At 42.1% G+C, this 57671-nt stretch carries 46 protein-coding genes, 1 tRNA gene and 1 pseudogene (2 of these 48 running past the window's edge); 33 read left to right on the plus strand and 15 right to left on the minus strand.

Translation table 11 applies throughout. The features are described from left to right. From aroA to kdsB, 9 genes are all read left to right on the plus strand, one after another. On the plus strand, positions 1-86 hold the end of the coding sequence (aroA, locus tag AC5JQI_RS06980) for a 3-phosphoshikimate 1-carboxyvinyltransferase (protein WP_493914181.1). It extends 1201 nt beyond the left edge of the window; the window shows 86 of its 1287 coding nt (coding positions 1202-1287); the start codon falls outside the window, past its left edge; it ends in the stop codon at positions 84-86. A gap of 207 nt (positions 87-293) precedes the next feature. Then, positions 294-980, plus strand: coding sequence for a (d)CMP kinase (gene cmk / locus AC5JQI_RS06985; protein WP_237385261.1), 687 nt, complete (start codon positions 294-296; stop codon positions 978-980). A gap of 194 nt (positions 981-1174) precedes the next feature. Next, on the plus strand, positions 1175-2848 hold the full coding sequence (rpsA, locus tag AC5JQI_RS06990; RefSeq protein ID WP_493914182.1) for a 30S ribosomal protein S1: 1674 nt from the start codon (positions 1175-1177) through the stop codon (positions 2846-2848). A gap of 74 nt (positions 2849-2922) precedes the next feature. Further along, entirely contained in the window at positions 2923-3213 is a 291-nt protein-coding gene (ihfB, locus tag AC5JQI_RS06995; protein ID WP_092552144.1) for an integration host factor subunit beta, read from the plus strand. A 203-nt stretch (positions 3214-3416) separates the two neighbouring features. Next, on the plus strand, positions 3417-5762 hold the full coding sequence (locus AC5JQI_RS07000) for a ComEC family protein (protein ID WP_493914183.1): 2346 nt from the start codon (positions 3417-3419) through the stop codon (positions 5760-5762). Between the two features lie 34 nt (positions 5763-5796). Beyond that, positions 5797-7545, plus strand: coding sequence for a lipid A ABC transporter ATP-binding protein/permease MsbA (gene msbA / locus AC5JQI_RS07005; protein WP_493914634.1), 1749 nt, complete (start codon positions 5797-5799; stop codon positions 7543-7545). Continuing rightward, positions 7542-8519 carry a tetraacyldisaccharide 4'-kinase gene (gene lpxK / locus AC5JQI_RS07010; RefSeq protein WP_493914184.1) on the plus strand — a complete coding sequence of 326 codons (978 nt, stop codon included), beginning with the start codon at positions 7542-7544 and terminating at the stop codon, positions 8517-8519. The genes msbA and lpxK overlap by 4 nt, the downstream gene beginning before the upstream one ends. Positions 8520-8717: 198 nt before the next feature. Continuing rightward, positions 8718-8897 (plus strand): Trm112 family protein, encoded by a 180-nt coding sequence (locus AC5JQI_RS07015; protein ID WP_237385257.1) that lies wholly within the window; start codon positions 8718-8720, stop codon positions 8895-8897. Positions 8898-8900: 3 nt separating this feature from the next. Further along, complete coding sequence (gene kdsB / locus AC5JQI_RS07020; RefSeq protein WP_493914185.1) at positions 8901-9650, plus strand: 3-deoxy-manno-octulosonate cytidylyltransferase; 750 nt, start codon at positions 8901-8903, stop codon at positions 9648-9650. Positions 9651-9776: 126 nt separating this feature from the next. On the opposite strand, the gene elyC is transcribed toward kdsB, so the two are convergent. After that, a complete protein-coding gene (elyC, locus tag AC5JQI_RS07025; protein WP_493914186.1) occupies positions 9777-10586 on the minus strand; it encodes an envelope biogenesis factor ElyC in 810 nt (269 codons plus the stop codon). 179 nt (positions 10587-10765) lie between these two features. Between elyC and cmoM the strand changes: the two genes are divergently transcribed. The 7 genes from cmoM to AC5JQI_RS07060 all read left to right on the plus strand — a co-directional run bounded on the left by cmoM (position 10766) and on the right by AC5JQI_RS07060 (position 21754). Further along, a complete protein-coding gene (cmoM, locus tag AC5JQI_RS07030; protein ID WP_493914187.1) occupies positions 10766-11551 on the plus strand; it encodes a tRNA uridine 5-oxyacetic acid(34) methyltransferase CmoM in 786 nt (261 codons plus the stop codon). Next, the gene (mukF, locus tag AC5JQI_RS07035; protein ID WP_493914188.1) at positions 11548-12870 is read left to right on the plus strand and encodes a chromosome partition protein MukF; all 1323 of its coding nucleotides are present in this window, start codon (positions 11548-11550) and stop codon (positions 12868-12870) included. The genes cmoM and mukF overlap by 4 nt, the downstream gene beginning before the upstream one ends. Next, complete coding sequence (mukE, locus tag AC5JQI_RS07040; protein WP_323854359.1) at positions 12851-13573, plus strand: chromosome partition protein MukE; 723 nt, start codon at positions 12851-12853, stop codon at positions 13571-13573. Before mukF ends, mukE begins: the two co-directional genes overlap by 20 nt. Continuing rightward, positions 13570-18039 carry a chromosome partition protein MukB gene (gene mukB, locus AC5JQI_RS07045; RefSeq protein ID WP_493914189.1) on the plus strand — a complete coding sequence of 1490 codons (4470 nt, stop codon included), beginning with the start codon at positions 13570-13572 and terminating at the stop codon, positions 18037-18039. The genes mukE and mukB overlap by 4 nt, the downstream gene beginning before the upstream one ends. A 367-nt stretch (positions 18040-18406) precedes the next feature. Continuing rightward, the gene (ldtD, locus tag AC5JQI_RS07050) at positions 18407-20125 is read left to right on the plus strand and encodes a L,D-transpeptidase (protein ID WP_493914190.1); all 1719 of its coding nucleotides are present in this window, start codon (positions 18407-18409) and stop codon (positions 20123-20125) included. Positions 20126-20532: 407 nt separating this feature from the next. Continuing rightward, positions 20533-21081, plus strand: coding sequence for a peptidoglycan L,D-endopeptidase MepK (gene mepK, locus AC5JQI_RS07055; RefSeq protein WP_493914191.1), 549 nt, complete (start codon positions 20533-20535; stop codon positions 21079-21081). Between the two features lie 40 nt (positions 21082-21121). Next, a complete protein-coding gene (locus AC5JQI_RS07060; RefSeq protein ID WP_493914192.1) occupies positions 21122-21754 on the plus strand; it encodes an MBL fold metallo-hydrolase in 633 nt (210 codons plus the stop codon). A gap of 86 nt (positions 21755-21840) precedes the next feature. Here the strand turns inward: AC5JQI_RS07060 and AC5JQI_RS07065 are convergent. From AC5JQI_RS07065 to pncB, 6 genes and pseudogenes are all read right to left on the minus strand, one after another. After that, positions 21841-22140: pseudogene (locus AC5JQI_RS07065) on the minus strand (IS3 family transposase); the annotation flags it as partial. Between the two features lie 4 nt (positions 22141-22144). Beyond that, entirely contained in the window at positions 22145-22429 is a 285-nt protein-coding gene (locus AC5JQI_RS07070; protein WP_493914093.1) for a transposase, read from the minus strand. A gap of 89 nt (positions 22430-22518) precedes the next feature. Next, on the minus strand, positions 22519-23709 hold the full coding sequence (locus AC5JQI_RS07075; RefSeq protein ID WP_493914193.1) for an amino acid aminotransferase: 1191 nt from the start codon (positions 23707-23709) through the stop codon (positions 22519-22521). A 242-nt stretch (positions 23710-23951) separates the two neighbouring features. Next, complete coding sequence (locus tag AC5JQI_RS07080; protein ID WP_493914194.1) at positions 23952-25070, minus strand: porin; 1119 nt, start codon at positions 25068-25070, stop codon at positions 23952-23954. A 307-nt stretch (positions 25071-25377) separates the two neighbouring features. Then, entirely contained in the window at positions 25378-26778 is a 1401-nt protein-coding gene (gene asnS, locus AC5JQI_RS07085) for an asparagine--tRNA ligase (RefSeq protein WP_493914195.1), read from the minus strand. Positions 26779-26985: 207 nt separating this feature from the next. Next, entirely contained in the window at positions 26986-28200 is a 1215-nt protein-coding gene (gene pncB, locus AC5JQI_RS07090; RefSeq protein ID WP_493914196.1) for a nicotinate phosphoribosyltransferase, read from the minus strand. A 401-nt stretch (positions 28201-28601) separates the two neighbouring features. Here pncB and pepN point away from each other — a divergent pair, with 401 nt between their 5' ends. The 3 genes from pepN to AC5JQI_RS07105 all read left to right on the plus strand — a co-directional run bounded on the left by pepN (position 28602) and on the right by AC5JQI_RS07105 (position 33331). Next, positions 28602-31220 carry an aminopeptidase N gene (pepN, locus tag AC5JQI_RS07095; protein ID WP_493914197.1) on the plus strand — a complete coding sequence of 873 codons (2619 nt, stop codon included), beginning with the start codon at positions 28602-28604 and terminating at the stop codon, positions 31218-31220. A 390-nt stretch (positions 31221-31610) separates the two neighbouring features. After that, entirely contained in the window at positions 31611-32621 is a 1011-nt protein-coding gene (gene pyrD / locus AC5JQI_RS07100) for a quinone-dependent dihydroorotate dehydrogenase (protein ID WP_493914198.1), read from the plus strand. Between the two features lie 158 nt (positions 32622-32779). Next, positions 32780-33331 (plus strand): cell division protein ZapC, encoded by a 552-nt coding sequence (locus AC5JQI_RS07105; RefSeq protein WP_237385240.1) that lies wholly within the window; start codon positions 32780-32782, stop codon positions 33329-33331. 210 nt (positions 33332-33541) lie between these two features. Here the strand turns inward: AC5JQI_RS07105 and AC5JQI_RS07110 are convergent, their stop codons facing one another. Next, positions 33542-34654 carry a YcbX family protein gene (locus AC5JQI_RS07110; RefSeq protein WP_493914199.1) on the minus strand — a complete coding sequence of 371 codons (1113 nt, stop codon included), beginning with the start codon at positions 34652-34654 and terminating at the stop codon, positions 33542-33544. A gap of 119 nt (positions 34655-34773) precedes the next feature. On the opposite strand from AC5JQI_RS07110, the gene rlmKL reads away from it, so the two are divergent. From rlmKL to rmf, 6 genes are all read left to right on the plus strand, one after another. After that, positions 34774-36909 (plus strand): bifunctional 23S rRNA (guanine(2069)-N(7))-methyltransferase RlmK/23S rRNA (guanine(2445)-N(2))-methyltransferase RlmL, encoded by a 2136-nt coding sequence (rlmKL, locus tag AC5JQI_RS07115; protein WP_493914200.1) that lies wholly within the window; start codon positions 34774-34776, stop codon positions 36907-36909. A gap of 4 nt (positions 36910-36913) precedes the next feature. Further along, positions 36914-38824, plus strand: a complete 1911-nt coding sequence (locus AC5JQI_RS07120; protein WP_493914201.1) for an ABC transporter ATP-binding protein — start codon at positions 36914-36916, stop codon at positions 38822-38824. 49 nt (positions 38825-38873) lie between these two features. Continuing rightward, positions 38874-40142, plus strand: a complete 1269-nt coding sequence (gene pqiA / locus AC5JQI_RS07125) for a membrane integrity-associated transporter subunit PqiA (RefSeq protein WP_493914202.1) — start codon at positions 38874-38876, stop codon at positions 40140-40142. A gap of 1 nt (position 40143) precedes the next feature. Beyond that, entirely contained in the window at positions 40144-41793 is a 1650-nt protein-coding gene (gene pqiB / locus AC5JQI_RS07130; protein ID WP_493914203.1) for an intermembrane transport protein PqiB, read from the plus strand. Next, positions 41793-42431 (plus strand): membrane integrity-associated transporter subunit PqiC, encoded by a 639-nt coding sequence (gene pqiC / locus AC5JQI_RS07135; protein WP_493914204.1) that lies wholly within the window; start codon positions 41793-41795, stop codon positions 42429-42431. The genes pqiB and pqiC overlap by 1 nt, the downstream gene beginning before the upstream one ends. 204 nt (positions 42432-42635) lie before the next feature. Then, positions 42636-42794, plus strand: a complete 159-nt coding sequence (rmf, locus tag AC5JQI_RS07140; RefSeq protein WP_237385235.1) for a ribosome modulation factor — start codon at positions 42636-42638, stop codon at positions 42792-42794. Between the two features lie 104 nt (positions 42795-42898). Here rmf and fabA read toward each other — a convergent pair whose 3' ends face one another. After that, a complete protein-coding gene (gene fabA / locus AC5JQI_RS07145) occupies positions 42899-43417 on the minus strand; it encodes a bifunctional 3-hydroxydecanoyl-ACP dehydratase/trans-2-decenoyl-ACP isomerase (RefSeq protein WP_237385234.1) in 519 nt (172 codons plus the stop codon). 85 nt (positions 43418-43502) lie between these two features. Next, positions 43503-45233 (minus strand): AAA family ATPase, encoded by a 1731-nt coding sequence (locus AC5JQI_RS07150; protein WP_493914205.1) that lies wholly within the window; start codon positions 45231-45233, stop codon positions 43503-43505. Positions 45234-45438: 205 nt separating this feature from the next. Here AC5JQI_RS07150 and matP point away from each other — a divergent pair, with 205 nt between their 5' ends. Beyond that, positions 45439-45888 carry a macrodomain Ter protein MatP gene (matP, locus tag AC5JQI_RS07155; RefSeq protein ID WP_493914206.1) on the plus strand — a complete coding sequence of 150 codons (450 nt, stop codon included), beginning with the start codon at positions 45439-45441 and terminating at the stop codon, positions 45886-45888. Positions 45889-45980: 92 nt separating this feature from the next. Here matP and ompA read toward each other — a convergent pair whose 3' ends face one another. Beyond that, positions 45981-47102 carry a porin OmpA gene (ompA, locus tag AC5JQI_RS07160; RefSeq protein WP_493914207.1) on the minus strand — a complete coding sequence of 374 codons (1122 nt, stop codon included), beginning with the start codon at positions 47100-47102 and terminating at the stop codon, positions 45981-45983. Between the two features lie 356 nt (positions 47103-47458). Next, positions 47459-48031 (minus strand): SOS-induced cell division inhibitor SulA, encoded by a 573-nt coding sequence (sulA, locus tag AC5JQI_RS07165; protein ID WP_493914208.1) that lies wholly within the window; start codon positions 48029-48031, stop codon positions 47459-47461. A 240-nt stretch (positions 48032-48271) separates the two neighbouring features. Here sulA and AC5JQI_RS07170 point away from each other — a divergent pair, with 240 nt between their 5' ends. Both AC5JQI_RS07170 and AC5JQI_RS07175 read left to right on the plus strand, forming a co-directional pair. Next, positions 48272-48895, plus strand: coding sequence for a TfoX/Sxy family DNA transformation protein (locus AC5JQI_RS07170; RefSeq protein ID WP_493914209.1), 624 nt, complete (start codon positions 48272-48274; stop codon positions 48893-48895). 302 nt (positions 48896-49197) lie between these two features. Next, positions 49198-50235, plus strand: coding sequence for an IS630 family transposase (locus AC5JQI_RS07175; protein ID WP_493912879.1), 1038 nt, complete (start codon positions 49198-49200; stop codon positions 50233-50235). A gap of 107 nt (positions 50236-50342) precedes the next feature. Here the strand turns inward: AC5JQI_RS07175 and yccS are convergent, their stop codons facing one another. Then, positions 50343-52511: a YccS family putative transporter gene (gene yccS, locus AC5JQI_RS07180; RefSeq protein ID WP_493914210.1), complete on the minus strand. Its 2169-nt coding sequence runs from the start codon at positions 52509-52511 to the stop codon at positions 50343-50345. A 67-nt stretch (positions 52512-52578) separates the two neighbouring features. Between yccS and helD the strand changes: the two genes are divergently transcribed. Together helD and AC5JQI_RS07190 are read left to right on the plus strand one after the other, a co-directional pair. After that, positions 52579-54639: a DNA helicase IV gene (gene helD, locus AC5JQI_RS07185; protein WP_493914211.1), complete on the plus strand. Its 2061-nt coding sequence runs from the start codon at positions 52579-52581 to the stop codon at positions 54637-54639. 75 nt (positions 54640-54714) lie between these two features. Beyond that, positions 54715-54858, plus strand: coding sequence for a CoA-binding protein (locus AC5JQI_RS07190; protein WP_493914212.1), 144 nt, complete (start codon positions 54715-54717; stop codon positions 54856-54858). A gap of 127 nt (positions 54859-54985) precedes the next feature. On the opposite strand, the gene hspQ is transcribed toward AC5JQI_RS07190, so the two are convergent. Further along, complete coding sequence (hspQ, locus tag AC5JQI_RS07195) at positions 54986-55306, minus strand: heat shock protein HspQ (protein ID WP_198689250.1); 321 nt, start codon at positions 55304-55306, stop codon at positions 54986-54988. 228 nt (positions 55307-55534) lie between these two features. Between hspQ and yccX the strand changes: the two genes are divergently transcribed. Beyond that, the gene (gene yccX / locus AC5JQI_RS07200) at positions 55535-55813 is read left to right on the plus strand and encodes an acylphosphatase (RefSeq protein WP_493914213.1); all 279 of its coding nucleotides are present in this window, start codon (positions 55535-55537) and stop codon (positions 55811-55813) included. Positions 55814-55828: 15 nt separating this feature from the next. On the opposite strand, the gene tusE is transcribed toward yccX, so the two are convergent. Beyond that, on the minus strand, positions 55829-56158 hold the full coding sequence (gene tusE / locus AC5JQI_RS07205; protein ID WP_237385225.1) for a sulfurtransferase TusE: 330 nt from the start codon (positions 56156-56158) through the stop codon (positions 55829-55831). A 182-nt stretch (positions 56159-56340) separates the two neighbouring features. Between tusE and AC5JQI_RS07210 the strand changes: the two genes are divergently transcribed. Both AC5JQI_RS07210 and AC5JQI_RS07215 read left to right on the plus strand, forming a co-directional pair. Then, positions 56341-56428 (plus strand) — tRNA-Ser (locus AC5JQI_RS07210). Positions 56429-56622: 194 nt separating this feature from the next. Continuing rightward, positions 56623-57671 carry the 5' portion of a tyrosine-type recombinase/integrase gene (locus tag AC5JQI_RS07215; protein WP_493914214.1) on the plus strand. 166 nt of this gene lie beyond the right edge of the window, so the window shows 1049 of its 1215 coding nt (coding positions 1-1049); it begins with the start codon at positions 56623-56625; its stop codon lies beyond the right edge, outside the window.

Below are 57671 nucleotides of genomic sequence, written 5' to 3' on the forward strand. Positions count from 1 at the left end.
TCACAATTCTTGACCCGGGCTGTACAGCAAAAACATTTCCAGATTATTTCAATCAGCTTGAAAAACTCAGCCAATATACACAATAGCCAGAAATAAATAGGTTTTTATAGGGTTATTCATGGTGAAAAAATATCCCATCATGAAAATTTGGGATAATTATGTCGCGCCTGTTTCGCTCATTTGCTGAGTGCGTATAATAAGACAGATTTTCATTGCTTATTAATTAAGCAGCTACCTGCATTCGGTAGATGACCTGTTGGTTATGCGAATGTTATGCGAAAAGGAGGATAATGATGGCGGCAATAGCCCCAGTAATAACCGTTGATGGGCCAAGTGGTGCTGGCAAGGGAACACTATGTCAGGCATTGGCTGAAGCGTTAAATTGGCAATTACTTGATTCAGGTGCCATTTATCGTGTGTTGGCACTGGCTGCCATCCACCATCAGGTGGATATCCAGTCTGAAGACGCTTTGGTTCCTCTGGCTGCAAATCTGGATGTTCGTTTTGTGCCTGCAAATGGTGAACTCCGGGTGATTTTGGAAGGTGAAGACGTCAGTAATGAAATACGGACTGAAACTGTCGGAAATACGGCTTCACAGGCAGCAACATTTCCACGTGTTCGTGAAGCGCTCCTGCGCCGGCAGCGGGCTTTCCGCATTACACCAGGTCTGATTGCGGATGGCCGTGACATGGGAACCGTCGTGTTTCCTGATGCCCCAGTAAAAATTTTTCTTGATGCGAGCGCGGAAGAACGTGCCCGTAGACGCATGTTACAGTTGCAGGAGAAAGGTTTTAGTGTTAACTTTGAACGCCTTTTGTCCGAAATACAAGAACGTGACTTCCGTGACCGAAATCGGGCATCTGCGCCATTAGTGCCTGCACAAGATGCATTAATCTTAGATTCGACTAGCATGTCTATCGAAGACGTGATTGATAAAGCACTGAATCATGCGAAAAACGCGCTGGAAATACCAGCATAATTGTTAATTTTCGCAAATGCGCTATTGCAGTAGCATATCAAGAAGATGTATATAGAATTCTGGTGTGTGGGTAGTGAAATATGCTGGCACACCAAAACACCTTGTAACAGGGATAAAGTTGCGGGGTATGTAAAACAACCCCATTTGGCTGGATGCTCAATGGACGTTAATTAAAAACCTTGAAGATCATTAACATGACAGAATCTTTTGCTCAACTCTTTGAAGAATCCCTACAGGTTATCGAAACTCGTCCAGGTGCAATCGTACGTGGTGTTGTAGTTGCTATCGATAAAGACGTTGTACTGGTTGACGCAGGTCTGAAATCAGAATCTGCAATTCCTGTAGAACAATTCAAAAATGCTCAAGGCGAGCTGGAAATCCAGGTCGGTGATGAAGTTGACGTAGCCCTGGATGCGGTAGAAGATGGTTTCGGTGAAACTATCCTGTCCCGTGAGAAAGCAAAACGTCACGAAGCATGGCTGATGCTGGAAAAAGCATACGAAGAAGCTGAAACTGTCACTGGTGTTATCAATGGCAAAGTAAAAGGCGGCTTTACTGTAGAATTGAACGGTATCCGTGCGTTCCTGCCAGGTTCACTGGTTGACGTTCGTCCTGTTCGTGACACTACTCACCTTGAAGGCAAAGAGCTTGAGTTCAAAGTCATCAAGCTGGATCAGAAACGCAACAACGTAGTTGTTTCTCGTCGCGCTGTTATCGAATCTGAAAACAGTGCTGAGCGTGATCAGCTGCTGGAAAACCTGCAAGAAGGCATGGAAGTTAAAGGTATCGTTAAGAACCTGACTGACTACGGTGCATTTGTTGATCTGGGCGGCGTTGATGGCCTGCTGCACATTACTGATATGGCTTGGAAACGTGTTAAACACCCAAGCGAAATCGTCAATGTGGGCGATGAAATCACAGTTAAAGTACTGAAATTCGATCGTGAGCGTACCCGTGTATCTCTGGGTCTGAAACAACTGGGCGAAGATCCATGGGTAGCTATCGCTAAGCGTTATCCAGAAAGTACTAAACTGACTGGTCGCGTAACTAACCTGACTGACTACGGCTGCTTCGTTGAAATCGAAGAAGGCGTTGAAGGTCTGGTACACGTTTCAGAAATGGACTGGACCAACAAAAACATCCACCCATCCAAAGTTGTTAACGTTGGTGACGTTGTGGAAGTTATGGTTCTGGATATCGACGAAGAACGTCGTCGTATCTCCTTGGGTCTGAAGCAGTGTAAATCCAACCCTTGGCAGCAATTTGCTGAGACTCACAACAAAAACGACCGTGTTGAAGGTAAAATCAAGTCTATCACTGACTTCGGTATCTTCATTGGTCTGGACGGCGGCATCGATGGTCTGGTTCACCTGTCTGACATCTCCTGGAACGTTGCAGGCGAAGAAGCAGTTCGTGAATATAAGAAAGGCGACGAAATCGCTGCTGTAGTTCTGCAAGTAGATGCAGAACGTGAGCGTATCTCTCTGGGCATCAAGCAACTGGCAGAAGATCCATTCAACAATTACCTGTCTGTAAACAAAAAAGGTGCAATTGTTAATGGTAAAGTGACTGCTGTTGACGCAAAAGGTGCTACAGTTGAATTAGCTGACGGCGTTGAAGGTTACCTGCGTGCATCAGAAGCTTCTCGTGACCGCATTGAAGATGCAACTCAAGTTCTGAACGTTGGCGATGAAGTTGAAGCTAAATATGTTGGCGTTGATCGCAAAAACCGCGTAATCAACCTGTCTGTTCGTGCGAAAGACGAAGCTGATGAAAAAGACGCTATCGCTTCTGTGAACAAGCAAGAAGATTCAAACTTCGCTAACAACGCAATGGCTGAAGCTTTCAAAGCAGCTAAAGGCGAATAATCTAAGTCAATAACGGCGGGTAATATTATCTGAAATGGCAATATTACCCGAATACGGTAGTTTAGGGAGGTACTATGACCAAGTCTGAATTAATTGAAAGACTTGCAGAGCAACAATCTCACATGCCGGCTAAAGCCGTTGAAGATTCAGTGAAAGAAATGCTTGATCATATGGCAGAAACATTAGCCGCAGGTGAACGTATTGAAGTTCGCGGATTCGGCAGTTTTTCTCTTCACTACCGCGCTCCGCGTGTGGGTCGTAACCCAAAAACGGGTGATAAAGTGGAATTGGACGGTAAATACGTTCCTCATTTTAAACCTGGTAAAGAGTTGCGTGACCGCGTGAATATCTATAGCGATAGCTAAGATAAGTTATTACTTAATTAAACTAACGGCACCTTAGGGTGCCGTTTTTTGTGATGATAACTGTAATTCTATGAATCGTTTCTTTTTCGTTATAGTTGATTTGCGAAGCGATTCCATAATAGCATTTATCTGACTGGCAGCTGTTCCTATTATCAAATAATCTCCTCTGCGTGAATGGGATATCAGCACAGAGGTGTGAATGGATGCAGTCTATAATCTCTTACTATTTTATTTATTTCTTCTCTATCTGGCGAAAATCACCACCTGTTATCAGTTTAAATTTGGTGGCGTTAGCCGTTGTGTCGGGAATCTTTCCTTTATTATTCCTTGTAGAGCTTCCTCAACAAAACGTTATTCAATATCTGATTTTTCTTGCATTTTTCTTATTATTTTTTCCTTATAAATTTGTCCGAATAATATCAATAGGATTATGGGCATTTATTTTCGGAAGCTGGAATGGTAACCAGATATTGGAGCAAATAACGTATTTCAGTGAAACTTCCCGTACAGCGACCGTCATGGTTGATAATGTATCGTTAGGCACTAAAACAGAGGAGAATAGACAGAAGATATATTACCGTATTCGATTAATTGAAAGTAATGGTAGATATATTTTCCCCGCTTTATATGCGTCGGTGTCATGGAATTCCCAAAAAGAACTGTGTGCAGGTCAGAAATGGCAAGTGACAATGAAACTGAGGTCTGTGCATGCTCAATTAAATCATGGTAGCTATGATAGCCAGCGATATGCGTTATCCATACGTCAGCCGTTGAATGGCAAAATTATTAAGGCAAAATTACTCGATGGGAGTTGTAGTCTCCGGCAAGATTTCATTGATAAATTGGCTCCTGAGATTCAGTTGATAAAACATGCGGGCATTGCATTAGCACTCTCTTTCGGTGAAAGAGCGTGGTTGGATAAATCAACTCGCTTACTGTTACAGCAGACTGGTATCGCACATTTGATGGCGATTTCAGGGCTGCATATTACAATGGCGAGCTTATTTGGCTGGATTCTTGCGAGAGCGGCACAATTTTTCTTTCCAGCAAGATGGGTTGGGTTTCGTTTTCCAATAATAACGGGATGGTTGACTGCAATATTATATGGATGGTTATCTGGTTGGGGGATTCCCTCGGTTCGGGCAATATTGGGTTTAACATTATGGATTTATCTGCGGTGTAAAAGTAGGTTTTGTTTTTCATGGCAATGGGCTTTATGGAGTGCTGCCCTCATTTTACTTTTCGACCCCTTGGCAATACTTTCTGACAGTTTTTGGCTTTCATTTACTGCGGTTATGGCGTTGTTATTTTGGTTTCACTGGATGCCCTTGCCAGAGAAAATCCGTCATGGATGGAAATGGGTCTTATTGCGTGGATTGCACATGCAACTAGGAATGATGTTAATGTTGTTGCCGTTGCAGCTTTTGTTATTTCAGGGAATTAATATTGCATCATTAGTCGCGAATCTATGGGCTGTTCCGATAATTTCTTTTTTATCGGTACCATTAGTTATGTTAGGTTTGTCTTGTATTTTAATTCCGATTATCCAGCCAGTTTTATGGCTACTTGTTGATTACAGTATTTCGCTTGCTTTGGTTCCTTTACCTATTTTAGCGCGCCCATGGTTTGAAACTGGTCATTTTCCTGTGGTTATGACGCTTGCAGGGTGGAGTTTTGTCGTGATTTGGCGTTTGGGTTGGTGGAAGTCTTATAGGTGGCTACTGGGTGCCTCAATCGGCATTATTGCCTGTTACTCGAAACCTACCCATGAATATCAATGGCGTTTTTCAATGCTGGATGTTGGACATGGGTTGGCTATAGTGATTGACAAAGGAGGAAAAGCGATCATTTTCGATACAGGAAATCGTTGGGAAACGGGTAGTATGGCTGAAAAAGTCATTGTACCTTATTTACAATGGCATAGGTTAATACCAGAACAGATAATTCTGAGTCATGATCATTTGGATCATACGGGAGGTCTGGAGTATCTGAATGGAAGATATGCTGATATCCAAATTCGAAGCCCTTTTATGAATAAAAACCATTTACCTTGTGTTCGTGGTGAACAATGGACATGGCAGGGATTAAATTTTAAAGTCCTCTGGCCGCCACAAAAAGCAGCCACTGTCGGTAATAACCAATCTTGCGTGCTTCGCATTGATGATGGTAAACAGAGTCTATTACTGACGGGAGATTTGGAGAGACAGGGGGAATATCGCTTGTTGGAACTTGAAAATGACTCACTGAGGACAACTGTATTACAAGTTCCTCACCATGGGAGTAATACCTCTTCTACAGCCGTGTTTATACGTAATGCTATGCCTCAATATGCTTTGACTTCTGTTGCTCGCTATAGCCCATGGAAATTACCTTCAATAAAAGTGAAACAACGTTATAAAAATTCCGGAGTTCAATGGAGTAGCACCGCAGTTTCCGGTCAGATAACGGGATATTTTTATCGAGATCAGATTAAATTGGAAGGTTATCGACAACAAATAGTGTCACGGTGGTATCATCAGTGGTTTGGTATTCGCGGTGATCATGAGTAAAATGAGCCGCTATTTCTTTTGGTTTGGTAATTCAATAATGAATGATAAAGATCTTTCTACCTGGCAGACTTTTCGCCGATTGTGGCCGAACATCAAACCCTTTAAGGTCGGTCTGTTAGTCGCGGCGGTTGCGTTAATTATCAATGCTGCCGGTGATACATTAATGCTTTCCTTGTTGAAACCTTTGCTGGATGAGGGTTTTGGCAAGGCAGACATTAGTGTATTAAAGTGGATGCCACTGGTTGTGATCGGATTGATGTTGTTACGTGGCATATCTGGTTTTGTATCAAGTTATTGTATCTCTTGGGTATCAGGCAAAGTAGTCATGCAGATGCGCCGTCGTCTGTTCAACCATATGATGGGGATGCCAGTATCCTTTTTTGACCAGCAATCCACCGGAACTTTACTTTCTCGCATTACATATGATTCTGAACAGGTTGCTTCTTCTTCTTCTGGCGCATTAGTGACAGTTGTTAGGGAAGGGGCATCAATTATTGGCCTGTTTATACTGATGTTTTATTACAGCTGGGAGCTTTCCCTTATTTTGATTGTCATTGCGCCGCTCGTTGCAGGGGTTATTCGCCTTGTTTCCGTGCGCTTTCGCAACATCAGTAAAAATATGCAAAACAGCATGGGACTAGTGACTACCAGTGCAGAACAGATGCTGAAAGGGCATAAAGAAGTTTTAATTTTTGGTGGTCAGAAAGTTGAAACTGAACGCTTTAATAAAGTCAGTAACCACATGCGTCAACAAGGCATGAAAATGGTTTCTGCTGATTCTATTTCAGATCCGATTATTCAGATTATTGCCTCCTTTGCTCTGGCATTTATTCTATATGCAGCCAGTTTCCCTGAAATTATGGGCGCTTTGACCGCAGGGAAAATCACCGTTGTATTTTCATCCATGATTGCTCTGATGCGTCCATTGAAATCATTGACTAACGTTAATGCACAATTCCAGCGTGGTATGGCTGCTTGTCAGACTTTGTTTGCCATTTTGGATATGGAACAAGAGAAAGATGACGGGAAATTGGAAATCAAAAAGGCAAAAGGCAATATTGAATTCCGTGACACCACTTTCAGCTATCCGACTAAAGACCATCCTGCATTGAAAAAGGTTTCGATGACAATTTCGGCAGGAAAAACTGTTGCCTTGGTTGGGCGCTCTGGTTCAGGCAAATCGACTATTGCAAACCTTCTTACCCGTTTTTATGACGTGAATGAAGGCGGAATTATACTGGATGGCCATGATTTACGAGAATATACGTTGGCTTCACTACGTAATCAAATAGCCTTGGTATCGCAGAATGTGCATTTGTTCAATGATACGGTTGCCAACAATATTGCCTATGCCAGCGAAGGGCAGTTCAGTCGTGAAGAAATTGAACGCGCAGCGGAGATGGCTTATGCAATGGACTTTATCAAAAAACTTGATAACGGTCTTGATACGATGATTGGTGAAAATGGCGTCTTGCTTTCCGGCGGACAACGTCAGCGTATCGCCATTGCCCGTGCTTTATTACGTGATTCGCCAATTTTGATCTTGGATGAAGCAACTTCGGCACTGGATACAGAATCTGAGCGTGCTATCCAAGCAGCATTGGATGAATTGCAGAAAAACAGAACATCATTGGTTATTGCTCATCGCCTTTCTACCATCGAAAATGCTGATGAAATTATTGTCATTGAAGATGGCAATATTATCGAAAGAGGTAACCATGCTGTTTTGTTGGAAAATGAAGGTGCATATGCACAATTATATCGGATGCAGTTTGGCCAATGATTGAACGAATATGGTCAGGCCGCTCATGGCTTTACATTTCACTCTTGCCATTATCAGCCTTTTATGGGCTGATAAGCGGTTTGCTTCGTTTAAGTTATAAATTGGGGTTGAGCCGCTCTTGGAAAGCCTCAGTACCGGTTGTTGTGGTCGGTAATTTGACGGCAGGGGGAAATGGCAAAACACCTGTTGTTATCTGGTTGGTTGAGCAATTGCAGATTAAAGGTTATCGAGTAGGCGTTGTTTCGCGTGGTTATGGCGGGAAATCCGAACACTACCCGTTATTAGTTACAGACGAAGTAACAACAATACAAGCGGGAGATGAGCCGGTCTTAATTCACCGGCGCACCGGGGTTCCTGTTGCAGTTGCACCGAAACGAACGGATGCGGTTAAAGCATTGCTGGCACATGCCCCGGTTGATATCGTGATTACGGATGATGGCCTTCAACATTATGCCTTACAGCGTGATTATGAAATTGTAGTGATTGATGGGATCCGTCGTTTTGGCAATGGTTGTTGGTTACCCGCAGGCCCAATGCGTGAACTGGCGGGGCGCTTAAATACAGTCAATGCCATTATTGTCAATGGCGGGATACCGCAAACAGGCGAATTACCCATGGCTCTGAAAGGAGAATTAGCGGTTAATTTACTGACAGGTGAAACGCGAAAAGTCAGCGATATTCCAAATGGTATTGCAATGGCGGGGATTGGTCATCCGCCGCGTTTTTTTGCGACATTACAGCAATTGGGAGCCGACTTACAGAAAACTCATGCTTTTGCTGATCACCAATCTTATGAAAAATCACAATTATTGGCTTTGGCAGGGAATAATCAGAACTTGTTGATGACAGAAAAAGATGCAGTTAAATGTTTCCAGTTTGCCCAGCCTAATTGGTGGTATTTACCTGTATATGCTCATTTGCCGGAGAAAGAAGGGCAAAAAATATTGAATGAAATTTGCTCTTTGCTTCCTTAGCTGAACATATGTACTTCCTATAGATTTCAAGTTGTGTCTTTATTGACTAAAAATCTGGAAGTTCAGGGATATAAATAATACTGAAATATTGTCGTAACACGGCAACCAGTATAAACAAAACAACAAGAGTTAACGGTGAGATATTGCTTGTGGTATTCTGAGTCGAATTGAATTTGAAGCCCGTCTCTTGGGGGAAATATGGATCACCGTTTACTCGAAATCATCGCTTGTCCGGTATGTCATGGCAAGCTTAGTTACGATAAAGAAAACTTTGAACTGATTTGCAAACTTGACCGTCTCGCTTTTCCTGTCCGCGATGGTATTCCTGTACTGCTGGAAAATGAAGCACGTACTTTGCCTACAGAGGAAAACCAATAATCTATGTTTACCGTTATCATTCCAGCACGTTTTGCTTCAACACGTCTGCCAGGGAAACCACTGGCTGATATTCACGGCAAGCCAATGATTGTACGTGTAATGGAACGGGCTGCTCGCTCCGGTGCTGAACGAGTGATTGTGGCGACAGATAACCAAGACGTTTTTGATGCAGTGATTGCCGCAGGCGGCGAAGCTTGCATGACAAATGAAAATCACCATTCAGGTACAGAACGTTTGGCTGAGGTTATTGATAAATACCAATTTGCTGATGATGAAATCATCGTAAATGTTCAGGGGGATGAGCCTCTTATTCCAGAACAGATCATCAAACAGGTGGCTGATAATCTGGCTGGCTGTGATGCTGGAATGGCAACACTTGCCGTACAGATCAAAGATGTGGAAGAAGCGTTCAATCCTAATGCTGTTAAAGTTGTCATGGATGCGCAGGGTTATGCACTCTATTTTTCTCGCGCTACCATTCCGTGGGAGCGAGATCGCTTTATGCAATCAAAAGAGTCGATTGGAAATGACTTCCTGCGTCATATTGGGATTTATGCGTATCGTGTCAGTTTTATCCGCCGGTATGTACAATGGGCGCCAAGCCCATTGGAAAATATAGAGATGCTTGAGCAATTACGTGTGCTTTGGTACGGTGAAAAAATTCATGTGGCAAAAGCATTGCAAGCACCTGGCGCAGGTGTTGATACACCGGAAGATCTGGATGCTGTTAGAAAAGTTTTTGCAGAGCTTTGATCTTTCTATCAGAGAAAGTATCAATTAAATCTGAGCTAAAAGAGAATGCGTTATTACCGCATTCTCTTTTTTTCAACAGTGTTTTTTCTCAATGTTATTTCTAATTTGATGATATTTTAACGGTTTTTACTGAGAATCTTCTGATTTTTCAGTATCAATATCAGCACCTTTTGGTTTAATTGCTTGCCAGATCCGACCTAATGTTTCATACCAAGCACGTTCTGTATGTGAAAAATAATAGGCTGAGGGGATATATTTCTCCCACGGATACAAAGGTGTTGTGACAGCCAATTGATTGGCAGGGGCTGCAATTGGGTGTAAACCACGTTGCTCAAAAAAACGCAGTGATCTTTTCATGTGATTAGCTGATGTAACAAGAATAAAAGATTGTTGCCCAACCACTTTTTCAACTTCAGCTGCTTCTTCTTCGGTATCCAAAGGTTTTTTTAATGCTATCGTGTCCTCTACAGGAATTCCCACAGATTGTGCTACCATAGCAGCAACTTCGGCACTGCTAATTGAATTAACGCCTTTACCGCCTGTGAAAATCATTTTAGCGCCAGGATTAAGGTGATATAACCGAATGCCTTCAGTCACCCTAGGCAAGCTATTACTAATAAGGTTAGCACTAGGTGCCCAATGGGAATTATAAGTGAAGCCGCCACCAAGAACTACAATGTACTTTATAGGTGTAGCCTGTGGTATGTCGGGTTCATAGCGCTGAACGTATTTCCCTTCAATAGGCAGTAAGAGTTTGTCCGCAACAGGTTGTAAACTCAATAAAAGTAATGCGAGCCAGCTCAGTGATAAAATGGTTTTGCCTGTTTTTTGCCAACGGGTGAACCACAGTAATATCAGGGCGGTGAAAGAGATAATAATAATCAACGGCAAAGGCATTAATAACGAACCGATATACTTTTTTAACAGGAATAGCATTGACTGACCTTGATTTGGTTGAATTATAGTCGCGCAGGGTCGAATTTAAGACGAATTTAAGACTAAAAGTAGTTAATTAAATGATTACTGTGCCAAAATAACAGTAGCAAAAATAGCAGTAGATAGCATAACTACTCAATAGATAAATTAAACTTAGCTTATAAGTGAGGCAATTTTTCATGCGGGATCGCAATTTCGATGATATTGCAGACAAATTTTCGCGTAATATTTACGGCACAACCAAGGGTAAAATCAGGCAAGCCGTTGTCTGGCAGGATATTAACGAATTGCTGAACCATTTGCCTCAACGCCCGTTACGCATTCTGGATGCGGGGGGCGGTGAAGGAAATATGGCTTGCCAATTGGCTGAATTAGGCCATCAGGTGATACTTTGTGATCTATCTGAAGAGATGGTTCAACGGGCAAAACACAACGCTGAGGAGCGTGGTGTTCTCCACCAGATGCAATTTATTCAAAGTTCAGTACAGGAAATTAATCAGCATATTGAACAGCCTGTCGATCTGATTCTATTCCATGCTGTATTGGAGTGGATTACTGACCAAAAAGATGCAATAGAAACATTGGGAGATATAATAACGCCCGGTGGTGCACTCTCATTAATGTTTTATAATGCTAATGGGCTGGTTATGCGTAATGCCATCTTGGGTAATTTCCATTTAGCAACACCTAATATTCAGCGTCGCCGAAAACGTTCTCTATCGCCGCAAAACCCATTAGTACCGGAACAGGTATATAAATGGCTGACTGAACTCAACATGGAAATAACGGGCAAGACAGGAGTGAGGGTTTTTCACGACTACCTTCAAAGCCGCCAATTACAGAACGCAGATTTTCCGGCGTTACTTGAACTTGAACAACGTTATTGCAGACAAGAGCCCTATATCAGCCTGGGGCGCTACATTCATGTGATGGCACGCAAGCCTACCTTAAAGAGCGAATTATGAGTGAATATTCCCAGACTGTTCCTGAACTTGTATCCTGGGCCAGAAAAAATGACTTTTCAATTTCGTTGCCACCAGAACGGCTGGCGTTTTTGATGGTGATTGCCGTATTAAACAGTGAACGGTTTGACGGTGAAATGAGTGAAGGAGAGCTGGTAGATGCTTTCCGTGAAGTATGTAAAGGCTTTGAGCAGACTTCTGAAGTGGTATCCGTCAGGGCAAATAATGCCATAAATGATATGGTCCGCCAGAAGTTACTTAATCGTTTTGCCAGTGAGATGGCAGATGGCAACGCTATCTATCGTCTGACTCCATTAGGAATTGGTATTAGCGATTATTATATTCGCCAGCGTGAATTCTCCACGTTGCGTCTTTCCATGCAGTTATCTATCGTAGCCAACGAATTGCATCGGGCGGCAGAAGCGGCCGAAGAAGACGGGGATGAATTCCATTGGCATCGCAATGTCTTTGCTCCGCTGAAATATTCTGTGGCTGAAATTTTTGACAGTATTGATATGTCCCAACGCCTGCTGGATGAACAGCAAAACAGTGTAAAAACGGATATCGCCGCGCTGCTTAATCAGGATTGGCAGGCTGCTATCGCTAACTGTGAACAGCTACTGTCTGAAACCTCGGGTACTCTGCGGGAGCTTCAGGACACATTGGAAGCAGCGGGTGACAAATTGCAGGCCAACCTATTGCGTATTCAGGATGCCAATATAAATGGCAGCGATTCTGAGCTGGTTGATAAGCTGGTCTTTGATCTGCAAGGTAAACTGGATCGTATTATCAGCTGGGGACAGCAATCTATTGATTTATGGATAGGTTATGATCGTCACGTTCACAAATTTATCCGAACTGCCATTGATATGGATAAAAACCGGATTTTTGCCCAGCGCCTTCGCCAATCCATCCAACACTATTTTGACAATCCGTGGGCGTTGACCATCGCTAACGCAGAGCGCTTGCTGGATGTACGTGATGAAGAACTAACTTTGCGTAATGAAGAGGTAATGGGAGAATTACCGCCAGAAATGGAATATGAAGAGTTTAGTGAAATTAACGAACAGTTGGCTGAGATGGTGGAACAGGCACTGGCAGTTTACCAGCAGGCAAAACTTCCTCTGGATTTGGGCGCTGTAATGCGCGATTACCTCACTCAGTATCCACGTAAACGCCATTTTGATGTGGCGCGCCTGTTGGTGGATCAAGCGGTAAGGTTGGGCGTTGCAGAAGCGGATTTCTCTGGGTTGCCAGCGGAATGGTTAGCGATTAATGATTACGGAGCCAAGGTGCAGGCACATGTCATCGACACATATTGAACAAATTATGCCGGTAAAACTGGCTCAGGCATTATCCAATACACTTTTCCCTGAATTAGATAGTCAGCTTCGTGCTGGGCGTCACGTCAGTCTGGATGATCTTGATAATCACGCTTTTCTGATGGATTTTCAGGAAGAATTGGAAATGTTTTATGCGCGTTATAACGTCGAGTTAATCCGTGCACCAGAAGGTTTTTTCTATCTGCGTCCCCGTTCAACGACATTGATCCCGCGATCTGTCCTGTCTGAATTGGACATGATGGTAGGTAAGATCTTGTGTTACCTCTATCTCAGCCCAGAACGTTTGTCCAATCAGGGAATATTTACCTTTCAGGAGCTGTACGAAGAACTATTGTCTCTGGCCGATGAAAATAAGCTGATGAAAGTCCTGAACCACCGTTCTACAGGCTCCGATTTGGACAAACAGAAATTACAGGAAAAAGCACGAACCTCCTTAAACCGATTGCGCCGTTTGGGAATGGTTTATTTCCTGCAAAATGACAGCAATAAATTTATGATTACTGAAGCCGTATTTCGCTTCGGTGCAGATGTACGCAGCGGTGACGACCCACGCGAAGCACAATTGCGGATGATCCGTAATGGTGAGGCCATTCCTGTGGAAGGGGAAGCACTGCAAAAAGAGAATGAGCATGAAGAAACATCAGGGCATTCAGCAGAAGATGTGGAGGGTGAACAGTCATGATTGAACGCGGTAAATTTCGCTCACTGACGTTAGTTAACTGGAACGGCTTTTTTGCCAGAACGTTTGATCTTGACGAACTTGTGACGACCTTATCTGGTGGTAATGGAGCGGGTAAATCTACTACGATGGCAGCATTTGTGACCACGTTGATCCCTGATTTAACGCTACTCCACTTCCGCAATACCACAGAAGCAGGGGCAACCAGTGGCTCCCGTGATAAGGGGCTACATGGTAAATTGCGGGCAGGAGTCTGCTATTCCACATTGGATGTCGTGAATTCCCGCCATCAGAGAATTATTGCAGGGGTACGTTTACAACAAGTTGCTGGACGTGATCGCAAGGTTGATATCAAGCCGTTTATGATTCAGGGAATTCCTGCATCTATTCAGCCAACACAGTTATTAACTGAAAATATTGGCGAACGTCAGGCACGCGTTCTGCCCTTGAATGAACTGAAAGAACGCCTTGATGGAATGGAAGGTGTCCAGTTCAAACAATTTAACTCTATTACCGATTATCATGCTCTGATGTTTGATTTAGGGGTGATACCAAAACGTTTGCGTTCAGCAAGTGATCGCAGCAAGTTTTATCGCCTGATAGAAGCATCGCTATATGGTGGTATTTCCAGCGCCATTACCCGCTCACTGCGTGATTATCTACTGCCAGAAAACAGTGGAGTCAGAAAAGCGTTTCAGGATATGGAAGCCGCATTGCGTGAAAACCGCATTACACTGGAAGCTATCCGTGTTACGCAATCCGATCGTGATCTTTTCAAGCATCTCATCACAGAATCTACTGCCTATGTTTCTGCTGACTATATGCGTCATGCCAACGAACGCCGTGTTCATTTGGATGAATCATTGGCTTTGCGCAGTGAATTGTTTGGTAGCCGCCGTCAATTGGTAGCTGAGCAGTATCGTCATGTTGAAATGGCGAGAGAGCTGGCGGAACAAAGTGGTGCATCTTCTGATTTAGAAATGGATTATCAGGCGGCCAGCGATCATTTGAATCTGGTTCAGACAGCGATGCGTCAGAAGGAAAAAATTGATCGTTATCAATCAGATATCGAGGAACTGACTTATCGGTTGGAAGAACAGGTCGAAGTTGTTGAAGAAGCAAAAGAACTTCAGGCGGAATATGAAACCTCATCTGAGGCAGCAGAACAGGAAGTTGATGAATTGAAAAGCCAGCTTGCTGATTATCAGCAAGCGCTGGATGTTCAGCAAACTCGCGCAATTCAATATCAGCAGGCATTGCAAGCACTAGAACGAGCACGTGAGCTTTGTCAACTTCCAGAACTGGTGACCGAAAATGCCGATGAGTGGCAAGAAACTTACCAAGCCAAGGCACAGCAGGCGACTGAAACTTTGCTGGCATTAGAACAGAAGTTAAGTGTTGCTGACGCGGCTCACAGTCAGTTTGAGCAGGCTTATGAGCTGGTTAAAAATATTGTTGGTGAAGTGAGCCGCAGCGAAGCCTGGCAAGCCGCCCGTGAAGTATTGCGGGAATGGTCATCTCAACGCCATTTGTCTGATAGGGTTCAACCGTTGCGTATCCAATTGTCTGAATTGGAACAACGACTGAACAGTCAGCAAAATGCTGAGCGTTTACTGCAAGAATTCTGTAAGCGCCATAACCAGCAATATCAGGCGGAAGATTTAGAGACGCTACAGAGTGAATTAGAAGCCCAGTTGGAAGAATTAAGCCTGAGTGCCAACGAAAGTGGTGAACGCCGCATTCAGATGCGTCAGGAGTTTGAACAGCTGAAACAGAAGATTCAGGGGTTGACAGAGCGTGCGCCAGTATGGTTGGCAGCACAGGAAGCCCTGAATCAGCTTTGTGAACAGAGTAATGAATCGCTCGAAAGTGGTCACGATGTCACTGAATACATGCAGCAATTGCTGGAGCAAGAACGAGAAATCACTGTTGAACGTGATGACGTAGCGGCTCAGAAACGTGAACTGGAAAAACAAATTGATCGCCTGAGCCAACCAAGTGGAGCAGAAGATGGTCGATTACTCGCATTAGCTGAACGTTTCGGTGGTGTTTTACTGTCAGAAATTTATGACGATATTACCCTTGATGATGCGCCTTATTTCTCTGCGCTGTATGGCCCTGCTCGTCATGCGATTGTTGTGCCTGATCTTTCATTGGTTCGTCCACTTTTGGAATCATTGGAAGATTGTCCGGAAGATCTCTATTTGATTGAGGGTGATCCGCAATCTTTCGATGACAGTGTATTCCACTTCGAAGAGCAGAACAGTGCAGTTCTGGTGAAATCATCTGATCGCCAGTGGCGTTATTCCCGCTATCCTGAAGTTCCCCTGTTTGGTCGGGCGGCAAGAGAAAATCGTCAGGAAGCACTCAGTCTTGAGCGTGATACTCTGGCTGAACGTTATGCAACGCTCTCATTTGATGTTCAAAAAACCCAGCGGACACATCAGGCTTTCAGCCGTTTTGTGGGTAAGCATCTGTCTGTTGCGTTTGATGATGATCCAGAGGCAGAAATTCGCAGCCTGAATCAACGCCGAACCGAGCTGGAGCGGGAATTATCTCAATTTGAGACTAAAACCCAGCAGCACCAACAAAAACTTGTTCAGGTTAAAGAAAGCCTGTCAGCGCTGAATCGCTTGATCCCACAAATGACAATCCTGTTGGATGAAGCGCTGATTGATCGCGTGGACACTGTCCGTGAAGAAATGAATGAAGCGCAGGATGCAGCTCGATTTCTGCAACAGCACGGCAATGCATTGACTAAGCTCGAACCGTTGGTTTCTGTTTTGCAAAGCGATCCACAGCAACATGAACAGTTGCAGAAAGATTATGAGGCTGCGCAACATAGCCAGAATAGAGCTAAACAACAAGCTTTTGCTTTGACGGAAGTTGTACAGCGCCGTGCGCATTTCAGCTATAGCGATTCCGCAGGAATGCTCAGTGAAAACTCTGATCTAAACGACAAACTGCGTCAACGCCTTGAACACGCGGAATCGGATCGTAGGCGCGCACGTGAACAATTGCGCCAGCAGCAAGCACAATATGCTCAGTTCAGCCAAGTCTTGGCATCACTGAAAAGCTCTTATGACACTAAGCAGGATATGTTGAAAGAGCTTGAACAGGAGATGAAAGATATTGGTGTTCAGGCGGATGCTAATGCAGAAATTCGTGCGCGTGAACGTCGTGATCAGCTTCATACTGCTGTAAATACTAACCGTTACCGTATTAACCAGCTTGAGAAACAGATCGCATTCTGTGAAGCTGAAATGGAAAATCTCCAGAAGAAATTACGTAAATCTGAGCGTGATTACTATCAAAAGCGTGACCAAGTTGTTTCTTCAAAAGCGGGCTGGTGTGCTGTCATGCGCATGGTGAAAGACAACGGTGTTGAACGTCGCTTACATCGCCGTGAGCTGGCCTATATGGAGGGTGATGATTTGCGTTCAATGTCGGATAAGGCATTGGGTGCATTGCGTCTGGCAGTAGCTGATAATGAACACCTGCGTGATGTGTTGCGCTTGTCTGAAGATCCGAAACGCCCTGAGCGAAAAATTCAATTCTTCGTTGCCGTTTACCAACATTTACGCGAACGTATTCGTCAGGATATCATCCGCACAGATGATCCAGTTGATGCGATCGAACAAATGGAAATTGAACTGGCGCGTTTGACTGAAGAATTAACAGCACGTGAGCAGAAATTAGCGATCAGTTCCAAGAGCGTAGCTAATATCATTCGCAAAACCATCCAACGTGAACAGAATCGCATTCGTATGTTAAATCAGGGATTGCAGGCGGTTTCCTTCGGACAGGTTGGCGGTGTGCGCCTGAATGTGAACGTGCGTGAAAGCCACTCTGTTTTGCTGGATGTGTTGTCCGAACAGCAGGAACAGCATCAGGATCTGTTCAACAGCCAGCGTTTAACCTTCTCAGAAGCGATGGCAAAACTGTATCAGCGCTTGAATCCACAAATGGATATGGGGCAACGTTTGCCACAGACTATTGGTGAAGAGTTGCTGGACTACCGTAACTATCTTGAATTAGACGTTGAAGTAAACCGTGGCTCGGATGGTTGGCTGAAAGCGGAAAGTGGGGCATTGTCTACCGGTGAGGCCATTGGTACGGGGATGTCTATTCTGGTCATGGTGGTACAGAGCTGGGAAGAGGAATCACGTCGTCTGCGTGGTAAAGACATTTCACCATGCCGCCTGTTGTTCCTTGATGAAGCTGCACGTTTGGATGCTAAATCCATCGCAACGTTGTTTGAATTGTGTGAACGTTTACAAATGCAATTAATTATCGCTGCACCAGAGAATATCAGTCCGGAAAAAGGCACAACTTATAAATTGGTTCGTAAAATTTTCAATAATCAAGAACATGTACATGTTGTTGGATTACGTGGTTTCGGACAGGATGCCCCTGTGATAGAACAAACGCAACCTCAAATGCAGTCACAACCGATATTGGAAGAGTAATTTCATTATTAAGAGATACTGTTATTAAGAGGGGTCATAGTGAGACCCCTCTTGTATTATCTGAAAATGATGGGCCGATATTTAGTGATAGTAGTCGTTAAATCTGAGTATTAATCTTAAATATCAATAGAATATACTCTGACTAAAGGCACCAGAGGTGCCTTTTTCTTTTTTAAGGTCAGTATGCTCTAATTTATTATAGTGAATATTTTATTTTGTTGAGTGTCATTGCGTATGATTGTCTCTCTATCTTAAGAAGTAATTACGTATATAATTACTTCTATTCTTTTCTGATAAAATAGGGCGACTGAGAATTAGAATAAGTCATTGGACAGCTGCATAACATAATAAGGTGAGGTGAACTCTTATGGCGAAGAACACGGTCAGGTTTCTGAAAGTTTCTTTTATCTGTAGCGCATTAGCGGTATCAGAGGGAACCTTTGCAAATCAACAAAATGGATTGATAACAAGTAATGTGCAAGAATTATCAGAGGAACAAAAAAAAGAAAATTTGACTGATTCAGTTGATAAGACTATTCCTATATCTTCCGGAACGTCTATTGATGAAAATCGAAAAAAATTACAAAATTGGTTGCCACAACAAATAAAACCGATATTCTTTGAACGGTTGGCAACATTATATACTGCTAATAATATGAAACCGCTATGGCAGGATAAAAAAACAATTCAACAGTTTGAAGAACAATTGATTGAATTATCATTAGCTGGTTTCCAGCCTCAATTTGAAAAATGGTTGATACAACTTCATTCACCTGAATTAAATGATATGGGACGAGATATTCTTTTGTCTGATGCTATGTTAGGTTATCTCCATTTTGTCAATGATGTTAAGAAAAAAGGAAATTCATGGTTATATAGCAAAACTCCCTATAAAATTAATTTACCAACCTCTCAATCAATTGATAAATGGCAACAACATATCAATAATAACAACACCCTCTCTTATATTACGACCTTGTTACCTAATCATCCTATGTATGAAAATATGCGTAAGGAGATGTTAGGACAATTATCTGATAGGCAACCATGGACAGAGTTCTCCTTCAAAAAGACGTTAAGGTTAGGGCAAAGTAGTGAGAGTATAGTTGCATTGAGAAAGATATTAGTTCGTTCCGGTGTGCTGGAATCATCTTCAGTCAAATCTGATAATAAAGTTTATGGCGAAGAACTGGTTGCTGCTGTAAAACGATTTCAAGCCCTGCATGGGTTATCTGCGGATGGTGTGATCGGTCAATCCACGAAAATATGGTTAAATACCACACCACAAACTCGTGCCCGTATAATGGCATTAAATATACAGAGATTACGAATTATTCCGGCTGATATGCCTACAGGTATTTTTGTCAATATTCCAAATTACTCACTTTTTTATTATTTGGATGGTAAGGAAGTATTAAGCTCTAAAGTCGTGGTTGGTCGCCCCAGCCGCAAAACACCGATTATGAGCAGTCAATTGAATAATGTGGTAATTAATCCGCCGTGGAACGTACCTACCAGTATGACCCGGAAAGATATCGCGCCAAGGGCAATGCGTGATTCGAGTTATTTTCGCACTCGGGGTTATACAGTTTTTTCCAGTTGGGGTAATGATGCCAAGGTTATTGAACCTTCATCAATTGATTGGGGAACAGTAACACCAAGTAATTTTCCTTACCGAATACGACAGGCTCCTGGCCCAACTAATTCATTGGGGCGTTTCAAATTTAATATGCCAAATTCAGAAGCGATTTATTTGCACGATACGCCAAATCAGGCTTCTTTTGATCGGGAAATGAGGGCAGTCAGTTCAGGCTGTGTGCGTGTAAATAAAGCGCCTGAACTGGCTGACATGTTATTGGGGGATGCGGGTTGGAATAAAAATAAAGTTAATAATTCATTGAAAACATGGACAACAAAATATGTAAATATACCCAAAAAAATTCCTGTTTTTCTCTATTATCAAACAGCCTGGGTTGATGAAGGAGGGGTGCCACAATATCGGGCTGATATCTATGACTATGATATAAGTGCGAGACAACAATCAGAGGTGTTTAATGAGATTCTGGCTACCAGAAATGATTTATAATTTTTGTGGTTCCTCATCATTTATGAGGGAATGAATTTGATGTTAATGTTATGAACGGTGAAAGAAATAACACTTCCTTCACCGTTATTTTTTATTGCTAATTATTTTTCCAATGATTTTATTCCTGTTATATAATCTTAGCCGGATTTCTCTCCTTTATTGAGGAAGCATTTATATCCCATATGGAGATATCTCCCATTAACTTATCGTCATCAATATTTACTTTCGTTTAATACGCTTTGAATTTTGTTAAATAGATCACAATTATTGGCCGATTAATTTACACTAATATACAAAAAAATTGAAACTAAGTTTTATTTGTTGGTGTCTTATTAGTCGATTAAACTCAATAAGTAATGAAGTTTAGAATATATTAATAAATCATAGAATAGCAGGGCATATTATCCATGAATGATATTGACCATGATCGCCGGAAGTGGCTCGGCGTAAGCGTGGCCGCATTGGGGTTAAGTTTATTACCTCAACATGCTTTGGCTGCATTGACAACCCCACGCCCCCGAATTTTACATTTTAATAACCTACATACAGGAGAAGAACTCAAAGCTGAATTCTTTGATGGTCGCCGTTATAACAAATCAGAATTATCCCGTTTGAATTATTTATTTAGAGATTTTCGTCAAAATAAGATCAAAACGATTGATCCAAAATTATTTGACCAAATTTATTTATTACAGATGATGATGGGAATAAATAAACCTGTTCAATTAGTCTCTGGCTATCGTTCATTAATGACAAATAATATGTTACGCCAAGCCAGTGGTGGTGTAGCAAAACATAGCTACCATACTCGTGGACGAGCAATGGATTTTCATATTGATGGTATGCAACTTGCGAATATCCGTAAGGCAGCGTTGAAAATGGGGGCTGGAGGGGTCGGGTTCTATCCAAAGAGTAATTTTATTCATATTGATACAGGCCCGGTCAGGACGTGGTAATCTTATACCTATAGTCTTGATTGTGGAGTCCAACAATATAATGAAATACCACATTATCCCCGTCACGATGGCGATGCAAAATTGTACATTGATTTGGTGTGAGGAAACTCAGGAAGCGGCGATTGTAGATCCTGGTGGTAATGCTGAGCAACTTATTGCCGAAATAGAGCGTCGTGAGTTGAAACTGACACAAATTTTGCTGACTCATGGTCACTATGATCACGTTGGTGCTACCCTTGAAGTCTCCAAGCATTTTAATGTACCTGTTTATGGGCCACATAAGGGAGATGCTTTTTGGATAGAAGGGCTGGAAATTCAATGTCAAATGTTTGGTGTTGAGCCATGTCCCTCTTTCACGCCGGATCGTTGGTTAGAGGAAAAAAATACGTTGCAAATTGGCAAGGTTGAATTGTCTGTTTTGCATTGTCCGGGGCACACGCCAGGGCATATTATTCTTGTTAATCATGCCGATAAATTAATCTCAATGGGAGATGTGTTGTTTAAAGGAAGTGTCGGTCGTACGGATTTTCCGGGTGGAAATTATGATGAATTGATTCAATCCATTAAAGAAAAAGTGCTGCTTTTGGGGGACGATTATCAATTCATTCCCGGTCACGGACCGATGTCAACATTAGGATATGAACGGAAGACTAACCCTTTCCTGCAAGATTAATGAGATGTATTTTTTATCGTAATAGTTTGTATTAAAAAGATAAAAGCCGTCCTTCTGAACTGACCCCAAAAAGTTGGACATTTTAGTTAAGCGGCATGTAAGGCCTGATTTCGATATTCTATCGGAGTTAGGCCTTTTAATTTCACCTTAATCCGTTTTGTATTGTAATATTCGATGTATTCTTCTATCTTTTCAATCAGTTCATCAGCATCTTTAAAGTACTGTCGGTGATACATTTCTGTTTTGAGTAAGGCAAAAAAGTTTTCGGCCATCGCATTATCCAAACAGTTCCCTTTCCTCGACATACTTTGCTTAATATCTTTATCAGCAAGTTGTTTTTGATAAGCCCTATGTCGATATTGCCAACCTTGATCACTGTGAATGAGTGGCTTAGCGTGAGCATCTACCCGGGGTCGTTAAATTGAGAACTGCGCTAGTGTGAGTGAGAGACCAATCATTTGTCCACATTAATTTCAAAGCATGGAGTTTTGTTGTAGCACAAAGAGAGTGAGGCGTTGGCAAAAAAGCGTTATCACCATGAATGGCAACAACTTGAGACCAGTATCGAATTTGTCGAGAAGAGATTGAATATTCCGCTGATAGCTTATCCGATGCGTTACCTGCTAGACATCGTTTAGCAATCATGATTTTTAGTTCACGACTATATTTAGACATAAAAAACCCCCAGTCATTGGTTGTCCAACTATTGGGGGTCACTTCACTTCAGCGGCTTTTTAGATAATATATCAATACTCAGATAAAATTTAGAGTACAGCAACGATAGCTTCACACAGAGGAACCATGTTCTCCAGTGTTAAACCCGCTACATTGATACGACCAGAACTAACGGCGTAAATACCAAACTCTTCACGCAGACGATCAACCTGTTCTTTAGTCAGGCCGCTGAATGAGAACATACCATTTTGAGAAATAATAAAGCTGAAGTCTTGCTTCGCACCTTTTTCCTGCAAGGTGTTTACAAACAGTTGGCGCATACGTTGAATACGTTCGCGCATTGTTGCCAATTCCTGAATCCACTCAGCTTTCAAATCATCGTTGGACAGAATTGTTGTAACAACGGAAGCACCGTGTGCTGGTGGGTTAGAGTAATTGGTACGAACAATAGACTTCGCTTGGCTGAATGCTTTTTCTGCGGTATCGCTGTTTGTTGCAACGATGGTGCAGGCTCCAACACGTTCATTATACAGGCCGAAGTTTTTGGAATAAGAGCTGGCAACGATCAGTTCATTATGATTCTTGGTAAAAATGCGCAGACCTTCTGCATCTTCATCTAATCCCTTGGCAAAACCTTGGTAAGCAAAGTCAAATACAGGCAACCAACCATTTGCAGCAGATAAATCAGCCAGTTTTTGCCATTGTTCAGGTGTTGGATCGATACCGGTCGGGTTATGGCAGCAACCGTGCAACAGAATAATATCACCTGCTTGTGCTTCAGACAGGCTTGCTAGCATGCCTTCGAAATTCAGCGCATGTTTTTCTGCATCGTAATAATTGTATTCGCGGATTTCTAAACCAGCGCTGGCGAAAACACCTTTATGGTTTGGCCAGGTAGGGTTGCTGATCCAGACACGTTTTGCATTGGTCTGTTTAGCAATAAAATCAGCGGCAGTGCGCAGTGCGCCAGTTCCGCCCGGGCTTTGTACAGTACGGGCACGCTTATCAGTTACGACAGGACTGGATTTGCCAAAGAGCAGTTCTTGAGTGACACGGCCAAATTCAGGTAATCCGCTAATTGCCAGATAATTTTTGGTGGTTTCGTTTTCCAGCAGGAATTTCTCTGCTTTTTTAACGGTGGTCAAAACAGGAGTTTTACCTGTTTCGTCTTTGTAGACTCCGATACCCAAGTTAATTTTATTTTCACGTGGATCCGCTTTAAAGCTATCTGCTAAACCAAGAATAGGATCGGCAGGCGCTGCTGTGATTTTCTCAAACATTTTTTTGATTCCAAGACTCGGAGAGTTAAGCCTAAAATAAGTTATACGCCGCTCAGAGTAACCTTAAGGAATACATTTGCCAACCACTTGTAGCAAAAAGAATAAAATCTTGTGAAGTAGTTTACGGAGTGAGAAAAAGAGCCTGAAAAAACAGTAAAATAAAATGTAAAAAGCAGCGCCGGAGCGCTGCTTTTCTGAGATAAATATGTTTAGCTTTTAGCTAAACAGTTTATCAACAGTGATTAGAACTGATAAGTCAGGCCAACACCGAATACGTTGCGAGCGTTTGTATTGCCACCTTCGTTTTTGTCCAGCAGGTTGATTTTGTAATCAACATAGGTAGACAGGTTTTTGTTGAAGTAGTAGTAAGAACCTACAGAAACATATTTAACCAGATCTGCGTTGAAACCTTTATCACCGTCGTTACGCTCCAGATCCTTACCTTTAGACTGAACGTAAGCCAGAGATGGCTTCAGGCCGAAATCAGAGAACAGGTATTGTGCAACCAGTTCAAAGTTCTGAGTTTTATTGGCGATACCATTGAAGTGGTAAGCTTTATTTCTGCTTACATTTCCACCAATGCCTGAAGTCATATTACGGGTTTCACCGTACATAGCTGCCAGATATACGTTGTTAGCATCATATTTAGCACCGATGTTCCATGCTTCTGCACGCTTACCGTGAGCAGCAGTGGTATCCCAGTCATGGCCACGAGTAGAGTTAGCGTAAGAACCACCAACAGTGATACCGTAACCTACGTCATAAGTGGTAGCCAAACCATAACCGTCACCATTTGCAGTAGCACCGCTACGCTTATTTTTGGTGCGCTCGCTGTTCTGACCTTGGTATTGCAGAGCAAAGCTCAGACCATCAACCAGACCGAAGAAATCAGTGTTACGGTATGTCAGCAGGCCGGTAGCACGGCCAGTCATGTAGTTGTCAGTGTGAGCCATGGAATCACCACCAAAGATTGGCAGTACGTCAGTCCATGCGCTGACGTCGTAGTTTACGCCGTAATTACGGCCGTAATCCAATGAACCGTAGTTAGCGAATTTCAAGCCAGCGAAAGCCAGACGAGTAGCAGTATCTTGTTTACCTTCTTCAGTATGAGCTTTCAGGTTGTATTCCCAACGACCGAAACCAGTCAGTTGGTCAGAGATCTGAGTTTCGCCTTTGATGCCGATACGAGCATAAGAAGCATCGCCGTCTTCGCTGCTTCTTTTATCTGCGATTTGGTGACGAACGTCTACTTTACCGTACAGATCCAGTTTGTTGCCATCTTTGTTAAAAATCTCAGCCGCGTTTGCTGTACCAGCAACCAGCAGAGCTGGGATTACCACTGCAAGAATATTGCGCTTCATTATTATTACCCTCATTGGTGTTATCCAGACACTTGTTACTGTCAAAAATAGAACACTAAAAATTTTTGGAACTATTTGTAGGTATCGAGTGTCTTATTAATTGGCGATCAGTGTTCCATTGGTAATGAATTTTATCTACCCTCAAAATGCTACAAAAGTGCAAAATAAGTAACAAAGTGAAAATAGATATTTCAAAATGTAAATATCAGGGAACTTTTTTCGTGCAGTTTTCGCAATAAAATGAAAAAAGCCAACTTTCGCTGGCTTTTTGAAGGATTGATTTTAGATTATTTTTTGATCTGATTCATTAGAAACTTGCGTTTCTTGGCGTCCGTGGGAATGGAATAACATCACGAACATTTGATACTCCAGTAACATAAGCCACTAAACGTTCGAAGCCTAAACCGAAACCAGAGTGAGGAACGGTGCCGTAACGGCGCAGATCACGATACCACCAGTAATCTTCTTTATTCAGCTCCATCTCTTCCAGACGTTTATCCAGCATATCCAAACGCTCTTCACGCTGAGAGCCTCCGATGATTTCACCGATTCCCGGAGCCAGAACATCCATCGCAGCAACAGTTTTGCCGTCTTCATTCATACGCATATAGAAGGCTTTGATGTCTTTTGGATAGTTTTTCATGATCACTGGCGCTTCAAAATGTTTCTCTGCCAGATAACGCTCATGTTCTGATGCCAAATCCACGCCCCAAAAAACGGGGTTCTCAAATTTCTGGCCGCAATTTTCCAGAATTTTTATTGCATCAGTGTAATCTACCTGAACAAAGTCAGAATCAACAAATTTCTCCAGACGAGTAATAACTTCGTTATCAACACGTTCTGCAAAGAATGCCAGATCATCTGCACGTTCTTCCAATGCCGCTTTGAAGACATATTTCAGCATATTTTCGGCAAGTTTGGCGATATCATTCAGATCTGCAAACGCGACTTCAGGTTCGACCATCCAAAACTCTGCCAAGTGGCGGCTGGTATTGGAGTTTTCCGCACGGAAAGTTGGCCCGAAGGTATAAACATTACTCAATGCACAAGCATAGGCTTCACCGTTCAACTGACCGGATACCGTCAAGAAAGCTTCACGGCCGAAGAAGTCTTGGCTGAAATCCACTTCGCCTTTATCCGTACGTGGCAAGTTTTGCAGATCTAACGTAGAAACGCGGAACATTTCACCTGCACCTTCTGTATCTGATGCGGTAATCAGTGGGGATGATACCCAGAAGAAGCCTTTTTCATGGAAGAAACGATGCAGGGCTTGAGCCAGTGTATGACGAACACGAGCAACTGCACCGATCAAGTTGGTACGTGGACGAAGATGAGCCACTTCACGCAGGTATTCAATACTGTGGCGTTTAGCCGCCATTGGGTAAGTATCAGGATCATCAACCATACCAACCACAACGATTTTAGTCGCTTGCAGTTCAAAAGACTGTCCCTTGCCCTGAGATGCGACTACTGTTCCCGTAACTTCTACAGAACAGCCCGTGGTTAAATGTAATACTTCATCCTGATAATTAGGTAAATTATTATTAACGACGGCCTGTAATGGATTAAAGCAGGAACCGTCATAGACGGCGAGGAACGAGATACCAGCTTTAGAATCTCTCCTTGTACGTACCCAACCGCGAACGGTGACTTCGCTGTCAACCGGAACACGGCCTTGCAGTACATCGACTACAGGCGCTACGCTCATAAATTTCTCTCTTCTTTATTAAGTGAATTAGATAGATTTTAGATTTACCATAAATGCCCCCCATTAGGGGCAGATCTTCTATCTTACTTGCCATCTCTCAGGAAACAAGAAGAAATTGCGAGTCTTAACGAGGAAATACAGGGAAAAGGTGTTTTTTATTGACATAACCAGCATTAAAGCTGGTTATGTCAAGGGCAAACAGCGGAATTATACTGCTTTTTCTATATAGGGAATGTCAAATGCCCGACGTAACCTATCGACAAACTCATCATCTTCACAGATGGTCTTTCCGGGACTATCAGAAAGTTTTGCCACCGGCTTGCCATTACATTCGACGAGTTTGATCACTATATTCAGTGGTTTTACCCCCGGAATATTGCAGGTCAACCGAGTACCAATACCGAAAATCACATTGATTCTCTTATGGAAATGGTGGTACAGCGCCAGTGCTTTTTGCAGATCCAGACTGTCAGAGAACACTAATGTTTTCGTCATCGGATCGATGCCCAGTGACTGGTAATGTGCTATGGCTTTTTCACCCCACTTAATAGGATCACCGGAATCATGGCGCAAACCTTGGTAAGCGGTCGCTAATGGTTTGTCAAAGTCTCGCAGGAAAGCATCCATGGTGATACAGTCTGTCAGGGCTATGCCTAATTGGTTTGGATATTCATTCAGCCATGTTTGCAGTGCTGCCCGCTGACTATTGGCAAGTTCTGGGCTAATTTGCTGATGAGCTTGGAACCATTCATGAGCTTGTGTGCCAAGAGGAGGGAGGTCAAGCTGTTCTGCCAGTTGGTAATTACTGGTTCCGATCAAATAAGGGAAATTATTTTTCAGTTCATTGATAATAGCGTATTGCACTTCGTGTGAAAAACGACGGCGAGTACCAAAATCCATTAACTTGAAACCAGATAGATCGATATTTTCTTCCGCTGCGTCTTTATGAAACAGCTCAATAAGCTTTCTAAGCTGAATGACGGCATCTTCTGGTGTTATTTCAGGCGAGTGATGGCGATGAACCAATTCGCTGATCAGTGCAAGTAGAGGCACTTCCCACAGGATAACCTCGTGCCACAAACCGGAAATGCGGATGGCCAATTGCCCTTCATCGGTAACGGAGACTTCCACTTGTTTAGGGTTAAAGCGGAATGTTTTGCACCAGTTTAGGTAATCCTCTTTAAAGAACGGAAGGCGGGAAAGATAATCGGCTTCACGTTCTGTCAGTGTTAAATCAGCCATCATATTAATTTGATGGCGCAACATCTCGGCGTATTCTCCGAGCAATTCATCACCACGGCAACGAAATTCTGCAACAACAGGAATATTGTTGTAATGGTGATACACTGCTTGCTGCATATGAAATTTATAAGCGTCAGTATCAAGCAGTGATTTGATAATCGGGGTAGCGTCTAAAGTCATGGCGCGTCAGGCATCCTCGCGGAGCGTATTCGTGTCTGCTAAATCGATAAAGTTGGGAGAGTATACAGTGATTATTGGGTTATTGAAGCCACATAACAGCATATATTTTCCCAAGTCTAAAGATTAAGGTTAATCCATTTATAGATAATATCATGTTAAATGAGATATGAGATGACAATTAGCACGAAAGTACCAATATGTTGGTTACATCATTCATTCTTTTAATTAATAAATTATTAACATTCAAAAAAAGAAACTTAATGATTGAAAGGGTTGTCTCTCTATGGCAGCGTTAGCGCTTGGAATGTTTCTATGGAAACATAATGCGCTAGGCGCTTTGCAACCAAGGTTATATAAATGTTATCGAATGTGCCTGTTAAAAGTAATGGAAAAGGTTCCCTATGACACAACACCGACTTGTTAAACGCCGTCTGGATTATCAAGCACCAGATTACACAATTACCGACATTGATCTCGATTTTGATCTGGATGCAAATAAAACAACGGTGACGGCAATCAGTCAGATAAAGCGTTTGGCTAATGATATTACCCCCCTGATTCTGGATGGAGAAAATCTTACATTAAAAAGTATCCATATAGATGACAAATCGTGGGCGCATTATCAGGAACAGGATGGAAAGTTACTGATTGAACAACTTCCGGCCCAATGTACGTTGAAGATTGTGAATGAAATCAACCCATCGGCAAATACAGCACTTGAGGGGCTGTATGTATCTGGAGATGCCTTATGTACCCAATGTGAGCCCGAAGGATTCCGCCATATTACTTATTATTTGGATCGTCCGGATGTTCTGGCCCGTTTTACTACCCGCATTACAGCGGATAAATCCCAATACCCATTCTTGCTCTCCAATGGTAACCGAATTGAGCAGGGTGAATTGAATGATGGCCGCCATTGGGTGAAATGGCAGGATCCCTTCCCAAAACCAGCCTATTTGTTTGCATTGGTTGCGGGGGATTTTGATGTTCTGCATGATACTTTTGTTACTCGCAGTGGTCGTGAAGTTGCACTGGAACTGTTTGTGGATCGCGGCAATTTAGATCGTGCGGACTGGGCCATGACGTCTTTGAAAAATTCGATGAAATGGGATGAAACTCGTTTTGGATTGGAGTACGACCTTGATATCTATATGATTGTTGCCGTTGATTTCTTCAATATGGGAGCAATGGAGAACAAGGGGCTGAACGTCTTCAATTCCAAATATGTTTTGGCAAAAACAGAAACAGCAACAGATAAGGATTATCTTGCCATTGAAGCTGTGATTGGTCATGAATATTTCCATAACTGGACAGGAAACCGCATTACATGCCGTGATTGGTTCCAGTTAAGCCTGAAAGAAGGTCTGACCGTATTCCGTGATCAAGAATTCAGTTCTGATTTGGGTTCACGTTCTGTTAATCGAATCGATAACGTGCGCCTTATGCGCGCTGCCCAATTTGCGGAAGATGCCAGCCCGATGGCTCACCCGATCCGTCCCGACCAAGTGATGGAAATGAATAATTTCTATACGCGTACTGTCTATGAAAAAGGTTCAGAAGTCATCCGGATGATCCATACTTTATTGGGTGAAGAACAATTTCAGGCGGGTATGCAGCTTTATATTCATCGTCACGATGGCAGTGCGGCAACCTGTGATGATTTTGTTCAGGCAATGGAAGATGCTTCAAATGTCGATTTGACACTGTTCCGCCGCTGGTATAGCCAATCCGGGACTCCAGTGCTGACTATCCGTGACGAATACAATGCAGAAAAACAGCAATACGTTTTACACGTTAGTCAAATGACACCACCAACAACAGATCAGAAAGAAAAACAACCGTTGCACATTCCTCTGGACATTGAGCTTTATAATGAAAATGGAAATGTCATTCCGCTGCGTCGTGATGGTCAACCAGTGCATCATGTCCTGAATGTCATCAATGCAGAGCAATCATTTGTATTTGATAATGTGCCATCACAGCCGGTTCCGTCTTTACTGCGTGAATTCTCCGCACCAGTCAAACTGAATTATCAGTACAGTGATGAGCAACTTTCATTCCTGATGAAACATGCACGTAATGAATTCTCGCGTTGGGATGTTGCGCAGGCATTACTCACTAATTATGTGAAACTGAATGTTGTCCGCCATCAAAAATCCCAGCCATTGGAATTACCAATGCATGTTATTGATGCTTTCCGTGCGGTATTGCTGAATAAAAATATCGATCCGGCATTAGCGGCATTGATCTTAACTCTGCCATCTGAAAATGAAATGGCAGAACTGTTTACCATTGTTGATCCTAAAGCTATCCATGATGTCCTTGGTGTAATGACACGGACGCTGGCTAATGAAATGGCAGATGAGTTTGCAGCGGTTTATCGTAGTCTTCATGTTGGCACATATCGTGTGGATCATCAGGATATTGCGAAACGCGACTTACGGAATACTTGCCTCTATTATCTGGCCTTTATTGATGATAAAGAACAGGCTGATAAATTAGTAGCTGCACAGTATTATCAGGCTGATAACATGACTGATACCATCGCGGCACTGTCTGCGGCTGTGTTTGCTGAATTGCCTTGCAGCTATCAATTAATGGATGAGTTTGATCAGCGCTGGCATCAGGATGGCTTGGTCATGGATAAATGGTTCAGGCTTCAGGCTACTAATCCGGTCTTCGACGCACTTGATAAAGTACGTGGCCTGATGCAGCACCGTTCTTTCAGTTTGAGTAATCCAAACCGTGTTTATTCACTGTTGAGAACATTCTTTATCAGCAATCCAATGGCTTTTCATACTGAAGATGGTAGCGGTTACCAATTCTTGGTAGAAGTTCTGACAGATTTGAATAGCCGGAATCCGCAAGTTGCATCAAGTTTAATTGACCCACTGCTTCGTCTGAAACGTTATGATGAGAAACGTCAGGCTTTGATGCGTTCCGCATTAGAACAGTTGAAAGAACTGGAAAACCTGTCTGGTGATCTGTTCGAAAAAGTTACCAAGGCACTTGAAAGTTAATTTGTAATATCCTCTTCGGTTGTTGCCGAAGGGGATCAAGACCATAGAAAAATCCTATCCAGACAACGTTTACACATTGCTTCCGGGGATTAATGAGAGGCTCCTGCCTCTCACCGGAGGCCAGACTTTAGCTGGCCCGACGAATTTGTCGCTCCCTTATCGTCGCGCTGCATCTTGAAATTCATTGGGTGTATATCCGAATCAGATAGAACTATTTGAATAGTATGCTTTTTATCTGCTGGTGGAGAGGGCTTTTTTGTTTACTCATATGATGGTAAATTAATGGCCTTTTCCTTTCATGACAAAGTAGCAACTATATATGTATGGAATTGTGCATAACTTAAAATATAGAATTGACAATTTCTGCATAAAAACAATAGGTTAATCTAAATGTGTTATTCTTTAGTACGGAAGGCATTGTTCCGGCTTGATCCGGAACAGGCCCACGAGTTAACTTTCCGCCAGCTTAAACGCATTATCGGTACTCCTTTCGAATTTCTTATCCGCCAATCAGTTGCCACTAAGCCCGTTACTTGCATGGGGTTATCTTTTAAAAATCCACTTGGCTTAGCTGCCGGCCTTGATAAAAATGGCGAGTGCATTGATGCCTTTGGTGCGATGGGCTTTGGTTTTGTTGAAATTGGTACGGTAACGCCGCGTCCGCAAATTGGAAATGATAAACCAAGATTATTTCGTGTCGTCGAAGCAGAAGGAATTATCAACCGGATGGGGTTTAATAACCTTGGTGTGGATAATCTGGTTGAGAATGTCAAACGAGCAAAATATGACGGTATTATCGGTATCAATATTGGTAAAAATAAAGATACTCCGGTTGAAAATGGAAAAGATGATTATTTAATTTGCATGGATAAAGTTTATCCTCATGCAGGCTATATCACTATCAATATTTCTTCTCCGAATACCCCGGGTCTGAGAACATTGCAGTACGGTGATGCCCTGAATGATCTCTTATCTGAGATTAAAAATAAGCAAAGTGAACTTCAACAGAAGTTCCAAAAGTATGTTCCAGTTGCAGTAAAAATTTCTCCTGATCTTTCCGAAGATGAATTAGTCAAAATCGCTGATAGTTTAATGCGTCATCATATTGATGGGGTTATCGCGACTAATACTACATTGGATAGAACAATTATCGAAGGATTGAATCACTGCCAGCAAGCAGGAGGATTAAGTGGTCGTCCTGTTCAATTACACAGCACAGAAATTATTCGCCGTCTTTCTCAGGAGTTAAAAGGCAAAATACCGATTATTGGTGTTGGCGGAATTGATTCACTTGTTTCTGCGAGAGAAAAAATGGAAGCTGGTGCTTCATTGGTTCAAATATATTCTGGTTTTATTTATAAAGGACCAAAACTAATCAAAGATATTGTCAATCATATCTGATTATTTGCCGCATTTTTGGGTTGGGGGTTTATTTCTGCCCCCAACTCGTCTATATTTTATCTGATAGATTAAATTTTTATCATTTTTCTTGTTTTGTTATTTCTCTGGTGATGTCTATTTTTAATAAAAAAGCTATCTTGAGCATAAAAGGGTAATCAATGAAAATCAGACCTGATGATCAGTGGCGCTGGTATTTTGACCCTGAGCATAATCGGGTTATGCTCGATCTTGCTAATGGCATGGTTTTTCGTTCTTGTTTTCCCGCCAAAATGTTGACCGATTATGCTACGACAATGAAAGAAATGTCTTTCTCTGTCGATGATGCGGCACTTTATTATGCTTTTGAAGAGCATTCACGCCGTATTAATCTTGCACCAGCACTCAGGGCTGAGTTATCCCTGAATGGGGTGGTTGCATTTCGTTTTATAAAACCACAAATGCCTAAAAGTTGGTATTTCTCCAGTTTTTCTTTAATAGAAAAACCGGAACATGGAGAAATTGTTCAGGCTCGTTTACAGGAGAGTGGTTCCGAGGTGCTCTTTATGGTGGCTGAAGTCGGCGACAACGCCAGCGTATGTCTATTGGCGCAACAAACATTAGAGTTGAATGATCGAGTGATGAGTTTTTGTGACCCTATTAAAGTAATGAATGATCGTTTGATGCCTTATATCGAAACAAGTCCCGTGTCTATATACGGTCGGGCGATTTAATATCATTTAGCCAATATACCCATAATTCCATAATGCGGATTATCAAGTATATTTATAACACTGCTCAACTGAATTTTTTTTATTCTAGGGTATTCGCCTGTTTAAAAAATCACTAAAAATTAACAATAGACCGATATGGAAATCAGACAGCTGATTTTATCGATACTGTCTGATTAAAATGGAAATATTATTGTTATGTATTATTAATGCTTAGTTTAATTCAATAACTAAATCATTTTTTGGGATGCAGCTACACGCAAGAATCTGTCTGTTTTCTTTGATAGCTGTTGATTTTAGTGGTAGTACATCACCTTGAATCAAGGATATCTTACAGGAACCACAAATTCCGGCACGGCATGAATAAGGGATCTTAATACCTTGATTCTCGAGTTGCTCTAAAATGATTTGCTGATTATTTCCAATAAAATGATGACCGTTGAATTCAATAGCAACAGTCTGTTCCATTGTTTTCTGTATATTTAAATCTTTCTCTTGCTCACCCATGCCATATTTGCGTGGAGTTTTCTTTTCCAAAACGGTTATACGATCACCAACACGAATAATGCCACTGTTGCGGGCAATCGCATTTTGTCCAAAATCGACGGCACCATCCTCTTCCGCAGTTCTGAAAGATCTTAGTGTTGCCAATGGCTCACCTTGCGGATTTTTACGGCCTCTTTCTGGACTGACCGTTGTTAAGATACAGCGGCTACATGGTTTTGGCAGATCGAAAATAATATCGCCTATCTGAATGACCTGCCAACTGTCCTCTTCGAAAGGAGCAGCACCTGTGACAATTATATTGGCACGGAACTGTTCTATTTTAATACTGGCGGGGCAGCGTTGTTGTAAGGCATGAAAAGAAGCGTCATTGATAATTAAATAAGGAAAGCCATCTGCGAATGATAATGGGATATCAGGAAACTTATTTACCCGACGAGTTAATTCTTCACTGAGCCAACGAAGTTGAACTGGCCTATCAAAAAAATGACTCAGCCAGATATTTACCGAATCAGGAGCGACTAAGGCAGTAAAATGATTGCCCCAAACTTCGGTGGGAGACTGCTCTTCCTTAAAATCGGTGTAAAGCACCGTTGCACTTTCTCCGTTTGGTGCCTGTAAGTATAGGCCGTTATTGAGCATCATCGGAGTAAATAGCAGCATTTGTGGGTATTGGCGGCCAGTAATAAAAGTACCGTCTGTTGTGGTTATCATAAAATTGCGATCAAATGTAAGGCCGCTCTCATTAACGAGGGAATGTGAGAGTTGTAATCCCCGCATGGACTTGATGGGGTAGGTATAAAGGCGTGACATCGTTAACATTCATTATCTCCAGAATATTTTTATTTTTAATCGTGTCAGCAACTTTATGACATGTCGCTGGTATTGGCTATAATGTGTCACAATTTTTTGGCGGTAGACTTTTTTTGGTGATTAATAATATGAACTCTCTCTTTGCCAGCACGGCACGTGGGCTGGAAGAACTGTTAAAAAACGAACTGGAAATGCTGGGAGCGCAATCCTGTAAGATTGCCCAAGGCGGGGTTCATTTTCAGGGTGATGAGCGGGTGATGTATAAAAGCCTGCTATGGAGCAGACTGGCATCCCGTATCATGATGCCACTCAATGAATTCAAGGTTTATAGTGATCTGGATTTATATCTTGGTGTCCAATCCATTGACTGGAGTGAAATTTTTTCAGTTGATAGCACGTTTTCCGTGCATTTCAGTGGCACAAATGAAGAAATCAGAAATACACAATATGGCGCACTCAAAGTAAAAGATGCCATTGTTGATAGCTTTGTACGCAAAATAAAACAACGCCCTGATGTTGCCAAACAACAACCTGATATCCGTGTGAATGTCTTTTTGAATAAAGAAAAAGCAACTGTCTCACTCGATTTGAGTGGAGATAGCCTGCATATCCGTGGCTATCGTGATCTGGCGGGGCAGGCACCACTGAAAGAAAATCTGGCTGCGGCGGTTATTTTACGCTCTGGCTGGAGCATCGGAACGCCAATGGTTGATCCTATGTGTGGCTCAGGAACGTTGTTAATAGAAGCAGCGATGATGGCCGCAGATTGTGCACCCGGCTTGCATCGTACACATTGGGGCTTCAAATCATGGCTAAAATTCGATGAAGCTATCTGGCGCGAAATCACTACAGAAGCACAAGTACGCTTCCGTAAAGGGTTACAAGAAACAACATCCCGCTTTTTCGGCGCAGATATTGATCGTCGCGTGATGGATATGGCGCGTTCAAATGCGCGCAGAGCGGGCGTTGCCCAGCTGATCCAATTCCAACAGGGAGATGCAAGCAAACTGGAAAATCCAGTGCAGGAAGGTATATCGGGAACTGTATTAAGTAACCCACCTTATGGTGAGCGTCTTGAAAGTGAACCTGCACTGATTGCACTGCACAGTATATTTGGCCGTGTGATGAAAAGTCGTTTTTCTGGTTGGAGATTATCACTGTTCAGTGCTTCGCCAGAACTGTTGAGCTGTTTGCAATTGCGAGCAGAGCGCGAATTTAAGGCTAAAAATGGACCGCTGGATTGTGTTCAAAAGAATTATTCTATTCAGAAAAACGAACAGCAGTCAGATAAATCTCAGTTATTGAATATCGATATTGCTGAAGATTATGCCAACCGCCTCCGAAAAAATGAGAAAAAAATCAGTAAGTGGGCTAAACAGCAGGGTATTGATTGTTATCGCTTATATGATGCGGATTTACCAGAATACAATGTTGCTGTTGATCGCTATGCGGACAAAGTGATTGTTCAAGAATATGCGCCACCAAAGTCTGTGGATGTCAATAAAGCTCGCCAGCGTTTGTTTGATATAATCAGTGCAACAATGAATGTGCTGGGCTTATCATCCAATCAACTTATCCTGAAAACCCGCCAGCGTCAGAAAGGCAAGAGCCAATATGAAAAAATGGCCGAAAAGAAAGAATACTTTTTGGTAAACGAATATGGGGCGAAATTCTGGGTTAACCTGACCGATTATCTGGATACAGGGCTATTTCTTGATCACCGCATTGCCCGCAGAAAATTGGGTGAAATGAGCCAAGGCAAGGACTTCCTCAATTTATTTGCCTATACCGGTTCGGCAACTGTTCATGCAGGATTGGGTGGAGCGCGTTCGACAACCACAGTAGATATGTCGCGAACTTACCTTGAATGGGCAGAGAAAAATTTACAGGTGAATGGTTTAACGGGTCGTCAGCACCGTTTAATTCAGGCTGATTGCCTGGGATGGCTGACCCAGACCCGTGAACAATTTGATGTGATCTTTATTGATCCACCAACATTCTCCAATTCAAAGAGAATGGAAGACACTTTTGATGTTCAGCGTGATCATATTGTATTAATGAAGCAACTAAAACGTTTATTACGTCGTGGTGGAACCCTGATGTTCTCTAATAATAAGCGGGGTTTCAAAATGGATCTTGCTGAATTAGAGGCATTAGGATTGGTTGCAGAAGAAATAACAGAAAAAACATTATCTCAGGATTTCATTCGTAACCGTCAGATTCATAACTGCTGGTTGCTTCGTCACGCTGGCGAGGAAAAATAATATTATGTCATTGATTAGTTTATCCGGTGCTTGGTTGGCCTTCAGTGATGCGCCATTACTGGATCATGCTGAACTGCATATTGAAGAAAACGAAAGGGTCTGTTTGGTTGGGCGTAATGGTGCGGGAAAATCCACACTCTTGCGTGTGCTGGCGAAAGAACAGCTGTTGGATGATGGATCTGTTATTTATGAGCAGGATCTGGTTGTTGCACGCTTACAGCAAGATCCTCCGCGTGATATCGAAGGTACTGTATTTGATTTTGTCGCGGAAGGGGTAAAAGAACAGGCTGAATATATTAAAGCTTTTCATCACACTTCACGTTTGGTGGAAACAGATCCGAGTGAGAAAAATCTCAATTATCTTGCGCAATTGCAGGAAGTATTGGATATCCGTGGCCTTTGGACACTGGATGGCCGGATTAATGACGTATTGAAGCAATTGTCATTGCCAGCAGAAGCAAAACTCTCTTCACTGTCCGGCGGCTGGTTACGCAAAGCGGCATTGGGCAGGGCATTAGTATGCGCACCAAGAGTTTTGTTTCTTGATGAACCCACCAACCACCTTGATATCGACACTATCGAATGGTTGGAAAATTTCTTGAAGAACTTCAATGGTAGCCTTGTTTTTATTTCCCATGACCGTTCATTCATCCACAACATGGCGACACGTATCATCGATTTAGATCGAGGGAAATTGACATCATGGCCGGGGAATTACGATAAATACCTCGAAGGCAAAGAGGAGGCATTGCGGGTTGAAGAAATGCAAAATGCCGAATTTGACAAAAAACTGGCTCAGGAAGAAGTTTGGATACGTCAAGGTATTAAAGCACGGCGTACTCGTAATGAAGGGCGGGTAAGGGCTTTGAAAGCGTTGCGTGTAGAACGAACTGAACGCCGCAATGTCACGGGAGCGGCCAAAATGCAGGTCGAAGAAGCAACTCGCTCCGGTAAGATTGTGTTTGAAATGGAAAATGTAAATCACCGGATTGGTGATAAGACATTGATTAAAAATTTCTCTGCTCAAGTACAACGTGGTGACAAAATTGCGCTGGTGGGGCCAAATGGTTGCGGAAAAACAACATTGTTGCAGCTGATGCTGGGCGACCTGACAGCAGACAGCGGGCGCATTCATTGTGGCACAAAACTTGAAATTGCTTACTTTGATCAGCATCGTGCAGCATTAGATCCTGATAGAACCGTTATAGATAATCTTGCAGAAGGTAAGCAGGAAGTGATGGTCAACGGGCGTCCCCGTCACGTACTGGGCTATTTGCAAGATTTCCTTTTTCATCCGAAACGTGCAATGACACCTGTGCGGGCATTGTCTGGTGGTGAACGTAATCGTCTGTTGTTGGCGCGCCTGTTCTTGAAACCAAGCAATTTGCTCATTCTCGATGAACCTACCAATGATCTTGATGTTGAAACATTGGAATTACTTGAAGAATTGGTTGATAGTTATACTGGAACAGTGATTTTAGTCAGCCATGATCGCCAATTTGTTGATAATTCAGTGACTGAATGCTGGATTTTTGAGGGTAATGGTGAAATCAACAATTATGTAGGTGGCTATTACGATGCACAGCAGCAGCGGGAACAGACTGTTTCTTTGCGTCAGGTTTCAGAAAAAAAAGCCAGTGTTGAGCCTAAGGCTGTAAAACCGAAAGAAACAGCTAAACGGACAAACAATAAGATAAGTTACCATTTACTGCGCGAGTTAGAGCAACTACCATCATTATTGGAAAAGTTAGAAGAAGAGATAGAGAAATTACAATCTCAGGTCAGTGACGCTGAGTTCTTCAACCAATCACATGAAATCACACAAAATGTTCTGAATGAATTGGCAAATAAAGAACAAGAGTTAGAAAAGGCTTTTGATCGTTGGCAAGAACTGGAAATGATGAAAAACGGATGATAGCTACCGCATAAAAGAGACTTGTGGATTTTGCTAAAGGAGAAACACTTTGTGTTCCGATAACCATCAGCATGACAAGCTGGTTCTTTGTCCCCAGTGTGACATGCTGGTGGCTGTACCTGATTTGGAACAAGGGAAAAAGGCGGTTTGCCCTCGGTGTAACACTTTGCTGACAGCAAAATGGAAAGAGCCTCGCAACCAACCGACAGGCTATGCAGTAAGTGCATTAATAATGCTTTTTCTTGCCAGCCTGTTTCCCTTCATTAGCATGAACGTTGCGGGAATCGTCAGCAAAATTAAGCTGACCGAAATTCCCAAGGTGATGTTTAGTGAAGACTATCCCAGCATGGCTGTGTTTTTCCTGATCTTTGTTCAGCTTGTACCTGCATTTTGCATGGTGGCCATCATTCTCTTATGCCAGAATGTCAAAATAGCGCGTCGCTTGAAAATCGAGTTGGCGCGCATTTTGTTTAAGATGAAATCATGGTGCATGGCAGAAATCTTCCTTGCAGGTGTTCTGGTCAGCTTTGTTAAGCTCATGGCGTATGGCGAAATTAGCCTTGGTTTGAGTTTTTTGCCCTATTGTTTATTTTGCTTATTTCAGGTCAGGGCGTTTCAATGCCTTGACAGGCATTGGTTTTGGGATGAAATAGAACCAGCCCCAAAATTTTGCCATATGTTACAGGCCGGAAAACCCGGCTTGGTACAAGGTGTCAGGCTGTGTCAATGTTGTACTGCTATTTTACCTGCCCAGCAATCCGTGTGCCCACGTTGTTATACAAAAGGGCACCCCCGACGCCGCCACAGTTTACAGTGCACAATGGCGTTCCTGATAACATCAGTCATACTTTATATTCCGGCTAATGTTTTGCCGATTATGGTGACTCAGGCATTGGGAAGCCATATTAATTCTACCATTCTGGAAGGGGTCGTTTTACTTTGGAGTTCAGGTTCTTACCCGGTAGCTATGGTCATTTTCATCGCCAGTATTATGGTGCCTTTACTGAAAATGCTAGCTATCAGTTGGTTGTGCTGGGATGCTAAAAGTCAAAGTAGTCATAATTCCGAAAAGATGCATTCTATTTATGAAATGGTGGAGTTTGTTGGTCGTTGGTCAATGATTGATGTATTCGTTATTGCCGTATTGTCAACATTGGTTCGCATGGGACAATTAATGAGTGTTTATCCTGCCACAGGAGCCATACTTTTTGCTCTGGTTGTTATCTTGACGATGTTTGCGTCAATGACGTTTGACCCACGTTTAACCTGGGACAAAGCTAATAGTAAATTTGCATTACATAAAGATAAGGAGTCGTAAGGTGACGGATAAAGAAGAAGATCTGACCCGGGCTAGGATCAGTAAACTCAAGAGTTGGTCACCTGTATGGATCATACCAGTTATCACCGTACTCATTGGAGCTTGGATACTGTTTTACCATTTCAGCCATCAGGGACCTGAAGTGATATTGATGACGTCTAACGCTGAAGGTATCGAAGCAGGAAAAACAAAAATTAAAAGCCGTAGTGTTGATGTAGGTGTTGTTGAAACGGTTTCATTGAGCGATAACTTGGGGCAAGTCATCATCAAAGCCCGCCTGAAAGATGGTATGGAACGATTGTTGCACACAGATACTGCATTTTGGGTTGTAAAACCGCAAATTGGGCGAGAGGGTGTTTCTGGTCTGAGTACACTATTGTCAGGTGTATTTATCGAATTACAGCCTGGTGCGGAAGGTGAGGAAGAAAGAAAGTTTTCTTTGCTTGACTCACCGCCGCTTGCTTCCCCTGATGCAAAGGGGGTGCGTCTTATTCTGACCAGTGAAAAAGCGGGGCGATTAACGCCGGGAGATCCAGTGTTATTCCGGGGATACCGAGTGGGATCGGTTGAAAGCAGCATCTTTGATCCCGAATCCCGGCTGATCCGTTATCAGGTTTTTGTTAATGCACCTTACGATGGGTTACTGACAACGAACGTCAGATTTTGGAAAGATAGCGGTGTATCTTTCGATATGTCATCACAAGGCCTGCGGGTTGAGGTTGCTTCATTATCAACCTTATTTGCTGGTGGTGTTAGTTTTGATGTGCCGAAAGGTTGGGATCTGGGAAGCCCAATCAAAGAAAAAGAAGTTTTCAAACTTTATGATAGTGAGAAGAACATCCAAAACTCACTTTATACAGAGCATAAAGGTTTTCTATTATTTTTCTCCGATTCAGTGCGCGGTTTACAACCGGGAGCGCCTGTCGAATTCCGCGGGATTCGGATGGGAACTGTAGCAAAAGTGCCTTTTTATACTGAAGGCGTCAGGCAGCGTCTCGACAATGATTTTCGTATTCCTATATTGATTCATATTGAACCTGAGCGTTTTGAGAAAGAATTAGGAAATGGGTTCTATACAGACAAAGAACTGAAAGAGATTACTGACCGAGGTTTGAGAGCCTCTTTGAAATCGGGCAATTTACTGACAGGGGCACTGTTTATTGATCTGGATTTTTACCCTAATGAGAAAGCATGGGAAGGCCCATATGACATAGCTGGGTACCAGACTCTACCTACAATAAGTGGCGGTCTGGCGCAAATTCAACAAAAGGTCATCACCACATTAGATAAAATCAATAGCATGCCGATTGAGCCAGTATTTATTCAGGCAACACGGGCGCTTGAAGAGAGCCAGAAAACGATTAAAACAGCACAAAAAACCATGGATGAATTAAATCGTATTCTTGCGAGTAAAGAAGCTCAAGGGCTTCCAAAAGATATCCAAAATACATTGCGTGAATTAAATCGCAGTATGCAGGGTCTTCAACCGGGATCACCTGCTTATAATAAGTTGGTTGATAATATGCAGCGACTGGATCAAGTACTGCGTGAACTACAACCTGTCTTGAAGACTCTTAACAACAAGAGCAATGCATTGGTATTTGAAGCGGAAACGATAAAAGATCCTGAACCTAAAAAGGCGCCTGAATAATGAAAAAATTGATTTCAAGATCGGCATTTTTTATTTCTGTCACCGTTTTTGTTGTTGGAAGTGTATTAATTTCGGGCTGTAGCAACAGTCAACCACAAAAAACGTATTACCAGCTGCCAGCTTTAGTTAACTCTTCGCCAGAGAAGTCTCTGTCACCGGAAAGTGTTGTGCAACAGGAGGGAAAGCTGGGTGCAAAACATGAACGACAACTATGGGTAAAAGGATTACACCTTTCTGACTATCTTGCAGATTCCGGAATTGTGTATCAAACAGGAGAAGTGAGTTATACCAATGCTTCGAATCATTTATGGGCCAGTCCACTTAAGCAACAATTACAGCAAGTGTTGATCTCCGAACTGAGCGCCGCATTTCCTCACCGCTTAGTTTCTGGACAGGAGCTGGAAAAAGACTCAGATGCACTGGATGTCACAATAACTGCTTTTCATGGGCGATATGATGGGCGAGTGGTGATTGAGGGATATTGGATACTATCAAATTTGGATAATGTGATTAAGCATCCATTCAATTTTGAGCTGAAGCAGCCAGAAGATGGTTATGTGGAATTAGTGCTGACTTTGGCAAAAGGTTACAACCAGTTGGCCCAATCTATTGCCAAACAGATATCCTCTCAACATTAACTATGTTTGATAGATTTAAAGTTTTGGTGCAATCAACAATCTATAACTTGAAAAATGAAAGGTATAAGCATTCTAGATATTAATCATGACAATTTTATGAATATCTTTGCTTGATATTCATTTCGTATCAGGGTATCACTAGAATCAATCGAATAAAAAATGATCATAATTTCATCTTCATGGTAACAAATGAGGAAGTAAGGCATGAAAAGACAAAAAAGAGACCGTTTGGCAAGGGCACTTTCCAGAGGCTATCAAGCAGGCATTTCGGGGCGGCCGAGGGAGAATTGCCCTTATCATTCATTGGATGCTCGTTCGTATTGGTTGGGAGGATGGCGTCAGGCGAAAGAAGATCGCGTGTGACGGTTGATTGAGGCATTAAATGGGAGAACTACCTCCGCAATAGCGGAGGTGTTCAGCACCGGAGACAGAGGTTGACAAGTTTGCCAGCCACCAATCTGAGAATATCAAAAAGTACTGGTATCTTTGAATAAACCTACTTTCAAATCAGCCGCAGTATAAATCAGTTTGCCATCTACTAAGACTTCGCCATCAGCAAGCCCCATAATTAGTTTACGATTAATGACACGCTTAAAATTAATGCGGTAAGTTACTTTCTTTGCTGTTGGCAATATCTGGCCCGTAAATTTCACTTCCCCAACGCCGAGTGCTCGACCTTTACCTTCTCCACCGATCCAGCCGAGAAAGAAACCAACAAGTTGCCACATTGCATCAAGACCAAGACATCCCGGCATTACAGGATCGTTGACAAAATGGCAGTCAAAAAACCACAATTCAGGATTGATGTCGAATTCTGCCTCGACATATCCCTTATCGTAGAGACCACCAGCTTCGGTCATCTTTATAATGCGATCCATCATAAGCATATTGCCGCAAGGCAGTGGTGGGCCGTTCTCACCAAACAATTTACCTTGTCCAGAGGCTTGAAGTTCTTCTTTCGTGTAGGATTCTTGTTTTTTAAACATATTCTCAGATTGCCTTATAATCGTGTAAGGCTAGAGAATAGCGTACGCATGTACGCTGAACAACTCCGATCAGATGATAACTGAATTAACCTAACCAGCGAAGAAACCAAGGAAGCCTAGGACGCTCTTGATTATTAGCCTGTGTAATGCGTTCATATATAATAGCTAACAGATGTTCTTTTTCCGGATCGTAATAAGGAATACCAGTCAACAATGATGCAGCCTCTGAAACATGTTCTACAGCCCAGATATGAAATTGACCATTTTTTACCGCATCAATAACATCTTGGTTCAGGCATAAATGCTGGACGTTAGATGCCGGAATAATAACGCCCTGATAGCCTGTCAGCTCCCGGTAGTGACACACGCGGAAGAACCCTTCAATTTTCTCATTGACACCACCAATTGGTTGTACATAGCCAAATTGATCTACAGCGCCTGTAACAGCAATTTGCTGATCGATAGGGTGTTGTGACAATGTACTGATAAGGGCACATAATTCAGCCAACGAAGCACTGTCACCATCCACTTCGCCATAAGATTGTTCAAATACAATAGAAGCAGAAAACGGTTGTGGCTGATCCAGTTTCAATTCAGAAATTAAGTAAGCCTGCATGATCATCATGCCTTTTGCATGAATATTGCCGCCTAGCTCAACTTTACGTTCTACATCAATAAATTCGCCATCTCCTAAGTGGGCTACACAGCTGATACGGGAAGGTTCACCTATTGGATCCGGATGTCCGGGATATTCGAGTACAGATAAGCCATTGATCTGGCCAATCACTGAACCTTTTGTACGAATCAAAATCTGACCTTTCAGCATTTCATCCATACTGCGTTCAGATAAATAACTATGGCGCCAGATCCGATTTTCTTCCGCTTGTTGCAGAGAATCGGCGGTGAGCTGGTTTTCCTGCTGATAATTGGCCGCTGCTTCTAATTTCTGTTGCAACCATTGAATATCCAGAGGTAAACGGAATTGATCTTCTGTATAACGAGCTGCTTGTTTGAGTAACTCAGGCCAAGCATCGGCACTTAATGGGAGCAGGTTTTGCTGTTGGGTAATTCCATTGACATAGCGACACCACACCGTCAGCTCGTCTTCTCCATAAAGAGGCATATCTAGCTCAAACTCACCGTATAATGCATTGTTTGCCAGCTCAGGTTCGATGGATTGTAATTCTTCTAGACTCAGCCTATCACCAACTAATATCAGACGCAGATTCAATTCCATTGAAGGAATAGGAAGGGGGAGGGAACGGTTTTCATCATGTGATAGCCAGTCAAAACGACGTTGGGTGATCATCTGCTTAAGACGAACCCACATCAATGGCTGAGAAAGCAAAGTGCGTAATGGTAAAATCAGAATGCCACCATTTACTTGATGGATAAGCCCGGGTTGCAATTGAAATGTGTCTTGATGTGTGTAGATGTTGCCAAATAATTGTTCTGACTCAATCCATTCTCTATAGGCAACCCGCTCAGTAGGTGCAAAACTGCCTTCTTCTGAAGAGTGCCAGGTAATGGTTTGGTGTTTTATCTGATAATACCCACCGATATTACCGTTTTTTTTCGGCAATAAAGAAGAAACTGCATCAGATAAATAAGACAGATAAGCATCACTTTCTTCTGCTTTCAGCAGCATAAAGGGTTGACGCAAATCAGCCTGACAAAAAAGGGATAAACTACTGTGGAGTCTGGATTGAACCTCATCCATTGTAATGGAGGGCAATTCAGATACCGAATTAAAGAGCGCCTCATAAGGCGTATTGTTTGGCTGTAGTGCCTGCCAGTCTAGTTTTATATTCGTCAAAGTGATAGCTACATCATATAGTAAAAGGAAACATTTATTATACAAGATTAGGCAATGAACAAACATGCCAGAATCTTGAAAGACACGACATTTGAGCTAACACATTCATTGTCTGCAAAATACTCCAAGATTTTGTGTTGCTATGAGCAATTCACAGAAATAATTGCTATGCTTAATTTAAGTTACGCTGTCACTGAGAGATGAAATGAAATATCAACAATTGGAAAATCTGGAATGTGGCTGGAAATGGACATATTTAGCGAAAAAACACCGTGAAGGCGAGCTGATTACTAAATACATTGAAAAAAGTGCAGCTCAGGATGCGGTCAACGAATTGATGAAAATAGAACAAGAGCCGGTTAAAGTCTTGACTTGGATTTCGCGGCATATGAATCCCGATTTATCCAACCGAATGAAACAAACGATTCGGGCACGGCGTAAACGTCATTTTAATTCTGAGCATCAATACTCCCGTAAAAAATCTATCGATTTGGATTTCCATGTCTGGCAACGGCTTTCAGCGCTTTCTCGACGTCGCGGCAATACGTTATCAGAAACAATAGTGCAATTGCTGGAAGATGCTGAATATAGGGAAAAATATAACCATCAGATGTCGAGTTTAAAACAGGATCTGGAAGCAATATTAGGGAAATAAAGCACCATCTATGATGGTAATGTAAAAAAAGAGTAAGCAGAAAAATAAAACCCCATTTTAAAATGGGGTTTTTCAGTGATATTAGAGCAGTATTACTGTGCTACTTTTGGCTGAGTAACAACTTCTTTCGTGCCCTGAATATTGATAACTACACGGCGATCTGGAGCCAGGCAGTCGATAAGTTTAGCGTGGCTTTTAATGTTGTCACAGCTAGAACCAGTAACAGGGCTTTCTTTGCCGCGACCTTCTGCTTGGATACTGCCAGCAGGGATGCCTTTAGCAACCAAATAGTCTACAACGGATTGAGCACGTTTTTGAGACAGTGGCAGGTTAAAATTCTGGCTGCCGATACGGTCGGTGTAACCAATTACCAGAACATTGCCTTGAGTTGGGTCGATATTAGCCAGTTGATTGTAGAGGTTATCCAGTTCTTGTTTACCTTCTTGCTTCAGTGTTGATTTGTTGAAATTGAACAGAACGTCAGAACGCAGAGTGAAGTTCTTGTTTTCAACAATAGGCGCAGGGATCACTGGAGCAGGAGCTACTGGTACAACGACTGGGGCAGCTTCATCTTGACCGAAACGGTAAGAAACACCGACACTCAGCAGACCATTATCTGGGCGGGCACCAACAGAAGTTGCATCACCGATGTTGTTAACCCATTGGTAATCCAGACGGGTTGCCAGATTTTTAGTCAGTGCGTATTCAACACCAATCGCAGCCAGAGGAGAAATACCCGTATCGTGGTCTTTCAGTCTGCGCTGGCCTTTATCACCAGTTCCTTCGACTGCATTTGCATTGTAAGTCGCAGAAGAATCCGCACGCCATACCATACCACCAAGGCGAGTATAAACATCCAGATTGTCCATCACTGGATAGCTTAGTTTAGTGGTCAATTGAATGCCTTGAGCACGGAAAGCACCGTTATTAACGCTGCCTTTATAAGCCATGCGACCTAACCAGTCATAACCCAGTTCAAAGCCCAGATATGGGTTTGCCTGATAACCGACATAGGCACCTGCACCTAACTGACTTTTGTGAGTAGAGCCGTTACCAATGCGGGTATCATAACCATGACCGTAGAAGTTTACGTCATGGTATTGAGACCAACCCAGCTTAGCACCGGTATACCAAGTATTATCCTTTGGAGCTGCTTGAGCAGCAGTTGCGAAAGCTGCCACTGCCACTGCTACTGCGATAGCTGTCTTCTTCATTTTACGCCTCGTTATCATCCAAATAGGCAATTGGCCTTGAAAGCCTTATTATTAGCCATTGGTTAAAATGTTTTGTTAGGTAACTATACTTATCTCAGGAGATACTTCCTTAAATATAAGGGCGGTAAGTACAATTCCCTAAACTTTGTAAAGTCTACAACGAACTTAAAAAGTTACAAGTACACTGTGATTCATTGCACAGAATTTTTAATTATAGACTGACATAACGTGAATATTTTTGACGAATATTTACAGTTAAATTCATATTAATATGTTGATTTTCACTATAAATAAGAATAACTATCAATTGGTAGCTTATTTTTTATAAAAAATATTGGGATAAATCCTAATTTTCGTCAATGATAGTAATTTGTGTGAATTTGTAATTTACACGGCTGTGATATAAATTGATGTGCCTGATTTTGGGGACGCATAATGAGGCCGAGAGCCGTGCCTTTTTGCGCAGCCAATTGTAATTTATTAACTTCATATTCAGACAATTCAGGTAACCAACCCAATACCACACTATAGTTGCCACTTGCCAACGCTTTTTCCATGGCATCGATTGACGCAATGGGATGGATTTGATTTAGCTGGACGACCTTATTTAGAGGAAGGCCGGAACTTATTAACCATTGACGGCTTAATCTCTTATCGGGTGTTACCCAAAGTAACCACCTGTCTTCATTTCCTGATCGGTGTAATAAAGGAAGAAGGATGTGATTAATGGCAGACTGGTGTTCATTGTATATCAGCTCACTGACCAGACCTTTCACAGTCAGTGAAGAGCTGTGAGAAGGTTTAACAAAAGACAGTTTTTTCACAGTCATTCCAACCATTGCTTTATCTGTTTTATGCTTTTTTACTGTTGTGGTAGCCACTGCTGTTTTCTGCTTAGTGAAATATTCCCACTCTGATTGAGTGCTCATAATATTCCTCACCATGATGAACTGTATATTTATACAGTATAACGCTATTTGATTAAAAGCAAGCCTATTTTTTTCAAAGCGCTTCGCAAAAATTCACAGAAATTAAGATTTTTCCTACTTAACGATTGGCAGTTGGAAATAGTTTGCGTATGGTTTTAATTAATTGTTCTTGTTATCTATTTTATTAATAGAAGGCATGATTAAACATTACATTGGAATGTGATTCATGGAGTGATAAAAATGCTTTTATCTGGAGCTCGTTTTGCTCAATTGCAACATGGTGTATCTTCACTGGGAAAAATTAAGAGAAAATCTCAATTTGGTGGCATCGGGCTGCTGATTAATGGTGTTTTATTTGCCATTAGTTCCGATGGGGAACTTTATTTACGAGGGAATAGTCACGCTGAGGTATTATTTAGAGCGAGAGGGATGGAAAAATTTATTTATTCAAAAAGAGGGATACCTGTTGCTTTGCGTTATTACCGTGTTAATGAATCACTTTGGCAAGATCAAAAACAATTGTTTGAATATGTGAATCTGGCTTATCTCTATACTAGAGAAGAAATTATTGATAGACAGAAAATGCCGCTCAGACTAAAAGATCTTCCTAATTTAGGGATAGTATTAGAGAGACAATTATGGAAAGTTGGTATTTCTAAAGTAGAAGAATTACGGATGTTAGGAGCAAAAGCAACTTATCTAAAATTACAGCAGCACAGGAAAAAAACAAATGTCAGTTTACTGCTTGCTTTAGCAGGTGCAATAGAAGGATGTCATGTCGCAGTATTACCAGAGCAATTACGTGATGAATTAATCAGTTGGCACAGTGAATTAATTCACCAGAATTCAGATTACCGCTCGTAATGAGTGATATTTGATGAATAGGGGCATTGGCCCCTATTGCTTGTAAATTTAGCATTCGTATTTAATGAAAGTGTTAATAACTTTGTCGTGTATTTCTTCTTATTTTAGAATAGCTAATCGTTTTCTGATTCAGGTTTGTTAATCGTGCCAGGGTGTTTTACATGTAATCAATATCAAAAATGCATACTTGTATTGTTAATGTTTGTAACCATTTATCTATTTTGTTTTGAATAACAAGGGAATATACCAATCTCCTTTGAAGATGCTTGATTTCTTATCCAAACCCGATCATGCTTGCAACCATGAAAATTCATCTGACACCAGAACAAAAACATGCCCTCGAATTGATGCATGATACAACGCGCGACAGTCGAGTTTGTGATCGCATCAAGGCGGTGCTTTTGGCGTCAGAGGGCTGGACTGCTCAGATGATTGCACAGGCCTTGCGTATTCATGAAAGTACGGTAAGCCGTCACCTAAAAGATTTTATCGCTCAGGAAAAGCTCACCCCGGAAAATGGCGGTTCTGAAAGCCATCTCTCTGCCGAACAAACCGCCGACTTGATTGATTATTTGACGACAAATTTGATGCATACCACCGCCCAAATTGTGGCTTACGTCCGAGCACGTTGGCAGGTGTCTTTCAGCGTGGGCGGAATGACGAAATGGCTTCACCGCCAGGGTTTCAGCTACAAAAAGCCAAAGGGAGTGCCTCATAAATTCGATGCGGATCAACAGCAACAATTTATTGATGACTACCAGTCTCTTAAAGACCGGGCGGGTCAAAATGAACCTATCCTATTTATTGATGCGGTGCATCCTTCACAGTCCACAAAGCTCAGCTATGGCTGGATGAAAGCAGGAAAAAATCAGGTAAAAGTGGTCGAAACCACCGGCAGTCGTACCCGTCTTAATATTCTGGGTGCCCTCAATTTACAACGAATTGAAGACACCGTGATCCGTGAATATCCGAGTATCAATGCTGAAAGCATCGCGTATTTTTTCGGGGCGCTCCGGGAAACTTACCCGCTTTCGCAAAAAATCCACATTATTCTGGATGGGGCGGGTTACCACCGAGCCGAGTTGGTGAAAGATATTGCGTATGTCCTGAATATTGAATTGCATTACCTACCGCCTTACAGCCCAAACCTCAATCCGATAGAGCGATTGTGGAAGTATATGAATGAGCAAGTGTGTAACAATGTCTATTTTCCGAATGCGAAGACATTTCGTGAAACCCTTCATCACTTTTTTCATGTCACGTTGCCAGAAAAAACGAAAGAACTGACGACTCGACTGACTGATAATTTTCAGATTTTAAAACCCGCACCTTCAAGTTAGATTGGTATATTTATTTATATCATTATTAGACAATGGATTTTTGATGAAATTCCAAGTTACAGTATGACCAATCAAGCTGTAACTTGAAATATGATAGGTATAGTTTTTTAGTATGGTTCTTGTTCACTAACTTGTTTTATCAAACTCACTAATTCAGGTAAAAGCTCAATCAGTAATCTTACTTGCTGTAACACAAGCTGAGCTTTGCCATTGCTGTCAGAAGGGATGAAATTGATCCTTTCAATTAATTGGTTTGCAATGGATTGCACAGAGTTATCATCATTCAGGTTTTGTTTTAATATAGATTCAACATGGGAGATTGCATCGTTGAGAATATCCAAAATTGCAGGATCATTGAGTTTGTCACGATGGGCACCTAATGCAGAAATATAACTCAGCATTGTATGGTTAAGGCATAGCAAACGAAATTCAACCTCTTGAGAAATACGATAGCTTTTTGGCTCCGACGCCATATTTGAAATTACTGATGCTAATTCAGCATCACAATTATGAGCAACACGGCGAGCAATGCGATAATCCAGACTGTTACTTTTACCTTGATGATATTGTATCAAAATTGCATTAAGGTAACGGCAATTAGCGCTTACGGTTCGGTTTATCACTTGTGGCAATTGACGGAACTTCCAATCCGGCCAGATGAAACTGACTGCGAGCAGAGCGATACCGCAACCTATCAATGTGTCGATAATTCTTGGTAATGCAACTTCAAAGCCTTCACCTAATAAATTAAAACTGAGTAACACTAATAGTGTGATGAATAGTGTTGCATGAGTATACTGGCTGTTGCGAAAAGCAAAGAATAGTACACCTGAAATAACAATCAACACTAATTGCCCTTCGATAGAAGGCACAAAATAAAGGATTGGCAGGCCAAGTAAAATACCTGCCAATGTGCCAGTAACCCGCAGTGCCAGACGACGGCGAGTAGCACTATAGTTGGGCTGGCAGACGAACAGACTTGTTAGTAAAATCCAATAGCCCCTTTGTAAATCAAATAGTTGAATTATGGCATAGCCAGTACATAGAAGAGCAGACATCCGAATAGCATGGCGGAATAGGGCAGACTTTGGCGTCAAATTACTGCTGATCTTAAACCATGCATCCCGCCAACCAGTTAAGGTTTCGTCAGATAAATTCGTTTCTTCTTGTTGTTTGTCGTTTTGAGAAGCGTTTTGGGAAAGAATATGCTGGTCAGAACGAAGTCCTGCCAATTGAGCGTCAATCGCCCGTAAATTTTTCAGTAGATTCTCAAATGCTACAATTTTGGTATCAGCACATTGCTGATTTTTCAAACGCTCTAGGGAACTTTCAAGATAGCTGAACGCATTTTCAAAACGCGGATTATGTTGATATCGCTTATGCAGAATAATCGATTGTGAAACCTGCTCACTCGCTTTAGCCTGCATAGAAAGCAACCGTTGAATACGGAACATAATGTCGCTGTGACGAAAAATTTCCTTTAGTTTTTGATACAGTACATGAGATGAACTGGCGCGCTCATGAATATCTTGAGCAACAAAATAATAATGCAACGTATGACGTGTGCCTTTTTGTCCCCGATCTCCTTTCAAACGACTTAATAAAGAGAGCTTGGCCTGATTGAGTGTTGTTACCAACACACTGTTTGATATGGCAACATCAAACATAGATTGTTTGTATTCTTCGGTTTCAGTATCGGGATCAAACAGGGCGGCTTTGGCGTAAAGATAAGATGAAAGTTGTTGATAACAGCGAGCCAGATTTTCCTGCAAAGGACGTATGGGAAATATCAGATGACCTGTTAATGTCAGCAAATTATACCAGATTGCGCCGATGAGCAGTAATACTGGCTGCTGATACCAGATAGGAAATATTGACGAGCCAAGCATGGTATAAATGGCAATCAGCAAAGCACCAAATGCGATCGTGGCATAACGTTGCCCTAATGCACCAAGCAAGATAAAGCCACAAGTGGAGATAGCCAATCCAAAAATGAAAAACCACGGATAAGGGAATAATAGTGTAATAGAAGCGGAAGCAACAAAGAAAGAAATTAAGATAATGATAAGGTTATGCAAGCGACCAACCAAGCGATCGTCTAAATCGGTTAATGCTGCTGCCACAACGCCAAGTAGTAACGGAATGGTTATTTTAAGTTCTTCCCCTAATAACCAAGGAATAAGGGTGGCTCCTGTCAGTGCAAGGAATATACGGATATAATAGAGGACGTGACTGTTATACAGAAAATGGCGGGAGCTGGATAAAACTGTTAGCACAAAATCCCCCTAACAACATTTATGTGATGAAGTAGTTCAACAATTTTCAGGTACGGTACCCACGACAATGGAACTAAAATCAACGCAAATCGGCCAACGCCTCGCTCAGCACCCTTATAATCGAGTGCGTCTACTTAATGCTGGCATTGAAGTCAGCGGTGATAAACACCAGTACCTTATTCCATTTAATCAACTAATTGGTATTCAGTGTAAGCGAGGGATTGTCTGGGGGGAACTGGAATTTGAATTACCTGAAGGAAAAGTGGTTCGTCTGCATGGTACGGAGTGGCAGCAAACACAGAGTTTTTACCATTATTTGCTCAAAGAATGGCAAAAATGGAGCCTTGATATGAGTAATGTCAGTGCTGATGTTTTGGCCGCTCAAATTAATGACATCAATACAGTAGAGCAACAAGATCGTTGGCTGAAAATCGCAGATTTAGCATCATTGCAGCAACAAATCCAAGAAACATTTCAGGCATTACCCTTGCCATTACAACGAATAGAACAATTTGAGAACTGTCGTGACGATTATCAGTCCTGTCTGGATTGGTTGGATAATGGTAAAAAAGCAATACAAGCCATGAACCAGCACTGGATCGATCGCCGCTTGGTTCAGTATGAGGAGTTTTTCAATACCGTAGAAACGTCACCACTTAATCGTTCTCAGTGTCAGGCTGTAATTAATGGTGAAAAAAATATTTTGGTACTGGCGGGAGCAGGAAGTGGAAAAACATCCGTTCTGGTTGCCCGAACTGGATGGCTATTGTTGCGTCAGCAAGCACTTCCTGAACAAATTTTGCTGTTAGTTTTTGATCGTCAGTCTGCCGATGAGATGAATGAACGTATTCAGGCCCGTTTGGGGACAAAAAAGGTAAAAGCAAAAACATTTCATGCTTTAGCATTACATATCATTCAGCAAGGCAGTAATAACACACCCAAAATTAGTGAACTGGAAACTGATGAGCAAAAACGTCGTGATTTTCTTATTCAGGAATGGCAAAAACAGTGTGCAGAAAAAAAGTCTCAGGCAAAAGGTTGGCGAAAGTGGTTGGATGAAGAGCTGGGGTGGCAATTACCCGAAGGAAAGTATTGGCATGATAAACAATTGGTGGTTCGTTTATCTGTCCGCCTGGAATGCTGGTTAGGTTTGATGCGTATGCACGGTGGTAGTCAAAAAGAGATGTTTGAACAAGCACCTGGCGCTTATGCCGATCTATTTCAGAAACGCATACGGTTGATGGCTCCTTTGTTGAAAGCTTGGAAAGCAGCATTGAAATCTGAAGGAGCAGTCGATTTTTCTGGTTTAATTCATCAGGCCGTGAATATTCTGCAAAAAGGGCGATTTATCAGCCCATGGAAACATATCTTGGTTGATGAATTTCAAGATATTTCACCATTGAGAGCCAAGCTATTAAAGGCATTGAAGATGCAGAATAAACAAAGTCATCTGTTTGCTGCGGGAGATGACTGGCAGGCGATTTACCGTTTCAGTGGTGCGGAACTAACCTTAACGACAACATTTTCAGCTTACATTGGTGAAGGGGAAGGGAATCAATGTGTGTTGGATACGACTTATCGTTTCAATGATCGCATTGGTGAAATTGCTAATCGATTTATTCAACAAAATCCTAACCAATCGGCTAAACCTCTCAATAGCCTGATAAAAGGTAATAAAAAATCAGTTGTGATTTTATCTGAAGATCAATTGGAAGCATTGCTTAACAAAATGAGTGGCTACGTTACCAAACAGGAGACCATCTTATTGTTGGCGCGTTATCACCATCTTAAACCTGAACTATTGAAAAAAGCGCCTACCCGTTGGCCGAATTTGAAGATTGGATTTATGACAATTCATGCGTCTAAAGGCCAGCAAGCGGATTATGCCATTATTTTGGGGTTGAGGCAGGGAAAGGAGGGATTTCCAGCACCGGTGAGAGAATCTGTAATTGAACAAGTTTTATTGCCACAACCTGAAGATTTTCCCGATGCAGAAGAACGCCGTCTTTTATATGTCGCGCTTACACGGGCGAAAAAACAGGTTTGGTTGATGCAGGAGCCGAAAAATCCATCAGTATTCATTTATCAATTGACGCAATTCGGGGTACCGATCCTGCGTAAACCTTAGAATAATACCAGTATCATAAAAACAAGGCGCATTTAATCCTCTTGCATATAGCGAATGTTTTTCTAGTAAACCCTTATGGCTATTGACCCACATCAACATTGGTTACAAAAAGGAGTTATCAATGACGAGGAAAAATCACTGGCAGAAAGTGAAGGGCTGCACATTGTAATGGATAGTTGTCCTAAAATTGAAATCCCATGTTTGAGAATGGAGAAATAAATAAGGTAGTGCTTACTTATCCCCTTTGTCTTTCAAGCCGTAAATTTGTTGGCTACATTTTGAAATCCATTGGGTATATATTCACCACCTTATTGGAATAATTCGAGGACAACAATGATAAGAGCGTTTAATTTCGTAGCCGTGGAGCTTGCAATTGACTTCTGATGGATTCGGCTAATTCATCCAAAGAAGGTTGCTCTGGATGATCATCTGATATTTCGTAAGTCAATTGTGCTTCTGCCAGATATGTATGCACCGGCTGACCATCATCACCTTCCATCACAACGTGATACCACGGAGCCGAGCGCAAGGTAGCATTAGATGCAATATCATTTTCCTGCGGTTGTTCTAAAGAATATTCAGCATCAATATCTACAACAACACCCAAATAACCCAGCAGACTGTGCCGTACTTGCTGGCCAATACCGAATTTGCTGGCGATCATCATAGTCACCTCCCAAGAAACCTTGCAATGATTCTTATATATAAGGACAGTAAGGTAAATTTCAAGCGCACACCCGGTAGCCGGAATTTTTGCATGATCCTCGAAATCAAGATAGCGATGTGATCGCTACCTCATATTTTCAGGTTAGCCGCTGCGTATATAAAATACAATACTAAAAGTGGGTTTAACGTTTCAAAGTTCTTACTATCTTAATTTGGGGAGAACCCAGTAATGACTAAATACAGTATTATCATTTATGTTTACGGTCGGGTACAAGGAGTTGGATTTCGTTATCAAACATACCATTGGGCAAAGAAAAACAAGCTGGTTGGATATGTCCGCAACATGAATGATGGCAGTGTTAAAATTGTTGCTTGTGGTAATGATGATAAAATCAATAAGTTAACTAAATGGTTGGATCAGGGTGGTCCACCCGGTTCCAAAATTGATCATTTTCAATCACAGTTTTGTGAAATAGAAGAGATGAATGATTTTAGCATCCGCCACTAACGACGGATGAATAAATTAAATGCATTTAACAGGTTTCGGGAGACCTGCAATCTTTGTTGCTTGTTTTGCAGGTCCTTTGGGAAATAAACGGTAGAGATAACGGCTATTGCCTTTCTCCTCTCCATATTTTTGTGAAATCGCTTTAACTAGCATACGAATAGCAGGGGACGTATTAAATTCTTCGTAAAATCCCCGCACGAAACGTATAACTTCCCAATGCTGTTCAGTCAGATTGATTGCTTCCTGTTCAGCAAGTAAAGGCGCCATATCTTCTTGCCAGTCACTACTGTTTTTTAAATAACCTTGAGCATCAGTTTTGATCTCACGACCTTGAAATATCAACATAACCTTTTAACCATCTAGTAACAATGGCAGCAATTTAGCAAAAATCACCACTATTCCCAAGAAAGATTACAAAAAATGCTGAATAAATAGACCAACAGACAGCAATATGAGTGATTTGGCGGCAATTGAACAGATAAATGCTTTACATTGATAACAGCGATGTTTATAGTGCTCGACATCGCGGAGGGGTGGCCGAGCGGCTGAAGGCAGCGGTCTTGAAAACCGCCGATGGGAAACCATCCGAGAGTTCGAATCTCTCCTCCTCCGCCATCTACACTTCTACTAGCATATCCTAAAGTCTACTTTTTCCAGTAAAATCAAAGAAAAATCCTAAATTACACTCTGCTGACGTCTACTAGCATCTATTGCAATGTACCCCAATCAGGGGGTATATATAGGGGTATATTTTTGTACCCCCTAAAAAAATACCCCCATTACTGTGAGGGGACGAGGATGCTAGAAACATGAAACTAACAGCTCGGCAAGTTGAAACAGTAAAACCCCAAGAGAAATATTTTAAGCTATCGGATGGCGGCGGTTTGTATCTGTTGGTAAAGGAGAATGGCTCCAAATATTGGAGATTGAAATACCGCATTGCAGGGAAAGAAAAACTGCTTGCTATTGGCACTTTTCCGCTTGTTACTTTGGCCGAAGCCAGAAAGAAACGTGATGAAGCCAAAAAACTGATAGCTGAGGGCATTGATCCCAATCAAGATAAAAAACAAAAGAAACTTGCGGCTCAGGGAGAAATCAATAACACCTTTGAGAGCATCGCACGTGAATGGTATGAACAGCGAAAGGACAGATGGTCAGTCGGTTATCGTACGGATATGATGAGTGCTTTTGAAAATGACGTCTTTCCTTATATTGGTCATCGGCCAATAACCGAAATCAAACCACTGGAACTGATGGAAGTTCTATCCAGAATGGAAAAACGGGGCGCTACGGAGAAATTAAAGAAAGTTCGTCAACGCTGTGGTGAAGTTTGGCGATACGCAATTATCACTGGTCGAGCTGAATATAATCCTGCCCCCGATCTTGCCAGTGCATTCATTCCCCACAAAAGAGAGCATTACCCCCATCTCAATGTTAATGAATTACCTGAATTTCTAAAGTCTATTGATAAGCATATGGGCAGCCAAGTAGTCAGGCATGCGTTGCGGATTCTGATTCTAACTGGATTGCGTCCGGGAGAATTAAGAAATCTTGAATGGGATGAAGTCAATTTGGAAAAAAGAACGATAGAGATTTCAGCCGAAAGAATGAAAATGCGCAGACCGCATTGTGTGCCTTTATCTGATCAGGTAGTGACTTTATTTCAACAGCTCATTCCAATTAGCGGTGATTATCAATATGTATTCCCCAGCCGAACAAACTATAAAAAGCCTATTAGTGAAATGACTATGAATGTCATGATGAAGCGAATGGGATATGGTGGTAGGGCTACAGGGCATGGATTTCGCCACACGATGAGCACTATATTACACGAGCAAGGCTATAATACTGCTTGGAT

Source organism: Xenorhabdus sp. XBWT (genome assembly GCF_059072735.1).

Coding starts and splice junctions, on each gene's coding strand:
- cmk (WP_237385261.1), top strand. CDS start 294: ATGGCGGCAATAGCCCCAGTAATAACCGTTGATGGGCCAAGTGGTGCT.
- rpsA (WP_493914182.1), top strand. CDS start 1,175: ATGACAGAATCTTTTGCTCAACTCTTTGAAGAATCCCTACAGGTTATC.
- ihfB (WP_092552144.1), top strand. CDS start 2,923: ATGACCAAGTCTGAATTAATTGAAAGACTTGCAGAGCAACAATCTCAC.
- AC5JQI_RS07000 (WP_493914183.1), top strand. CDS start 3,417: ATGCAGTCTATAATCTCTTACTATTTTATTTATTTCTTCTCTATCTGG.
- lpxK (WP_493914184.1), top strand. CDS start 7,542: ATGATTGAACGAATATGGTCAGGCCGCTCATGGCTTTACATTTCACTC.
- AC5JQI_RS07015 (WP_237385257.1), top strand. CDS start 8,718: ATGGATCACCGTTTACTCGAAATCATCGCTTGTCCGGTATGTCATGGC.
- kdsB (WP_493914185.1), top strand. CDS start 8,901: ATGTTTACCGTTATCATTCCAGCACGTTTTGCTTCAACACGTCTGCCA.
- elyC (WP_493914186.1), bottom strand. CDS start 10,586: ATGCTATTCCTGTTAAAAAAGTATATCGGTTCGTTATTAATGCCTTTG.
- cmoM (WP_493914187.1), top strand. CDS start 10,766: ATGCGGGATCGCAATTTCGATGATATTGCAGACAAATTTTCGCGTAAT.
- mukF (WP_493914188.1), top strand. CDS start 11,548: ATGAGTGAATATTCCCAGACTGTTCCTGAACTTGTATCCTGGGCCAGA.
- mukE (WP_323854359.1), top strand. CDS start 12,851: ATGTCATCGACACATATTGAACAAATTATGCCGGTAAAACTGGCTCAG.
- mukB (WP_493914189.1), top strand. CDS start 13,570: ATGATTGAACGCGGTAAATTTCGCTCACTGACGTTAGTTAACTGGAAC.
- ldtD (WP_493914190.1), top strand. CDS start 18,407: ATGGCGAAGAACACGGTCAGGTTTCTGAAAGTTTCTTTTATCTGTAGC.
- mepK (WP_493914191.1), top strand. CDS start 20,533: ATGAATGATATTGACCATGATCGCCGGAAGTGGCTCGGCGTAAGCGTG.
- AC5JQI_RS07060 (WP_493914192.1), top strand. CDS start 21,122: ATGAAATACCACATTATCCCCGTCACGATGGCGATGCAAAATTGTACA.
- AC5JQI_RS07070 (WP_493914093.1), bottom strand. CDS start 22,429: ATGTCTAAATATAGTCGTGAACTAAAAATCATGATTGCTAAACGATGT.
- AC5JQI_RS07075 (WP_493914193.1), bottom strand. CDS start 23,709: ATGTTTGAGAAAATCACAGCAGCGCCTGCCGATCCTATTCTTGGTTTA.
- AC5JQI_RS07080 (WP_493914194.1), bottom strand. CDS start 25,070: ATGAAGCGCAATATTCTTGCAGTGGTAATCCCAGCTCTGCTGGTTGCT.
- asnS (WP_493914195.1), bottom strand. CDS start 26,778: ATGAGCGTAGCGCCTGTAGTCGATGTACTGCAAGGCCGTGTTCCGGTT.
- pncB (WP_493914196.1), bottom strand. CDS start 28,200: ATGACTTTAGACGCTACCCCGATTATCAAATCACTGCTTGATACTGAC.
- pepN (WP_493914197.1), top strand. CDS start 28,602: ATGACACAACACCGACTTGTTAAACGCCGTCTGGATTATCAAGCACCA.
- pyrD (WP_493914198.1), top strand. CDS start 31,611: ATGTGTTATTCTTTAGTACGGAAGGCATTGTTCCGGCTTGATCCGGAA.
- AC5JQI_RS07105 (WP_237385240.1), top strand. CDS start 32,780: ATGAAAATCAGACCTGATGATCAGTGGCGCTGGTATTTTGACCCTGAG.
- AC5JQI_RS07110 (WP_493914199.1), bottom strand. CDS start 34,654: ATGTTAACGATGTCACGCCTTTATACCTACCCCATCAAGTCCATGCGG.
- rlmKL (WP_493914200.1), top strand. CDS start 34,774: ATGAACTCTCTCTTTGCCAGCACGGCACGTGGGCTGGAAGAACTGTTA.
- AC5JQI_RS07120 (WP_493914201.1), top strand. CDS start 36,914: ATGTCATTGATTAGTTTATCCGGTGCTTGGTTGGCCTTCAGTGATGCG.
- pqiC (WP_493914204.1), top strand. CDS start 41,793: ATGAAAAAATTGATTTCAAGATCGGCATTTTTTATTTCTGTCACCGTT.
- rmf (WP_237385235.1), top strand. CDS start 42,636: ATGAAAAGACAAAAAAGAGACCGTTTGGCAAGGGCACTTTCCAGAGGC.
- fabA (WP_237385234.1), bottom strand. CDS start 43,417: ATGTTTAAAAAACAAGAATCCTACACGAAAGAAGAACTTCAAGCCTCT.
- matP (WP_493914206.1), top strand. CDS start 45,439: ATGAAATATCAACAATTGGAAAATCTGGAATGTGGCTGGAAATGGACA.
- ompA (WP_493914207.1), bottom strand. CDS start 47,102: ATGAAGAAGACAGCTATCGCAGTAGCAGTGGCAGTGGCAGCTTTCGCA.
- sulA (WP_493914208.1), bottom strand. CDS start 48,031: ATGAGCACTCAATCAGAGTGGGAATATTTCACTAAGCAGAAAACAGCA.
- AC5JQI_RS07170 (WP_493914209.1), top strand. CDS start 48,272: ATGCTTTTATCTGGAGCTCGTTTTGCTCAATTGCAACATGGTGTATCT.
- AC5JQI_RS07175 (WP_493912879.1), top strand. CDS start 49,198: ATGAAAATTCATCTGACACCAGAACAAAAACATGCCCTCGAATTGATG.
- helD (WP_493914211.1), top strand. CDS start 52,579: ATGGAACTAAAATCAACGCAAATCGGCCAACGCCTCGCTCAGCACCCT.
- AC5JQI_RS07190 (WP_493914212.1), top strand. CDS start 54,715: ATGGCTATTGACCCACATCAACATTGGTTACAAAAAGGAGTTATCAAT.
- hspQ (WP_198689250.1), bottom strand. CDS start 55,306: ATGATGATCGCCAGCAAATTCGGTATTGGCCAGCAAGTACGGCACAGT.
- yccX (WP_493914213.1), top strand. CDS start 55,535: ATGACTAAATACAGTATTATCATTTATGTTTACGGTCGGGTACAAGGA.
- tusE (WP_237385225.1), bottom strand. CDS start 56,158: ATGTTGATATTTCAAGGTCGTGAGATCAAAACTGATGCTCAAGGTTAT.